Genomic DNA, 56,734 nt, shown 5'->3' on the forward strand with positions numbered 1-56,734 from the left:
AAGTACAACTGGGGCCTGACGCTCCAATCCTCCGAGAAGTCCGCACTGCAAAGCATGCTCAACACCTGCGCCTCCTAACCGCGAGAGCCCTCCCAGCCGACGACGAGGAGGCAGACGAGCGGACGGGCGGGCGAGCAGGTACCTGCGTCAGGCGGGCGAGGTGAGGCAGCCAGGAGGCAGCGAAAGCAGCAGCGACGGCCGACGGCCGACAACACGGGAGAGCAAGCCGACCATCGCCGGCAGCACAGAACAATGTCGGATGGCGCCCAATGATGGGGCCAATCCGCGTTCGGGACGAAAAGGTCTGGCTGTACAGCCGTCCGTACAGCCAAGCCAGTCGACAAACGCAGTCCGAGAACGACGACGGACGACATGGCGAGCAGGCCAGCGCCGTTCGTCGACGTTGGCCGACAGCAGTGAGCCATTTTCATCGTGACGGCGCAGGTCACGGGCGGTGTGGGAGGCCGGTGTCCAGGTAGGACGAGGCTCCCGGTAAGACAGCAATCGACCAAGATCAGATGCCCCAACCGGGAGCCTCGCTGTGCTGTCTTACCCAGATCGGAAGAGGAACGCGCGATCGCCACCCTCAAGACCTGGAAAATCCTGGTCAAGCTGCGCTGCTGCCCACGCCGAGCGACCGCGATCGTGCAGGCCATCCTCGTCCTGCACCGCGTCGAAGCCGACCGCCACGCAGGATGAAAATGGCTCAGTCTTGATCTTTGCAGACACGGGCTGAAGGTGAAACAAGGCTGCTCTTTGCGCTTGCGGCTTACCCTGCGGGCGGCCTTCGGCCGTCCTCGGGCAGCCGCAGCACCCTCTGCAGAATGCCTGCGACGATATTGATGAGCCGAATCGTTGGCGGCAGTAGGAGCGCTGGTGAGGGTGTTCGCGTTCCGCCTGGCGAAGTCGTTTTCCTGAGCCGTATGCCTCAGCCTACATGCGTCTAGTTTCGCCGCCGCCACAGTTCGTCGAGCAGCCGGATCGTTCGGCGGAAAGGACGCGATTCGGTCTCCGCTGTCTCGACCGCCGGTCGGGGCAGCGCCCGCCAAACTCCCGCCCGTAGGGCCAGGCCGCATCCGTATAGCCACCGGGACCGTTGCCGGCGCACCGAGCGACCAGCGATCCCGCGCTTAGGTCGACGTCTGCCCAACTGTGGCCGAGCGCTTCGCCTTGGCGCAGACCGATGGCCGGGTCCACCGCACTAGCACCTGTTCAATCGGCCTCCGGTCGGGGGCGAGCGGGCGCCGCACCTCCTCGACGGTGCACGGCTCGATTCCGCCTCACTGAGGCGGGGCGGAGACAGTCGAATTGTTAGTCTCGTATCTGTGATACTTGGTCGGCGACTTGCAGCCAGCGCTGCCCAACTGTCGCGCAGTCTGCGCTGTGGAAGAATGCCCCAATGGCCGCAAGGCTCACAGGATCCAGCGCCGATGCCACGGCTTTGAATATGGGTGCCTCATTGTCGTTGAAGTTTTCTTGATCTGCGAAATCGTAGAGTATCTGCAGCGCATCACGCTGGCGTAGAGTCGCCGAGTTCTCCTCACCGCTGATTACGGGTTCGACCGCGTCAAAAAGCGTTCTCACCAGGACTGCAAGATCGAGATTGAGGTCGAGTATTTGGCACACGACACAGATTCGTGCCCGCAAGCAGACTTGCGCAAGCCCAAATAGCTGCCCCTCAGTGTTGAATTTAGAGATGTCTAGGGCGCCGCTTCGCACGCCGTTCTTGAACATGCTGGCCAGGCCGGGATGCGGAGACAGGGCCGAAGCTGATACGCAGCTAAGGAACTGAGGATCGCTAGGGTTCAATTCGTCTTGAAGTATGTGCCAGACCTCGTCTGGGACTGATCCTAGAACTCGACCGGGTCTGCCCGATTCGCGTAGCTCGTCTTCTTCTTTTAGTGTCTGGGACTGCGTTAGGTCGACGAGGTAATCGAATGCAATGTACTTTCCGTCTTCTAATTCTTCCAGACATGCACTTGCGCCATGCACTAGCTCAGTTGCCCAGCTGAAGGCTTGGGAAAGTTTGAAGTGATTTAGGCGACGGGCCTCGCGCCTTCCAACATACGAACGGGCAGCGTTCTTCAGCCAGGAACGGGGTATTGGAGCAAGGTAGCCGGCGCGCCGAAAATCAATAGCAGCCGACACAAGAGCAGCGCCCCAGGGCTCTACTCCATCCTTGCCGCTATTCCACCTTTCTGCAATCGCCGGGCCTGCTGAAATGTACTCTGCCAATCCGGCCCCGCCGTCATTGTCAAGTGCTGCGGCGATGCGCGGATCGCTGCGGAGTTGGGCAGCACCGGAGCGTTCTCCGGCTGTCAATTCACGTGCTAGTCGAATCGTGCGCGCCAAAGCAAATAAGCGACGGATGTCGGGAGCGAAAGTAGGGATATCGGGGTAAGTGGCGCTTTGGCTGAATACGCTTTTAGCCAGAGATCGTATAGTTGCTAGAAGAATTACATTCGTCTTTCCGGGGGGAATAATCGTCCTCAGGAGGGACGCATCCAGACCGCCGCTGGAAAGATAGTTCTCGAGATCGTCAAGCCAGACGACAACCTCGTCAAAGCTGTACTGAGCCGCGACTGCTTCCCGTAGCGCGGACCCGTCGCGCGGTCGTAGGAACTTCCAGCCGGGGTTTCTCAAAAACCACCTGGCGGCTGCTTCGTAAGCCGAGCGAGTCTTGCCGGCGGCCGAGTCGCCCTCTAAGAGAATCAATCCGCCTGACTCCATGTACACGTCAAGTTCGGCGTCGACCGCTCTAGAGGCGTACGGCGGTAGATGTGGAAGCCCTCCTATCTGGATGGGCGGGTGAACGCCTAAATCGCCTACGGGGTTATATTGGTCAAATCGGTGGCTGAGGATAGACCCATCGCGAACCAGATGTTCCAGAGGGTCGCTGTTGCCAGCGGATTCGACGCTTCGGATGTCAACCGAGAGGTTGTTGATGGTTTGTGCTGCTATACCCCCCGCAGTGGCAATGGATGCGACATGGGCGTGTGCGTTTATGGCCGCGGTCATGCCGGAGTCAGTTAGGCCTTGGACTGATCCGGCATCGGAGGGTTTGACGTAGAAATCGGACCGTTGATTACCCCAGCGGCCACTCCTCCTGTCGAAGCCCGGTTCGACATGTTGCCGCCCACTGCAAGTGATCCGATGCCTAGGGCTGTCGCGATGCCATCACCCTTGTCCGGAAGAGAGTCAACTATAGAGCGAAGCGTGGGTACCGCTTCTGGGTATTCCTCAATGAGGTCGGTGAAACGCATCGTCCAGAGGGATTCTTCTTGTCTACGGACGTCTTCGACTTCCGCCGGGGCTGCGTTTCCTATCGCTGCCCGCGTTGCTTCCAAGCGACTTTCTATAATCGGTACGCGTTTCGGGTCATCCCTGCTGAAAATGCGCGCGAAGCCAGCCTTCGTCGATTCCCAAGCATCGGTAGTTGCAGCGCTGACCAAGCCGGTTCCTGCGGTTGCGGCGAGGGCCAACAACGTCTCCGCTAGTGCCACGATTCTCCCAGAGAGGTGAACATGAGTGCGCTTGAAATCTAGTCTCCTTCGCTGATCAACTCTGCTAGTGCGTGATCGATAGTCGGTAAATCGACAGATGTCTTGACTGCGGGTGCCGGGCATCCAAGGTCCGGCTGCCGCAGGATGGCCGGTGGACTTAATGAGTGGTTTGGTCTCAGTTGCGGTCTCGTTCGCGGTCGTGCGTGGTCTGTTCAGGCCAGCCATGTTTGGTGGCCAGCCCTTGGCTCTGGAAGGGCTTGGTCAGCGCTGTACACCCGGCCGCAGACCTCGACGCAGTGTGAGGCTTCCAGCCGGACGCCCAATTTATTGGATGCCCCCAACCTTTTATCCGCACCGTCAGTGGATCGTCAGCGAACGCCGTACCACGTGGCGGCTCTCGATCATGCTCAACAGCACGACCAGCGCGTCTGACCACGCGGTACGGCACTCGATCACATTCGCTGCTACGTCAGGTCACTTTCCCCCCGACGGGGGTCGTCCCTTTGCGTCCGCAGTGCGATCAGGGCGCGTAGCGGGGGTCGGCGACCGCCTCGGCGATCCGGGTGAGCCAGTGCAGATCATTGGCCCGGGACTCCGTACTGGCCTCCGGATCGAGGATGCTGCCCAGAAACGCCGCGACGTCGTCGAGGTGCCGCTCACTGCGGTAGTAACTCAGCAGGACCGGGTCCGGCTCCAGCGCCCCATAGCCTTCGCGGAAGAGGTCGGCCCGGCGCGCGTTGATCGGGTGCTCGCCGAAGTCGGCGCTGTAGACGAACATCAGGTCCCGCTCGCGCGGCGCGAGGATCGGCGCGTCCCAGTCCACGACGTGCAGCGGACCGTCGCCGTCGGCGATCAGGTTGCCCGGATGGATGTCCGCGTGGCAGATGACGTGCTGCCCCGGCGTCACGCGCGACGCGAGGTCGTCGACGGACTCCGCCAACCGGTGCAACGCGGGACCGTACCGCTTCCAGAAGGCACCCAGAACCTCGCTCGACGCGGCCTGCCCGCCGAGGGTCCGCAGCCGTTCGCCCGCGCTCGATCGGTACGGCTCGACCGGCAGGACGGCTGCCACCTCCGCGCTCGGCGTGACCCGGTGCAGCCGACCCAGGAAATCGCCGTACTCGATCCACTGGCGGTCGGTGAGACCACGGCCCCACCGGCTGCCGCCGTCGTGGAACGGGTAGAGCAGGAGCCGATAGCCCCCGAACCCGCGCCCGGCGCCAGCGTGGTCCAGCGGCGCGACCACCTGCCGAAGGCCCTGTGCGCGCAGAAGAGAAGGCAGCAGGACGGCGGCCGGGGTGAAGTCGCCCCGCCGCACCTTCAGGAAGTAGCGCCCGCCGTCGGCCGTCTCCACCCGGTACGCCCATGCGTGCCCGTCGAGCCCGACCGGCATGAACACCAGGTCGACGACGTCCACCGACCAGGCGGCGGCGACCTCGGCCGCCAGCGTCCGCTCGTCGATGTCCGGCTTGTCGATCACCCGACGGAGCGTCGCAGCCGCCGGTCGGGCCCGGCAAGGGAGTTACCGGATCACCGCGCGCAGCGTCCGCCGGTCCGGCTCGAAGCACACCAGCCCTCGGCCTCGTTCGTCGGTCACGACCCACGGATGACCGACGTACGTCTGCTGCCGGTAGGACTGCCCGGGCCGGAGCACCGCGTACTGCTGTCGACGGCCGTCGTAGTTGATCCAGTGGACCACGACCGTCGACTCCCGGGTGTTGACGAAGTCGATGAAGGTCGACGGGCCGCCGCCGTGCGAGCGCAGCCGAGACTCGCGCGAGGCCGGTAGCGGGGCCAGTTCCCCGGGCCCGACCACCGGCGGCTTCGGCCGGGGAGGCGTGGGCTTCGACGAGGTCGGCCGGCTGCTCGGGGTGGGGCGGCGGGTCGGTGCGGCGGTGCGGCTGGGCGGCACGGCACGGCTGGAGAACGACACCGACGGCGGCGCGTATGACTCGGCCGGCGTCTCCGTCACCGAGCCCGCCCTCGTCGGGGACGCCAGTATCGCCTGGCCTTCGAGCGGCGGCGGGAGGTCGGGGCGACGGGGTGTGGCGAAGACGCTGACGATGCTCGCCAGCACCACGACCACGAGTCCGATGGCGATGGCGGCCAGCAGCGTCGGCGACGGGTCGCGGAGCCAGATCTCGCCGCCGGCTGTGGGGGCGGACCGTGAGTGGGGTCGTACCGAGGGGGGTGTGAGGGGGTGCGGTGAATCGGTCATGGCCTCGATTCCGCAAGCCGGTGCCGTTCATCGAGCGGCGAGGGGCCCCGATTATCCGTTACTGATCGTCCCCGTCGTCAATGGCCGACGGTCCACTCGTTGCCTCCGTCTCCGGCACATAGCAGATCAACCGGGCCACCGAGGTCTGTCCACAACGACCTCCGTTGTCCACAGGGCACCCGTCTCACCTCCTCCGGCCGGGCAGGCTGCACCCCGGCACGTCCGAGTCCGACCGATGGAGGCCGCCATGCCGCCCCGTACCCCGCTCCCGCCGTACCGTCGCCTGCCCCTGCTCGTCACCTCCGACGGCGACCTTCTCGACGAGCTGTTGCGACTCGCGGCGGCCGGCGGCACCGAGGTCGAGCTGGCGGCCGACCCGGCCGCCGCCCGGGCCCGCTGGGCCCCGGCGCCGCTGGTGCTCATCGGCGCCGACCAGGCGGCGGCCTGCCTGCGGGCGCGCCTTCCCCGCCGCGCCCGCACGGTCCTGGTCGGTCGCTCCGGAGAGCTCGATCCGGGTACGGAGTTGGCCGAACTCATCGGTGCGGAGCACGTCGCGACACTGCCGGCGGCCGAGCCCTGGCTGGTCGACCGGTTCGCCGAGTGCGTGGCCGGTCCGGCGGGCCCGGGTCAGGGCCGGGTGGTGGCTGTCCTCGGCGGCCGGGGCGGTGCCGGAGCCAGCGTGCTGGCAGGTGGGCTCGCCGTCAGCGCGGCCCGGTCCCGGCTCCGCACGTTGCTCGTCGACGCGGACCCGCTCGGCGGCGGCCTCGACCTGGTGCTCGGGTGGGAGCAGCTCGACGGGTTGCGCTGGCCCGAACTGGCCGGCACGGACGGGCGGGTCGACCCGCCGTCGCTGATCCGCGCGCTGCCCAGCCGGGGCGACCTGGTGGTGCTCTCCTGGGACCGGGGCGACCTGCGGCACCTGCCGGCCGAGGCGATGGCCGCCACCGTCGACGCCGGCCGGCGCGGGCGGGACCTGGTCGTGCTCGACCTGCCTCGGCACCTCGACGACGCGGCGGCGATCGCGCTCCAGGCCGCCGACCGGGCGCTGCTCGTCGTACCGGCCGAGCTGCGGGCGGCGGCCGCCGCGGCCCGGGTCGCCGCCGTCGCCGCGCCGCACTGCGTCGATCTGTCTGTCATCGTGCGCGGTCCGGCGCCCGGCCGGCTGCGGGCGGCCGAGGTGTCCCGGGCGCTGGGGCTGCCGCTCGCCGGCACGCTGCGACCCGAGCCCGGGCTGTGCCGCGGGCTGGAGCGGGGCGAGGCGCCGGGCGCGAGCGGGAGGGGGCCGCTCGCCGTGCTGTGCCGGCGGCTCGTGGACGAGCTGACCGGGTCGTCCGCAGCGGGTGCGGCGTGACCGCGTCTGCCGACCCGGGGGAACTGGCCGCGCGGGTCCGGCACCGGTTCGCCGCCGAGGCCACCCCGGTCACGCCCGCCGCGATCGTCTCCGCGGTACGCGCCGAGCCGGCGACGGCGGTGCTCGGCGACACCACGCTGCTGCGGATCGCCGACCGGGTGCACGACGACCTGGTCGGCACCGGTCCACTGGCACCGCTGCTCGCCGACCCGCAGGTCACCGACGTACTGGTGAACGGGGTGCGGGTCTGGGTCGACAGGGGACGGGGCCTTCAGCAGGTCGCCGTGCCGCTGGGCACGCTCGACGACGTACGCCGGTTGGCGCAGCGCCTCACCTCGGCGGCCGGGCGCCGGCTCGACGACGCCTCCCCGTACGCCGACGCGCGCCTGCCCGACGGCACCCGTCTGCACGCGGTGCTGCCTCCGGTGGCGACCGACGGGCCCTACCTGTCGCTTCGTACCTTCCGGCAGCGGCCGTTCACCCTCGACGAACTCGTCGAGCGGGGCACAGTGCCCCGGCCGGTCGCCCGGCTGCTCGCCGCGCTCGTGGCGGCCCGCCTCGCGTACCTGGTCAGCGGCGGCACGGGATCCGGCAAGACGACGCTGCTGAACACGCTGCTCGGGCTGGTGCCCGGCACCGAGCGGATCGTGCTGGTGGAGGACGCCGCCGAGCTGCGTCCGGTGCACCCGCACGTGATCGGCCTGCAGGCGCGGACGGCGAACGTCGAGGGTGCCGGTGCCGTCGGGCTCGGCGACCTGGTCCGGCAGGCGCTGCGGATGCGGCCGGACCGGCTGGTAGTGGGCGAGTGCCGGGGCGCCGAGGTGGTCGACCTGCTGGCCGCGTTGAACACCGGCCACGACGGTGGGGCGGGAACGCTGCACGCCAACGCCCCGGCCGACGTTCCGGCCCGGCTGGAGGCGCTGGGGATGCTCGGCGGCCTGCCCCGGCTCGCGCTGCACGCCCAGGTCGCCGCCGCGTTGCAGGTAGTCCTCCAGCTCCGCCGTACCGGCGAGGGACGTGTCCTGGACTCCATCGGCCTGCTGTTGCCCGACGGGCCCGACCGGGTGGTGAGGGTGGTCCCGGCCTGGGTACGCGGCAGGGGTCTCGGTCCGGCGGCCCGGGCGCTCGCCGACCTGCTGCGGGGGCGGGGAACGCCGGTGCCGCCGATCCTCCAGGCGGCGTGGCCCACCCCGGCGGAACCGTCGTGACCGGCCACCTCTGGCCGGCGGTCCTGCTCCTGGCCGCCGCGGCGGTGGCCGTCGCCTGGCCGGTGCGGGCCGGTCGCGCCCGGCGCCTGGCGGTCCTGGTCGAGGCAGGCACTCCGGCCGAGCGGGCGAAGGGCTCGCGTTCAGCACCGCCGGACCCGCCACGGCGGCCGCTCGACTCCGGGCCGAAGGCGTCCGCCCGTCCGCCCGCGCCGGCGCTCTCCGCCGGACGTGTGCTGCCGGCGGCGGCGCTGTGTGGTGCCGTGACCGGGGCGCTGCTCGGTGGCCCGGTGGCAGCAGTGGTGCTCGCCACCTACGGCGTGCTCGCGGCCCGGGCGGTGCTGCGCCGGCGTACCCATCGGACGGCCGACCTCGCGCACCGCCGCGATCTCGACCGGCTCGCCGCCGTCGCCGCCGACCTGCGGGCCGGGCTACCCGCCGACGGCGGTGTCGACGACGGCCCGGGGCGCGTCGCGCGGCTGGCCCGAGCCGCCGGAAGGCTGGCCGACCGGACCGGCGCACCGCTGGCCGATCTGCTGGAACGGATCGAGGCCGACGCCCGCGCCGCCGACCGGGGACTTGCCGCTGCCGCCGCCCAGGCCGCAGGGGCGCGGGCGACCGCCTGGCTACTCGCCGCGTTGCCGCTCGGCGGGATCGGGCTCGGCTACGGCATCGGGGTGGATCCGGTGGCGGTGCTCCTGCACACGCCGGTGGGTGCCGGTAGCGCGGTGGCGGCAGTCGTGTTGCAGGTCGGCGGGTTGCTCTGGGCCGAGCGGCTCGGCGTCACGCCCGGGCGGGCCGCCTGATGTCGCGCCAGGTGCTGGCCGCCGTCTGCCTCGGCGGCGCCGCGTCGCTCCTGGTCGTCGCCGGCCCGGTCGTCCGCCCGGTACGGCGGCTGCGCCGGCTCGCCCCGGCTCCGCCGCCGGCTCGCCCGGCGTGGTGGCCGGATCGGGTACGCCTCGGCGCAGCGCTTGCCGGGATCGCCGTGGCGGTGGTGGTCGGCGGGGTGACGGGCGTGGTCCTCGGGCTGCCGGCCGGTGTCGTCGCCGACCGTCTGCTGCGCCGGATCGAGCCGCGCGCCGTCCGGGAACGGCGACTGCGGGAGACCGCCGACCTGCCGCTGGCCGCTGACCTGCTGGCCGCCGCGCTGCGGGCGGGCGCGCCTGTCGACCGCTCGGTGCTGGCCGTCGCGGAGGCGCTCGGCGGGCCACTCGCGGACCGGCTCGGCCGGGTCGGCCGGACGCTGCGGCTCGGTGGCGGCCCCGGCGAGGCGTGGGCGCACCTGGACGGCGTCGCCGGTGCCGAACCCGTGGTCGCGGCGGCGATCAGATCGTCGAACAGCGGCGCCGCGCTCGCTCGGGCGCTGACCCGGCTGGCCGACGACCTGCGTGCCGAACGGTCGACCGCGGCCGAGGCGGCGGCCCGCCGCGCGGGTGTGCTCATCGTGCTGCCGCTCGGGCTGTGCTTCCTGCCGGCCTTCATTCTCGCCGGTCTGGTGCCGGTGATCGTCGCCGTTCTCGGCGACGTGCTGTGAACCATCGAGAAGGGACGTACGACATGCGCAAGCTCCTCACCCGCCTGCGAGGTGACGCGGGTATGAACACCGCCGAGTACGCGGTGGGCACCCTCGCCGCGGTCGCCTTCGCCGGGATCCTGCTGAAGGTGCTGACCTCCGGCAACGTGCAGTCCGCGCTGACCGCCGTCATCGACCGGGCCCTGAAGTGATCGGGCGCCGGCGGGCCGGCCGTGGTGGCCGGTCGCTCCACCCGCTCGACGTGTCGGCCGAGCCCGCCCGGAACACCGTCGGCCGCCGGGCCGGGGCGGTGTGGCGCCTGTGGCGCTCGCGGGTGGCGTGCGAGCGGGGCTCGTTCACCGCCGAGTTGGCGGCCGGCCTGCCGGCGCTCATGCTGCTCCTCGTCGCCGGGCTGACCGCGGTGAACGCGGTGGGTACCCGGGTCGCGTGTGTCGACGCGGCCCGGGAGGCGGCTCTCGCCGCGGCCCGGGGCGAGTCCGGCACGGTCGCCGGAACCCGGTACGCCCCGGACGGCGCCGAGGTCTCGGTGACGGTGGCCGGTGATCGGGTCACGGCGACGGTCCGGGCACCGGTCCGTACGTTCGGTACGCGGCTGCCCCGGCTGGTCGTGTCGGCGGAGGCGGTGGCCGCAGTGGAACCCGGCGCACCGGGCCCGGTGCCGTGAGAGCCGGCAGCTCTCCGGCCGACCCGCCCTCACGCCGGTTCATTGTGGAAGGGTTGCCGGTCACGATCAGGCTCGGGGCTGGCGGGCGGGTCCGTGGGGAGTACGGGGAGCCTGTCGTGAGGACGTCCTCGGCCGACCGAGGCGGCGCGACCGTGTGCCTGCTGGCGATCGGAATGGTGTTCGTACTGGTCGGGGTGTTCGGTGCCGCGATCGGGGCGGCCCGGTGCGCGCGGCATCAGGCCCGCAACGCGGCGGACTTCGGTGCGCTGGCCGGTGCCGGTCAGGTACTCGACGGAGTCGACGCCGCCTGCGTTCGCGCGGCCGACCTGGTCTCTGCCAACGGCGGCCGGATGACCGGTTGCCGGATCGACGGACTGGACCTGATCGTCACGGCGCAGGTACGCGTCGCGCCGCTGCCGGGGCTGACCCGGGACGCCACCGCGACGTCCCGGGCCGGGCCGGGCCGGGCCGATCCTGACCCGTGAAACCGTGCCTGAGCCGAGAGCCGGACCGTGCCGAGATCGAGAGCCGGGCCGGGAGGGAGAGCAGGGCCGAGAGAAGCCCAGAACCGGGGCCCGGCTCAGCGGGTGAACCGTCGGGCCAGATCAGCGGGACTGGAGGGCGTCCAGTCCGACCGCCATGGCGATCACCAGCCGGCGGTCGATCTGCGGGTGCTGGATCTCCACCGAGTACCGGTCCCGCAGGCCCCATTTCCGGTCGACCGAGAACACCGGCTGGCCGCCCGCCATGAAGTCGAAGTGGTACGGCAGCCAGGAGAGCGAGTCGACGAACCGGCGCAGCAGCGCCACCGGCAGGCTGCGCTCCTGCCCGGTGGCGGGCGGCAGGCCGGGCTGCTCGACGTGCCACGTCGAGCGCAGCAGCGACTGGGCGAAGTCCTTGCGGAACAGGCCGATGGGGTTGCCCGCGTGATCGGTCACGTCGTAGGTGGCGCCGAGGTCGAGCCGCTGACGGGCCTTGAAGCCGAGAAGGGGGTACTGCTTGGAGTCATCGGTGTAGATGGTCACCTGCTCCTTGAAGGCGAGCCGCTTCTGCTGCGCGAACGCGAGCAGCCCACCTTCGGAGCCGTCGGGCGCGACCGAGTGCACCTCGTACTGGTTGACCATCATCCGGAGCCGTTGACGGATGATGAACCGGTGCTGGGCCTGCAGGTTGTCGGGCGACATGGGATCTCCTTCGAGGGGTCGCCGGAGTCTTGCACAGCAGGCCGGCCACCGCTCGCCCGAGCGCGCCACCCCTGCGGGACGAGCGGTCGCCGCACGCAGGACCCGCGCGGCGGCACGCCGCGCAGGCCGTGTCGCCGTACCCCGAACGGCAGGCGCAAGGTCAACGACCGCCGTCGACCGTGGCCTTCATCGCCCAGGTGTTCAGCACCTGGTGGATGCCGCGTAGACGCTCGTTGATCTGCTCCAGCCGTTCCGCCTGGGCGAGCGTGGCCATCGCGGTGCCCAGCGCTATCTGCTGGTCGGGAGTGAGGTTTTCCTGGTCGATGGTGTAGAGCAGCTCGACGGTCTCGGCGATCGTGTCGGCCACGGCGGCACCTCCGGCGGGACGGGTCTCGGGTCACCTGTGCGCTACCGGAAATGATGCATGGAAGCGCTCCCATACATCAATGCCCCGGCGGCCCTGCCCTCATGCACCCGTCCCACCAACCAGACACCTGGGCACCCGCGGAGCCGCACGGCCCAGCTTGATCGACACCAGTTCGGGGAAGTGGCGGGATCCAGCACCTGTCGATACCGCAACCTCCCCGTAGTTGCGGCGGGCAGCCCCAACCGCCCCGGCGCGGTCAGGCGGGTGGGGCACCGGCCGCCTGAGCTGGGCGGGCCGCCCGGTCGTCCTGCCGGGGCAACACCTCGCCGCGCTCCGGGCCGCCCGAGTCCGGGCCGGTGCCCGCCTCCGGGCCGGTGCCCGAGTCCGGGCCGGCCACCGCCTCCGGGCCGGCCACCGCCGCCTCGCCGCCGACCGTGGCGAGGTTGGTCAGCACCACGTCGAGGACCTTCACGGCCTCCGCCTTGGCCAGCGGGTTGTTGCCGTTGCCGCACTTCGGGGACTGGACGCAGGACGGGCACCCGGTCTCGCACCCGCACTCGGCGATCGCATCCCGGGTGGCGCGCAGCCAGGCGGCGGCGGTGCCGTACGCCCGCTCGGCGAAACCCGCGCCGCCGGGGTGACCGTCGTAGACGAAGACGGTGGGTGCCTCGGTGTCCGGGTGCAGGGCGGTGGACAGCCCGCCGATGTCCCACCTGTCGCACGTCGCCATCAGCGGCAGCAGACCGATGGCGGCGTGCTCGGCGGCGTGCAGCGCGCCCGGCACGTCCGCCGCCTCGACACCGGCGGCGGTCAGCGACTCGGGGGAGAGCGTGAACCACACCGCGACGGTGCGCAGTTCCCGGGCGGGCAGGTCCAGCGGGCGGGTGTCGATCACCTCGCCGGTGGCGATGCGCCGCCGCTGGTACGACACCACCTGGCTGGTCACGTCCACCTCGCCGAGGAACAGGCCGACCGGTCCGGCGTCCACGTACGAGCGGACCGACACCACCGACAGCGAGGTCACGTCGCGGGCGTGGGTGGACCAGTCCGGCTCCTCGGCGTGCACGAGCGCGCACCCGTCGGCCAGGTCGAGCGAGTCGACCACGTACGAGACGCCCTGGTGCAGGTAGACCGCGCCGGTGTGCAGCAGGAAGTGCGCCGACCCGCCGTCGACGGTGCCGAGCAGCCGGCCGGTGGACTCCTCGACCACGCACACCGGGGCGCCGCCCTCGCCGCGCAGGTCGACCTCGGGGCGTTCCCGGTGCCGCCAGTACCAGCCGGTGGGCCGCTGCCGCAACGCCCCCGCCTCGACCAGCGAGTCCACCGCCTCCTTCGCGCCCTCGCCGAACAGGTCCAGGTCGGCGGGGGTGAGCGGGGACTCGTGGGCGGCGCAGGCGAGTTGCGGCGCGAGCACGTACGGGTTGGCCGGGTCGAGCACCGTCGCCTCGACCGGCCGCCCGAACAGCGCCTCCGGGTGGTGCACCAGGTAGGTGTCGAGCGGGTCGTCCCGGGCCACCAGCACGGCGAGCGCCTCGTCGCCGGAGCGCCCGGCCCGTCCGGCCTGCTGCCAGAGTGACGCGCGGGTGCCGGGCCAGCCGCAGATCAGCACCGCGTCCAGCCCGACCAGGTCGACGCCGAGTTCGAGCGCGTTCGTGGAGGCGAGCCCGAGCAGGTCGCCGTGCAGCAGCGCCCGTTCCAGCTCGCGGCGTTCCTCGCGCAGGTAGCCGGCCCGGTAGGCGGCCACCCGGTCGCCCAGCCCGGGTACCGCCTCGTCGAGCGACCGCCGGGCGTTCGCGGCGACCACCTCGGCGCCCCGGCGGGACCGCACGAACGCGAGCGTGCGTACCCCCTCGACCACGCTGTCGGCGAGCAGGTCGGCGGTCTCCCGCAGCGCGGAGCGCCGGACCTGGACGAGGTCGGCGTCGACGGACGAGTCGGTGGGCGGCAGCAGAGGCGGCTCCCAGAGCGCGAACGTCACCCCGCCGCGCGGCGACGTGTCCTCGGTGACGGCGGTGACGGGCAGGCCGGTGAGCCGCCCGGCCGCCGCCGCCGGGTCACCCGACGTGGCGGAGGCCAGCAGGAAAACCGGTGTACGCCCGAAGCGCGCGCACTGCCGCCGCAACCGCCGCAGCACGTGCGCGACGTGTGAGCCGAAGACGCCCCGGTAGGTGTGGCACTCGTCGACCACCACGTACGCGAGCCGGCGTAGGAACCCGGACCAGTGGGCGTGCCCGGGCAGGATGCCGTGGTGCAGCATGTCCGGGTTGGTCAGCACGAACCGGGAGTGCCGGCGGATCCACTCCCGCTCGGCGCGTGGCGTGTCCCCGTCGTAGGTGGCGGGGCGTACCCCGTCGAGTTCGAGACCGGCGACGGCGCGGAGCTGGTCGGCGGCGAGCGCCTTGGTCGGCGCCAGGTAGAGCACCGTGGCGCGCGGGTCGGCGAGCAGCGTGCTCAGCGCGGGAAGCTGGTACGCCAGGGACTTGCCGGACGCCGTGCCGGTGGCGACCACCACGTGCCGGCCCGCGTACGCCAGCTCGGCGGCCTCGGCCTGGTGCCGCCACGGGGCGGTGACGCCGCGCCGCGCGAACGCCGCCCGCAGTTCCTCCGGTGCCCAGCCGGGCCACCCCACGGGCTCGCCGGCGCGGGCCGGGACGCGTTCGACGTGGGTGACCGGGTCGGTGGGGTGACGCAGCCGCAGCCGGCGCAGCAGCTCGCCCGGCGCACGCCGCGGGCCGGGGCTGTGGTCGGTCACGTCCTGCACTCTCGCACTGGTGTTCGGAATTGGGAACCGCAGGGTGGGGGTATGGGGAGGGCGTGGCCGGTGACCCGAGAGGGCCGCGCGGGGGGATGGTTAGATGCCCAGGAGAGTTTACCGAGGAGGGACCGATGGAGCTGTCGCTGGCGACCCGCACCGTGGGGGAGCACACGGTGCTCGAGGTCGGTGGTGAGGTGGATGTCTACACCGCCCCCCGCCTGCGGGAACGGCTCCTGGAGTTGATCGACGGCGGGGCCCGCCACGTGGTGGTCGACCTCGGCCGGGTGGACTTCCTCGACTCGACCGGGCTGGGTGTGCTCGTCGGCGCGCTCAAGCGGCTGCGCTCGGCCGGTGGCTCCTTCGCGCTGGTCTGCGACAAGGAGCCGCTGCTCAAGATCTTCCGGATCACCGCCCTGGACCAGGTCTTCCCGCTGCATCCGACGGTCGACGCGGCCATCGCCGCCGACTCCACCGGCGCGTGATGGCGACCGTCAAGCTGTCCTTCTCTCCGGCCCCGGTGCACGTGCGCACCGCCCGCCTGGTCGGCGTCGCGGTGGCCCGGCGGGCCGGCGTACGCGAGGACCTGCTGGACGAGGTGCGCCTGGCCATCGGTGAGGCGTGCACCCGGGCGGTCGCGCTGCACCGGCAGTACGGCCTGGCCGATCCGGTGTACGTGGAGATGTCCGACGGTGGCGGCTACACGGTCCGGGTGGTGGACCGGGCACCGATCGAGGCGGGCCTCGGCCTGGCCGCGCTCGGCCCGGACGAGCTGGCCAAGGAGTCGCTCAGCGAGGACGCGCTCACCACCGGCGTGGGCTTCGCGCTGCTCGCCGGTTTCGTGGAGGATCTCCAGGTCCGCCCGGTCGACGACGGCGTCGGCACCGAGGTGCGGATGTCCTGGCCGGCCGGCCGCGCCTGACCCGAAACGCACACGCAAGCCGCGTTCCCCGAGGGGGAGCGCGGCCTCGTCGTATTGGCCGCGCCATATATCAGATTTCTTCGCATAACACAGTTACGAAGATCATCGAGACACGGTGCCCCCTCGGTGTGACCTCCGCCACGCCGGAGGGCTACAGTACGCGGGTTGTCAGCAAGTGATCCCATCCCGTAGCCGGCGGGAACGGGAGTTCATCGCTGGTCCGCCGGGGTGGGTTGGCGCGCGCTTGCGAGTCCGCATCCAGGCGTCGGCCCGTGCGTCTCCACAGGTCGGCGCGAGTTGTTCGGTACAGGAGGACATAGATGTCCGGGACCTTGGCCGCCGACGGCGGCGCACTGTCCCTTACCGGAGCCAACGTGACGTACGTCGTCATCGCCGCGGTCATCGCGCTGGTGGCGCTCGTCTTCGCGGCCGCCCTCACCAGGGCGGTCCTGGCGGCCGGTAAGGGAACCACCAACATGCAGGAGATCTCCGGCGCGGTGCAGGAGGGCGCGTCGGCGTACCTGCTGCGGCAGTTCCGCACACTGGCGATCTTCGTGGTGATCGCCGTCGTGCTGCTCTTCCTGCTGCCGGTGCACGACACCGACGGCAACGAAACGCTGGTGAAGGTCGGCCGCTCGGCGTTCTTCGTGGTGGGTGCGCTGTTCAGCGCGTTCATCGGCGGCGCCGGCATGTGGCTGGCCACCCGCGCCAACCTGCGGGTGGCGGCGGCCGCACGGGAGCGGGAAGGCGGGCGCGAGGGCGCCATGAAGATCGCCTTCCGCACCGGCGGCGTGGTCGGCTTCCTCACCGTCGGCCTCGGCCTGTTCGGTGCGGCGCTGGTCGTGCTGATCTTCCGGGGTGACGCCCCGACCGTGCTGGAGGGCTTCGGCTTCGGCGCCGCGCTGCTCGCCATGTTCATGCGGGTCGGCGGCGGCATCTTCACCAAGGCCGCCGACGTCGGCGCCGACCTGGTCGGCAAGGTCGAGCAGGGCATCCCGGAGGACGACCCGCGCAACGCCGCCACCATCGCCGACAACGTGGGCGACAACGTCGGCGACTGCGCCGGCATGGCCGCCGACCTGTTCGAGTCGTACGCGGTCACGCTCGTCGCGGCGCTGATCCTCGGCCGGGCCGCGTTCGGCGAGACCGGCCTGGTCTTCCCGCTGATCATCTCCACCATCGGCGTGCTGGTCGCGATCGTCGGCGTGTTCATCACCCGGCTGCGCGCCGGCGACCGCAACGGCCTCACCGCGATCAACCGGGCCTTCTACCTGTCCGCGCTGATCGCCGCGGTGCTCGTCGCGATCGCCGCGTTCGCGTACCTGCCGGCCACGTTCGCCGAGCTGGAGGGCGGGCTGACCGACGTCGACCGCAACCCGCGGCTGGTGGCCATCGGCGCGGTCGTGATCGGTATCGTGCTGGCCGCCGCGATCCAGGCGCTGACCGGCTACTTCACCGAGACCAACAGGCGCCCGGTGCAGGACATCGGCAAGAGCTCGCAGACCGGCGCGGCCACCGTCATCCTCGCCGGCATCAGCGTCGGCCTGGAGTCGGCCGTCTACTCGGCGCTGCTGATCGGCGCCGGCGTCTTCGGCGCGTTCCTGCTCGGCGGCAGCTCGATCACGCTGTCGCTGTTCGCGGTCGCGCTGGCCGGCACCGGCCTGCTCACCACCGTCGGCGTCATCGTCGCGATGGACACGTTCGGCCCGATCTCCGACAACGCGCAGGGCGTGGCGGAGATGTCCGGCGACATCGACGAGCACGGCGCGCGGACGCTCACCGAGCTGGACGCCGTCGGCAACACCACGAAGGCGATCACCAAGGGCATCGCGATCGCCACCGCGGTGCTGGCCGCCACCGCGCTGTTCGGCTCGTACACCGACACGCTGCGCTCGGCGTACGAGGACGCCGGTGTGGGCGACGTCGGCACCGAGATCCTCAACTCGCTCAACGTGTCCAACCCGCGCAACCTGGTCGGCCTGATCATCGGCGCGGCTGTGGTGTTCCTCTTCTCCGGCCTGGCCATCAACGCGGTCTCCCGCTCCGCCGGGGCCGTGGTGATGGAGGTACGCCGCCAGTTCCGCGAGCTGCCCGGCATCATGGACCGCACCCAGCGGCCCGAGTACGGCAAGGTCGTGGACATCTGCACCCGGGACGCGCAGCGCGAGCTGATGACCCCCGGTCTGCTGGCCATCCTGGCCCCGATCGCTGTCGGCTTCGGCCTCGGCCCGGGCGCGCTGGCCGCGTACCTGGCCGGCGCGATCGGCGCGGGCACGCTGATGGCGGTGTTCCTGGCCAACTCCGGTGGCGCCTGGGACAACGGCAAGAAGCTGGTGGAGGACGGCGCGTACGGCGGCAAGGGCTCCGACGCGCACGCCGCCACCGTCATCGGCGACACCGTCGGCGACCCGTTCAAGGACACCGCCGGCCCGGCGATCAACCCGCTGATCAAGGTGATGAACCTGGTCTCGCTGCTGATCGCCCCGGCCGTGGTGGCCTGGAGCGTGGGCGACGACAAGAACAACCCGCTGCGCATCACGATCGCCGTGGTCGCCGCGCTGATCATCGCGGCCGCGGTGGTGTTTAGCAAGCGCAAGGGTGTGGCGATGACCGACGAGGACAGCGGGGCCGGCACGCCGGACCAGCGTCCGGAGACGGTGAACGCCTGATCGCACGCGACGGTTCCCGGCCGGCCCCGGCCGGCCGGGAACCCCGTGCCCGGCAAACCTGAGCGGTGGCGGTTCCGCCCGGAGGTCGTACGCTGCTTCGCATGCGTACGCGCCGGGCGGCAACCGCCGGAAAGCTCACGGTGGTCCTGGCCACGCTGGTCCTCGTGGTCACCGGGTGCGGTGGCGGTCCCAGCCCTCGCGTCTGGGCGGCGTCGGTGTGCCAGGCGCTCGCCCCGTGGCGGGCGGAGATCTCCAAGCTGACCAGCAGCACGCAGCAGCAGATGACCGCGCAGACCACCCCGGCTCAGGCCAAGGAGAACCTGGTCCGGCTCTTCGCCGGCGCCGAGCAGGCCAGCGAGACGGCCCGGCGCAAGGTCGAGGAGGCGGGCGTGCCCGAAGCCGAACGCGGCGCCGAGGTGTCCGCCGGGTTCCTCGGGTCGCTGAGCAAGATGCGCGACGCGTACGGCCGGGCCCGGGGCGCCATCGACCGGCTCGACACCGCCCAGGCCGGGCCGTTCTACGACGGCGTGCGCGCCGCCGTGGACACGCTCAACAAGGAGTACGACGCGAGCGCGCTGGACACCAGCAAACTCAACTCGACCGAGCTGAAAGAGGCCTTCGACGAGGTCCCGGAGTGTCGCTGACCCCTCCCGCCCCGAACCCCGCCCGCCAGCCCTCACTGTTCTCCACCGAGGCGGCCGATCCGGCCCTGGCGGATCTCGCCGGCCTGCTCGCCGGGCCGGGTGAGGTGGGGCGGATGGGCGGCACCGCCCGCATCTCCGTGGTGGTCGACGCCGCCTGGCGGGTGCACGTGCTGGTGGCCGAGCTGGGCGCCCGGGGCGTGCCGGCGAGCTGGGAGCCGACCGAGGACGGGCGGCACCGGGTGCGCACCGCGTACACGAGCATGCTGGCACCGCTGGCGCGGGCCTGGCTGCGCGGCGGCGTGAAGCGGCCGCCGGCCCGCTTCCACCTGGACGGACGGCGGCTGCGGCTCTGGACGGCCGCAGCCGGCGCGGCCGAGCCGGCCAGTTTCCGGCTGCGGCTCGGACCGGCCGACGAGCCGTCCTGGCCGGTGGTCCGGGCCGCGCTGGCGGCGGTCGGCCTGCCGGCCGCGTTCGTGGAGCCGGACGAGGGTGGGCCCGCGTTCCGGATCGGCGGGCGGCGCATGTCGCGGCTCGCCGAACTGGTGGGGGAACGGCCGGCGACGGCGCCGGCGGCGGAATGGCCGGGCTCGCCCGGCTGACCGTCCGGTGTCCGAAGCCGGACACCCGGCGACGGCTGCGCCGGGTGTACGCGATCGTCACAGTGACCCGCCTGTCGCCCTACCCACGGTGTACCGTGACGCCGTCCGGCAGGGTGCGGCCGGCGGTCGCCGGGAGGGCGGCCCGTTTGCCGCCCACGAAACCCGGAACGCGGACGGCGCGTTACGTTGGACATCCGGACCGCCTGTGGTCCGGGTGACGCAACACGGCCCGAAGCGGGCATGGCGTAGGAGTGAGGTCGGGGAGAGACGTGCCGAGCAACGCTGGAACCACCCGTCTGGTCATCGTCGAGTCACCGGCGAAGGCCAAGACGATCTCGGGCTACCTCGGCCCGGGGTACGTCGTGGAGGCCAGCTTCGGCCACGTCCGGGACCTGCCCCGCAACGCCGCCGACGTCCCGGCGAAGTACAAGGGTGAGCCGTGGGCGCGCCTCGGCGTCGACGTCGACAACGGCTTCCACGCCCTCTACGTGGTGTCGCCCGACCGCAAGCAGCAGATCAGCAAGCTGGTGAAGCTGGCCAAGGAGGTCGACGAGATCTTCCTGGCGACGGATGAGGACCGCGAGGGCGAGGCCATCGCCTGGCACCTGGTGGAGACGCTCAAGCCCAAGGTGCCGGTCAAGCGGATGGTCTTCCACGAGATCACCAAGCCGGCCATCCAGGCCGCCGTGGCGAACCCCCGGGAGATCGACCGCGACCTGGTCGACGCCCAGGAGGCGCGGCGCATCCTCGACCGCCTCTACGGCTACGAGGTCTCGCCGGTGCTGTGGAAGAAGGTCATGCCGAAGCTGTCGGCGGGCCGGGTGCAGTCCGTGGCGACGCGGATCGTGGTCGAGCGGGAGCGCCAGCGGATGGCGTTCCGCACCGCTGAATACTGGGACATCCTGGCCACGCTCGCCGTGGCGAAGCCGGGCGAGGGCCCGCGCACGTTCAACGCCACGCTCGTCGCGCTGAACGGTGACCGGATCGCCACCGGCAAGGACTTCGAGCCGACCACGGGTCGTGTTCGCGCCGGTGCGGGTGTCGTCCACCTCGACGAGGGCGGGGCCCGAGGGCTCGCCGCCCGCCTGGCCGACCGGCCGTTCACCGTCACCCGGGTCGAGGAGAAGCCCTACCGCCGCCGCCCGTACGCGCCGTTCATCACCTCCACGCTCCAGCAGGAGGCGGCCCGCAAGCTGCGGTTCTCGTCGCAGCAGACGATGCGCACCGCGCAGCGCCTGTACGAGAACGGCTACATCACCTACATGCGTACCGACTCGGTGAACCTGTCCGAGACGGCCATCGCGGCCGCCCGCCGGCAGATCGTCGAGCTGTACGGCGAGCGCAGCGTGCCGCCGGAGCCGCGCCGCTACACCGGCAAGGTGAAGAACGCGCAGGAGGCGCACGAGGCGATCCGCCCCGCCGGCGACAACTTCCGCACCCCGGGCGAGGTGGCCAAGGAGCTGTCCGCCGAGGAGTTCAAGCTCTACGAGCTGATCTGGCGGCGCACCATCGCCTCGCAGATGACCGACGCGGTCGGCTCCAGCGTGTCGGTGCGCATCCGCGCCGTCTCCTCCGCCCAGGAGGAGGCCGACTTCGGCGCGACCGGCAAGACCATCACCGACCCGGGCTTCCTGCGCGCGTACGTCGAGTCCAGCGACGACGAGAACGCCGAGGCCGAGGACGCCGAGCGGCGGCTGCCCACGCTGGTCAAGGACCAGCCGCTGACCGCCGACGAGCTGGCCGCGCAGGGCCACCACACCCAGCCGCCCGCCCGCTACACGGAGGCGTCGCTGGTCAAGGCCCTCGAGGAGCTGGGCATCGGCCGGCCCTCCACGTACGCGTCGATCATGCAGACGATCCAGGACCGCGGGTACGTGGTGAAGCGCGGCCAGGCCATGATCCCGTCGTTCCTGGCGTTCGCGGTGATCGGGCTGATGGAGCGGCACTACCCGCGCCTGATCGACTACGACTTCACCGCCAGCATGGAGAACGAGCTGGACGAGATCGCCGGTGGTGACCACGCCGCCGTCGACTTCCTCACCTCCTTCTACTTCGGCAGCACCAACGGCACCGGCGACCAGGCCATCGCGCACGCCGGTGGCCTGAAGAAGCTGGTCACCGAGAACCTCAGCGAGATCGACGCGCGCAGCGTCAACTCCATCCCGCTGTTCACCGACGACGAGGGCCGCGAGGTCGTCGTCCGGGTCGGCCGGTACGGGCCGTACCTGCAGCGGGCGCTGCCCGGCTCGGTTGCGGGCTCGGCCTCGGTTCCGGCCTCGGGTGAGGGTGAGGGCGAGGAGAGCGGCTCGCAGGGTGACCGGGCGCCGATCCCGGAGGGCCTGGCGCCGGACGAGCTGACCCCGGAGAAGGTGCACGAGCTGTTCCTCGGCGGCGGCGGTGAGCGCAAGCTCGGCGACGACCCGTCGACCGGCGAGCCGATCCTGCTCAAGTCCGGCCGGTTCGGCCCGTACGTGGCCAGCGGCGAGCGCAAGTCGTCGCTGCTGCGCTCACAGACGCCGGACAGCCTCACCCTGGAGCAGGCGTTGCAGCTGCTGCGCCTGCCCCGGCTGATCGGCGTGGCCCCGGACGGCGCCGAGGTGTTCGCCAACAACGGCCGCTACGGCCCGTACGTCAAGCGCGGTGACGAGTTCCGCTCGCTGGACTCGGAAGACAAGATGTTCACCGTCACGCTGGACGAGGCGCTGGCGTTGCTGGCCGCCCCGAAGACGCGTCAGCGCCGGGCCGCCGCGCCGCCGCTGCGGGAGATGGGCAACGACCCGCTCACCGAGAAGCCGCTGGTGATCAAGGACGGGCGCTTCGGGCCGTACGTGACGGACGGCGAGTTCAACGCGTCGCTGCGGCGCGGGCAGACGCCGGAGGAGCTGACGCTGGAGCAGGCGTCGGAGATGCTGGCCGAGAAGCGCGCGAAGGGCCCGGCCCCGAAGAAGAAGGCCGCGAAGAAGGCCGCCCCGGCGAAGAAGACCACGGCCGCCAAGAAGACGACGGCCGCGAAGAAGACCACGGCGGCGAAGAAGACGACGGCCAAGAAGTCCGCCCCCAAGAAGGCGACCTCAACCCCGAACGAGTGACCCCTTCCAAGATCTGGTGGTTGTCCACAGGGGCGGCGAAAGGGCCGCGTCGGGGGCACCGTGGGTGGGTGGGGAACTCCTGGGCGGGGATGCGGCGGGCGCTGCCGTCGGATGACGCGGACGAACTGACCTGGCTGCTCTTCCGGCAGGAGGACGTGCTCAGCCTCCAGCAGGCACGAGCGCATCTCACGCGTAGGGCGATCCGCCACCGGGTGACGACGGGCCGGTGGCGACAGGCGCATCGCGCCGTTCTCGTCGCGCACAACGGCCCGGTCGGTCCCGGGCAACTCCGGTGGATCGCCGTGCTGGCGGCTGGCCCCACTGCGCTCCTGGGCGGCATGACTGCGGCTCAGGAGGGAGGGCTGCGTGGCTTCCCGCAACGGGTGGTCCACCTGCTCCTGCCCGCCACGACCCGTCGGTCACCGCTGCCGTCCGGTGTGCTGGCGCACCGGACGACCCACCTGCCCGATTCCGACGTGGTGCCGATCGCGGCGCCGCCCCGGACGGCGGCGGCCCGGTCGATCGTCGACGCCGCGCAGTGGGCACCGACCGACACCCGGGCCCGCGCGATCGTCGCGGCTGCCTTCCAGCAGCGGCTGGTGGGTGGCGACGACGTGCACGAGGTGGTGGAGCGGATGCCCCGGATCCGCCGACGTCGGCTGATCCTGTCCACCGCCACGGATGCGGCCGGGGGTGCGCACTCCCTGGGCGAACTCGACCTGCTCGATTTCGTCCGCCGTGCCGGCCTGCCCGAACCGAGCCGTCAGGTGGTCCGCCGGGACTCCGCCGGCCGGCGGCGCTACCTCGACGCGTACTTCGAGCAGTGGCGCGTGCACGTCGAGGTGGACGGCGGGCAGCACCTCGATCCGGCGCACGCCTGGGCGGACATGCGGCGGCAGAACGACCTGTGGGTCGAGGGCGACCGTGTTCTCCGGTTCCCCGCCTGGGTCCTGCGCGCCCATCCCGAAGAGGTGATCGCCCAACTCCGCGCCGCCCTGCGGGCGGCCGGCTGGCCGGGGTGACTGCCAGCCGAGATCTTGGAAGAAAACGGCCCCGATAAGGGCCCTTTCCTTCCAAGATCTCCTCAAGCGCCCAGGATCTGCGTCAAGTAGGGGTTCTGGAAGATGTTTGACGGGTCTAGGCGGGTGCGGACGGACTGGAAGTCGGCGAATCTCGGGTAGGCGCTCGCCAGGGACTCGGCGGTGCGCCAGTGGAGCTTGCCCCAGTGCGGGCGGCCGCCCAACTCCGTCGCCACCTCCTCGAACGCGCGGAAGTACGGCTCGTACGGCATGCCCACGTACTGGTGCACGGCGATGTACGCCGAGTCCCGCCCGTACGAGTGGGACAGCCAGATGTCGTCGGCGGCGGTGAACCGCACCTCGACCGGGAACAGCACCTTGAACGGCAGCCGGTCCACGATCCGGCGCAGCTCGGCCAGCGCGGTCGGCAGCGCCTCGCGCGGCAGGCCGTACTCCATCTCCACGAAGCGGACCCGGCGCGGCGTGCAGAACACCCGGTCGGAGCGCCCGGTGTAGGTGCGTTCGGTGAGCGCGCGGGCGGAGACGGCGCTGATCCGGGGTGCGAGGGCGGGTACGGCGCGGCCGAGGCGGCAGGCGCCGGCGAAGACGGTGTTGGAGAGGAATTCGTCGTCCAGCCAGCCGCGCCAGCCGGGCAGTGGCTGGTCGTCGGCGGGTACCCGGTCGTTGGTCTTGACCTGTACCCGGTCGGTGTACGGGAACCAGTAGAACTCGGCGTGGTCGTGCGCGTCGTAGAGGCCGGGCAGGTCGTCGAGCACTTCGGCGAGCGGGGCGGGGCGTTCGTGCGCGCGCAGCACGAAGGCGTCCACGCAGCGCAGGGTGACCTCGACCAGCACGCCGACCGCGCCGAGCCCGACGCGGGCGGCGTCGAAGACGTCGCGGTTCTCCTCGGCCGAGCAGCGCAGCACCTCGCCGGTGCCGGTGACGAGCGTCAGCCCGGCCACGAAGGTGGACAGGCAGCCCAGTTTCGCCCCGGTGCCGTGGGTGCCTGTGGAGAGCGCACCGGCGATGGTCTGGGCGTCGATGTCGCCCAGGTTCGGCATCGCGAGGCCGTGCCCGGCGAGCAGTTCGTTGAGCGTGTGCAACGTCATCCCGGCCGGTACGGTGACCAGGCGGCGCGCCAAATCGACGGTGACGTCCGTCTCCAGCGCGGCGAGGTCGATCCGGTGCCCGTCGGCGACGGCGGTGGCGGTGAAGGAGTGGCCGCTGCCGGTGGCCCGGATGGTCCGGCCCGCCGCGGCGGCCTGGCGCACCGCCTCGGACACGTCGGAGACGCTGTGCGGGCGCACGGTGAGGAGCGCGGTGCTGTGCTGGTTGCCGGCCCAGTTGGACCAGGTGGCGGTGGTACCGGTCATCGCGGCCACTCCTCGACATGAATATGAACTGAATTCATATCAGGAACGTTGTGCCTGGTAAATACCGCAATCGAGCCCGGCTCGTTGTACCGGTAGTCACAGACTCGTGACGTGCAGATATGTTCATCCGTCGAAGGGGGGTGGCGCCGAGTGTCCACACCAGCCGCCACGACCGGGCCGCTGCGTCGGGTACCGGTGCAGGGTCGAAGTGTCGCGCGGGTCCAGCGGATGCTGGACGCCTGCGCCGAGCTCGTCGACGAGGTGGGGTACGAAGGGCTGACCACGACCCTGCTCGCCGAGCGTGCCGAGGTGGCGATCGGGTCGGTCTACCAGTTCTTCCCGGACAAGCGGGCGATCGTGCAGGCGCTGACGCTGCGCACGATGGAGTCCTACCTCCAGCGGCTCGACGAGCGGTTCTCCTCGGACGACCTGACCCACTGGTGGGACGGCGTCGACGCGGCGATCGACGAGTACATCTCGATGCACCGCACCGTCCCCGGCTTCCGTACCCTGCACTTCGGCGACGTGGTCGACCTGCACCTGCTGGACGACCAGCGGGACAACAACGGGGTCATCGCGGAGCAGCTCGCCCGCGTACTCACCGAGCGTTTCGGCCTGGCCGGGGTGCCCGACCTGCGGTTCCACCTGGAGGTCGCGGTGGAGGCCGCCGATGCCCTGATCAAGCTGGCCTTCCGCCGCCGCAGCGACGGCGACGAGCGGGTGCTGGTCGAGGCGAAGGCGCTCATCCGGGAGTACCTGCACCGGCAGGTGAACGCCCCCACGGAGGCCGCCCACCAGGGCTGAGCGGCACGCCGAGCGGCGGGTTCCCGGATACGCCGGGGCCCGCCGTCGTCACGTCGCGGCATCTCAGAGGAAGGCGTGCCCCTCGCCCCGGTAGGTCGGCACGGTGGCGACCACCGCGTCCCTCTCGACCAGGTGCACCTCGTTGACGTGCTCACACAGCTCGCCCGCCTTGGCGTGGCGGAACCACACCCGGTCGCCGACGCGCAGGTCGTCGGCGGCCTTCCCGGCCAGCGGGGTCTGCACCTCGCCGGCGCCCTCCGCGCCGAGCAGCTTCAACCCTTCCGGCAGCCAGGGCCGCGGCAGCCGGCTGCTCGCCGCCTGGCCGGAGGCGATCCAGCCGCCGCCGAGCACCGTCGCCAGCCCGGGCGCCGGGCGGCGGACCACCGCGCAGGCGAAGAACGCCGCCGGGGTGGGCCGCCAGGCACGGTACGCGTCGAACAACGTCGGCCCGTACAGGCCGGAGCCCGCGGTGACCTCGGTGACCGCGGGGTCCGCGCTGGTGGCGGCCACGCTGCCGGTGCCGCCGCCGTTGACGAACTCCAGGTCGGCGTGCTCGCGTACCGCGCCGACCGCGGCCGAGCGGCGCGCGAGCAGTTCCCGGTACGACCCGCGCTGCGCGACCCGGATCGCCGAGCCGAGCATCGCCTGCCCGGGCGGTGCGTCGCCGAGGCCGGCGATCTGTGCCTCGTACGACATCAGGCCGACCAGCCGGAAGCCCGGCCGGCCGGCGACGGCGGCGGCGAGCGCGCCGGCCGCCGTGGCGCTGTGCACCGGGGAGCGGCGCACGCCGACGTGCACCCGGCCGCCCAGCGGTCGCCAGGAGGCGTCCAGGTCGAGGCAGATCCGCAGCGCGGGCCGGCGCGCGGGCGGGCACACCCGGTCGATCAGGTCGAGCTGTGCGGTGTCGTCGATCATGAGCGTGACGGCGGCGGCGAGCGCCGGGTCGGCGGCCAGGTCGGTGAGGCCGCCCCGGTGGGCCGTCGGGTACGCCACGAGCACGTCGTCGCTGACCCCGGAACGGACCAGCCACAGCGCCTCGGGCAGCGTGAAGGCCATCACGCCGCGCCACCCGGGCCGCTTGAGTGCCCGGGTCAGCAGCTCGCGGACGCGTACCGACTTGCTCGCCACGCGCAGCGGCTTGCCGCCGGACCGGCCGGCGAGCGCCTCGGCGTTGGCGTCGAACGCGGTGAGGTCGACCACCGCGTACGGCGGGTCGAGGTGAGCGGTCGCCCGGTCGAGGCGATCGCGAGTTCTGTCACGGTCGATGGCCACGGCTGCACGCTAACTGTCTGGACGGCAATGCGAAATACCCTCGCGTCTGTCCGGGCTGCGGGCGGTGGTCCCGGCGGCCTAGGCTCGGCGAGCAGGTGAATGTCGCGGGGGACGACCCTTCCTGCGCGACTAGAGTGTTCCACCGGGGATGCCCAGACCTGGGCCGGCACGTGGAGGTACGGCCATCGAAAGCCAGAACAACGGCGAGTCGCCCGGCGTGTCGTCGCCCGGGACAGCCGCCGACCACTCCGGCGTCGCCGCCATCCGCTCGGTGCTGCGCATCCGGCCGTTCCGCAGGCTGTGGATCGTCCTCAGCGCCGCCTCCTTCGGCGACTGGCTCGGCCTGCTCGCCACCGCGCTGTTCGCCGCGTCCCAGGTCTCCGGCAGCACCGCCCAGGGCGCCGCGTTCGGTGGCGTGACCGCGATCCGGCTGCTCCCGGCGCTGGTGCTCGGCCCGGTGGCAGGTGTGTTCGCCGACCGGTTCGACCGCCGGTGGACGATGGTCATCTGCGACCTGCTGCGCTTCGTGCTGTTCGCCTCGATCCCGCTGTACGCGCTCACCGGCGCCGCGGGCGGGCTGGTGGTCGGCTGGGCGCTGATCGCCACGTTCCTGATCGAGTCGATCACCCTGCTGTGGATCCCGGCCAAGGAGGCGGCGGTCCCCAACCTCATCCCGCGTACCCGGCTGGAGGCGGCGAACCAGCTCACGCTGATCACCACGTACGGCCTCACGCCGGTGGCCGCGGCCGTCGCCCTGGCCGTGCTGACCCGCGGCCTGCCCGGCGCGGTCGGCGGCGACCTGCCCGACTGGGCCGAGCCGGCCCAGCTCGCGCTCTGGTTCAACGCCCTCTCCCGGCTGGCCACCGCGCTCGTGGTGGCCCTCGGGATCAAGGAGATCAGCCAGGCCCAGCGCGCCGAGGCGGAGCGCACCGAGCAGAGCATGTTCCGGCAGTTCTCCGAGGGCTGGAAATACATCGGCCAGACCCCGCTCGTCCGCGGCCTGGTGCTGGGCATCTTCGGCGCGTTCGCCGGCGGCGGCATCGTGGTCGGCACCGGCAAGTTCTTCGCCAACTCGCTCGGCGCCGGTGACGCCGCGTTCTCGCTGCTGTTCGGCGCGATCTTCGTCGGCCTGGCGCTCGGCATCGGCCTCGGGCCGATGATCGTGCGGGACATGTCTCGCCGCCGCTGGTTCGGCATGAGCATCGTGCTCGCCAGCGCCTCGGTGCTGGTGCTCGCGTTCGCCATCCACCTGTCCATGGCCATCCTCGGCGCGATCCTGGTCGGCGCGGGCGCCGGCATGGCGTTCCTGGCCGGCACCACGCTGCTCGGCGGCGAGGTGGCCGACGAGGTACGCGGCCGCGTCTTCGCGGTGGTGCAGATCGGCACCCGGCTGGTGCTGATCCTGGCCATTGCGCTGAGCAGCCTCCTGGTCGGCGTCGGCGGTTCCCGCCAGCTCACCATCGCCGACCTGGGCATCTCCATCTCCTCGACCCGCCTGCTGCTGCTCGCCGCCGGCGCGGCCGGCATCATCGCCGGCATCAGCGCGTTCGGCCAGATGGACGACAAGAAGGGCGTACCGGTCCTCGCCGACCTCTGGGGCTCGATCCGGGGCCGTCCGCTGATGCCGGCCGAGCCGTTCGTGTCCAGCGGCCTGTTCGTCGTCTTCGAGGGCGGCGAGGGCGCCGGCAAGTCCACCCAGCTCGCCGAACTCGCCGAGCGGCTGCGCGCGCAGGGCCGCGACGTGGTGGTCACCCGCGAGCCGGGCGCCACGCCGGTCGGCGAGCGGATCCGCTCCCTGGTGCTCGGCACCACTCCCGGCGAGGCGCCGTCGCCGCGCGCCGAGGCGCTGCTCTACGCCGCCGACCGGGCGCACCACGTGGCCACCGTCGTCCGGCCGGCGCTCGTGCGCGGCGCGGTGGTGATCAGCGACCGGTACGTCGACTCGTCGCTCGCCTACCAGGGCGCCGGCCGGACGCTGCCGGTGGACGAGGTGTCCTGGCTCTCCTCCTGGGCCACCGGTGGCCTCAAGCCCGACCTGGTGGTGCTGCTCGACGTCGAGCCGCGGACCGGCCTGAGCCGGGTCGAGGACCGCAACGAGGGGACCGACCGGCTGGAGGCCGAGTCGCTGACGTTCCACGAGCGGGTCCGGTACGCCTTCCTCGACCTCGCCGCCGGTGACCCGAAGCGATACCTGGTGCTCGACGCGTCCCGCCCGATCGACGAGACCGCCGACGCGGTCGCCCGCCGGGTGGGCGAGCTGCTCACCGATCCGGCCGGCATCGTGCACCCCCGTCCGGCGCAGGGCCCGGACACCTCGGTCCAGCCCGAGTTATCCGACGCGGAGCTGGTGACGATGGAGCAACCCCGACGATGACCGACGTCTTCGGCGATCTGGTCGGGCAGGACGAGGCGGTGGCCATGCTGCGGCGGGCCGCCGCCTCGGCCGCCGCCCTGCTGCGCGCGCCGGTGACGGTGCTCGCGGGCGGGCACGACGACCTCGACGCGCTCGCCGAGGAGTACGACGGCGACCCGGCTCCGGCTCCGGCCGATCCCGGCGCCGGCATGACCCACGCCTGGATCTTCACCGGCCCGCCCGGATCGGGCCGCTCGGTGGCCGCCCGCGCGTTCGCCGCCGCCCTCGAGTGCGTGCACGGCACCGGCTGCGGGAGCTGCCCCGGCTGCCACACCACGCTCACCGGCACCCACGCGGACGTCCGCCTCGTGGTGCCCGAGGGCCTGTCCATCGGCGTCAACGAGATGCGCGCGCTGGTGCTGCGGGCGGCCAGCGCGCCCTCCGGCGGCCGGTGGCAGATCGTGATCATCGAGGACGCCGACCGGCTCACCGAGGCAGCCGGCAACGCGCTGCTCAAGGCGATCGAGGAGCCGCCGCCGCGTACCGTCTTCCTGCTCTGCGCCCCGTCCACCCACCCGGACGACATCTCCGTGACCATCCGGTCGCGCTGCCGCGTCGTACCGTTGCGGCAGCCGCCGCCCGCAGCGGTGGCCGAGGTGCTGGTCCGCCGCGACGGCGTCGCGCCGGACGTGGCCGAGTGGGCCGCTGCGGCGGCGCAGGGGCACGTGGGCCGGGCCCGGCGGCTGGCCCGCGACCCGGAGGCCCGGCAGCGGCGGGACGCGGTGCTGGCCGTACCGCGTCGGCTGACCGGCGTGGGCGCGGCGTTCGACGCGGCCTCGGCGCTCATCGAGGCCGCCGAGGCGGAGGCCGCCGCGTCAGTCGCGGAGATCGACGAGGCGGAGCGTACGGCGTTGCAGACCGCTCTCGGCGCGGGCGGCACCGGCCGGGGCGCGGCCGGCGCCATGCGCGGCGCGGCCGGTCAGCTCAAGGATCTGGAGAAGCGGCAGAAGTCGCGTGCCACCCGCGCCCAGCGGGACGCGCTCGACCGGGCCCTGGTCGACCTGGCCGGGTTCTACCGGGATGCGATCGTCATGGCGCTGCGGGCGCCGGTCGCCCCGGTGCACACCGACACCGCGTCGCTCGCCGGTGCGGGCGCGCAGAAGTGGGACGCCGAGGGCTCGCTGCGCCGCCTGGAGGCGGTGCTGGAGTGCCGCGCGGCGATCGAGGCGAACGTCAAGCCGCGGATCGCCGTGGAGGCGATGATGCTGGCCCTCTGGCGCGGCTGAGCCGGGCACTTCCGCACTGTCCACAGGGCATCGACACGTGCGATTGGCGTGCGGTACGGTCCGGTGATGCCGCGGTGACCGAGGCGGCACGCTCAGTGAAGGCCGGACCGGCCGGGAGGAGTCCGCCGATGCCGCGGGGCGAGATCGACGAGGCCTGGATCGAGGAGGCGGTGCGGCGCTACCGCCGGATCGAGAACCTGCAGGCCGAGTTCGACCAGGCGGTCGCGACGGTCGAGGTCACCGTCCGCTCGCCCGACGGGCTCGTCGAGGTGGTGGTGACCGCCGGCGGGCGCATCACCGACGTGCGTTTCCTCGGCCCGCTGCACCACCGCAGCCCGCGCGACGTGGCCGGTTCGGTGCAGGCCGCCGTGACGGCCGCCGCCGATGCGGCGCAGTGGGCGCGGGAGAAGCTGCACAACGAGACGTTCGCGGCCTACCGGCCGCTGGCGGGGGCCTGACATGGAGACGCTGCGTGCCCTGGCCGCCCGTCTCGACGAGGCCGGCGCGACCCTCGCCACCCTGTCCCGCACGGTGACCGCCACCGACCCGCCGCATCCCGCGTTCGGCGCGCACGCCACCGGCCGCCCCGGCGAGGTCGGCCGCGCACTGCACCGCCAGTGGACGCTTGCCACAGCCGACCGGGCACGCGAGGCGCAGGCCGCCGCCGTCCGGCTGGCCGCCGCCGCGGCGGCGCTGCGCAGCGCCGCCGACCGTTACGCCGCCGCCGACGACGCGGTCGCCCGGCGGCTGGCCCGGGAGGCCTGATGGACGCGCTCGACCGCCTCGCCGAGCCGGGGCTCGACCTGCTCGCCCGCGTCGACACGCTGCTGGCCGTCGGCGCGCCCGAGGGGCACCGGCTCTGGCCGCTGCTGCGCCGCATGCAGGTGCTTCCCGGCGCGGCCGTGCGCGAGTTCCTCGACCTGCATCCCGCGCCGCTGACCGGCGCCGGCCACGCGGTGCGCCGGCTCGTCCGGGGGTACGACGACACCTGTGCGCTGCTGGCCGACCAGGTCGCCTGGTCCGGCGCTGCCGCGTCGGCGTACGACGAGGCACGTGCCGCCCTGCTGCGGCACCTGGACGAGGGGCCGGACAGCCTGGTCGGGCGGCTGGAGTCGACGGCGGGCTACGCCGACGCGCTGGCCGGCTGGGTGGAGGGCAGCCGGGCGGCGCTGGCCCGGGCGCTGGCCGAGGTGCTGGGCTCGGCCGAGGCGGTCGCGGTGCACGCGGCGACGCGGCCCGGCGCCGAGGCCGGACGGGCCGGGGCGTCGGCGGCGGCCGAGATCGCGACGAGGGTCCTGGGTGTGCTCGGGGTGGCCTACGACGGCGCGGAGACGCTGCTGCGCCAGTGGGGGCCGAGCCTGGCCGAGACGCAGTGGCGGGACCGCGCCACCACCGCCCCGCGCTACGGCGGCACCACCCGGATCGGCTACTGACGGTCCACGGCGCCGCGCACCGGACCGGCCGTGGCCGGGTGACGGCGGCGGCGCCGTGGCCTTCCCCTGCACCCCCCGCAGGTATGCCTTCACTCAACGCGCCCGGGCGGTGTTTGTCAGGGGCCCGCCGGAGATTCAGCCGTCCGGGCGAGGCGATGGGGCCGGTTCGGCCGGGTCGAGGTCGATGATCGCTGCGGTGGGTGACCGGGCGGCGACAGGTGCGCCGTGCGGCGGTCGTCGATCCGCGTAGGGTGTGGCGTATGGGCATGCTCTGCGCGGTCAGCTTCAACCGGTACGGGCGCCTCTACTACCTCGACCCGGGCGAGCTGCGCCCGCAGGTGGGCGACCGGGTGCTGGTGCCCACCGACGAGGGGCCCGAGGTGGCCGAGTGCGTCTGGGCCGCGCAGTGGGTCAGCGAGGACACCGACAGCTTCCCGAAACTCGCAGGGATCGCCGGCGACGACGACCTGCGCCGCGACGAGATGCTGCGCCGGCGCAAGGCCGAGGCGAAGGTCGCCGCCAAGCGGCTGATCCGCGAACACGGCCTGCCGATGAAGGTGGTCGCCGTCGACCACGTCCTGGCCACGCCGGAGAACGGCAGTGACCGCACCACCATCTACTTCACCGCGCCGCACCGCGTCGACTTCCGCTCGCTGGTCCGCGACCTGGGCGCCACGCTGCACTGCCGGGTCGAGCTGCGGCAGCTGTCCGCCCGGGACTCCGCCCGCGTGCAGGGCGGCATCGGTTCCTGCGGGCGCGACCTGTGCTGCGCCACGTTCCTCACCGACTTCGAGCCGGTGACCATCCGGATGGCGAAGGACCAGGACCTGCCGCTCAACCCGCTGCGCATCTCCGGGGCGTGCGGGCGGCTGATGTGCTGCCTGAAGTACGAGCACCCGCTGTATCAGAAATTCCAGGAGTCGGCTCCGGCGGTCGGCAGCCGGGTGTCCACGCCGCAGGGCGAGGGCAAGGTGGTCGGCCACAGTGTCCCGCGCGACGCGGTGACGGTCCGCCTGGACGCCGACGGCTCCCGCTCGATGTGCTCCCGCGCGTCCGTGTGCGGTCCGAGACAGGCCCACGACCAGCACCACCCCCAGCCCTGACCCTCACCCTCACCCGAGCCCCCACCCGCCCCGCCCCCCACCCGCCCCCTCTCCGTCGATCATGAAGTTGGCGGTCGAAATAGTGATCGACTTCGCCGCTAACTTCATGATCGACGGGGAGAGTCGGCCGGGTGGGGTCAGCGGATGACGATGGGGGGCTCGGCCAGGCGGGGGGTCAGCGGGGTCTTCGGGGTCAGCCAGGAGGCGGTGGGGGACTGGTCGGGGTTCAACTGCCAGTCGTGCGACACCTTGTCGACGGCGATCGGGTAGATCGTCAGCGTGCCGTCGGGGTCGATCCGGAACCGCAGGAACGCCTTCGAGTCCTCGATGCCCTGCCCGGCGAACAGCTCGTTCAGGTTCACCCCGAACGCGCCCGCCACCAACAGGTAGAGCGCGACGAGCTGGCTGGCGACCAACCCGCTCACCGGGCCGTAGAGCACCACGGCGGCGACCGCCGGCAGCGGCCACGGCCAGTCGTAGAACGGCAGCTGCAACCAGACCCACGTGCCCCCGGCGGCGAGGGCGATCTGGGCCAGCCCGTGCGCCACCCCGAGGATCCAGTGCCGGGCGTGCCGTTTCCCGCCCGCCGTCGGTGGCTTGGCGAAGAACACCGCGCCCATCATCGCCACCACCAGCATGATCGCCAGCGGCACGCTGAACAGCCGCTGCTCGGTGGTGCCCACCCGCTGCACCGCCACCCCGGCCATCGCCAGCATCAGCAGCGTGTGCAGGGTGCCGAGCAGTGTGGTGAAACCCGGGTTGCGGAACGGCAGGCGGGCGAAGATCCCCCAGCCGTACCGGCGGGAGCGCGCCTTGTCCGGGTAGCGCGCGGCCAGGTCGTACTCCTGGGTGTTGCTGGCCCGGCGGGTCAGCGTGTCACGCGGCGGCACCTCCAGCGTCTCCGGCAGCCGGTGCGTGGGGTAGAGGTAGGCGCCGCCACCGCCGCACGTGATGAGCTGCCGGTCCGTGCCGGCATAGCGGGCGTAGTGGTGCAGGTCGCCGGAGACCAGCACCCGCACCTGCGCCCCGGTGGGCGCGACGAGGGTACGGATGAAGTAGTCGATCGAGTCGTACGCGTTGGGGTGGTCGACGGCCTTGACCCACGTCGGCGCCGGCACCGCCAGGATCACCTTGGACTCCGGGGTGAGCTTGCGGGCCACCTCGTCGAAGTAGGTGAGCTGCGGGTCGTCCAGGTACGAGCCGGACTGGTCGTCGAGGCCGAGCAGCCACCAGCCGGCCGGCAGCTCGACGGCGAAGTACGAGCGGGACTGGCCGGTGCCCCAGCCGCCGAAGTGCCGGTCCCGGGTGCGCACGAACAGGCGCAGGAACGCGGTCAGCCCGTCGTACCAGTCGTGGTTGCCGGGCACCGCGAACAGCGTCGGCTTCTCCGGCGGGGCGACAGGCAGCGCCGACTGGTACGGGCCCTTGCAGCGGTCCTCGTACGCCTCGTAGCCCGCCGCCGGGTAGACCTGGTCGCCGCCCATCACCAGCGTCTGCGCGCGGGGAAGGCGATGCCCGTCCACTGTCAGCTCCGGCTGGGCGAGCAGGTACGCCACCGAGTACGTGGCGTCGAAGCCGTCACCCAGGTCGGCCACGTAGTCCAGCCAGAGCCCGCCGTCCGGCCCGACCTGCCGGAACGTGCCGTCGCCGAACGCGTTCTGCAACTCGCGCTTGTCCAGGTACGCCCCGAACAGCATGGCCAGCAACGTCCGCAGGCCGGTGCTGATCAGCAGCAGCGGCGCGAGCCAGGGCACCGGCCGGCGCGGGGTGAAACCCAGCTCCCGGGGATCGATGCTGCGGGGGCGGCGGGTGGCCCGCTCGCCGGGATGCGCCTCGGGAGCCGGTGGTCGCGGCGGTTCGTCGGTCACCCGCCGCAGGGTAGTCCGGACCGGGCGCGAAGTCTCTCCCGTGGCGGGGCGGATGTGGCCCGGTGTCCGGGTTCGGGGGCAGGGGGATCCGGTTCGGCTTCCGGCGGGGCGTGCCGTACACTTGACGATCGTTGCCGCCTTAGCTCAGTCGGCTAGAGCGACGCACTCGTAATGCGTAGGTCGACGGTTCGATTCCGTCAGGCGGCTCGGTACAGAAGCCCAGGTCATCGGCCTGGGCTTCGCCGTTTCCTGAAGCCCGAGCCACCTCACCGCGGCTCGGGAGGAGCGGGCGGCGCAGCTTTCCGCTCCGGCTGGCGGCGGGCCTTGCGGTACGCCCGGGGCGAGAGTCCGGTGACCCGCTTGAACGCCACGCTCAGCGCGCTCTCCGAGCCGTATCCGACGGCGCGGGCGATGGTGGCGATCGTGTCCTCGGAGCGGCGGAGCCGGTCGGCGGCCAGCTCGATCCGCCACCCGGTGAGGTATTCCAGTGGGCCGTAGCCGACCACCTGCTTGAACCGGGCGGCCAGGGTCGAGCGGGACACCGCGGCGCATCGGGCGATGGCCGCGACGGTCCACGGGCGTTCCGGGTGGGCGTGCATCGCGCGCAGGGCCGGGGCGACCGTCGGGTCGGTCAGGCCTGCCAGCCAGCCCGACGGGGTTCCATGGTCGAGGTGCAGACGCAGGATCCGGATCAGCATGACCAGCGCGAGATGGTCGGCGACCAGCCGTCCGCCCGGGCGACCTCGCCGGAGTTCGGCGTCGATCTCCCCGACCGCCCACCGGACGGTTTCCGCCTCCGGTGTCGCCGCGGGCACGTGGATGACCGGTGGAAGGCTGTCCAGCAGCAGGTCACGGGAGCGGTCGGTGAAGGAGAACGCGCCGCCGACGATGAGGACATCGTCGCCGGAGCCGGTCCGGGCCACCCCGTCGGACGCCGCTTGGAAGATCGGTCCGGCTGGTGCGGCCGGCACGTCGAGGGCGCTGGCCAGCGTGTAGTTCACCGGCCGGGTCAGGAGGAAGCAGTCGCCCGCGTCGAGGGGCACCGGCTCCGGCGCGGAGTCCACCCGCAGCAGGCAGCGTCCGCGCCGTACGGCGTTGAACTTGGCCCCGGTCGGCGGGTCGAAGCGCACCGCCCAGCGCCCGCCGGCGGTCAGGGCGGCCGAGACGTGGCTCGTCGCGCCGAGCAGGGCGAGCACGTCGTCCAGCGGATCCACCCCGTCCCCTTCCTTGGACGCACGCTGAAGAGTGGTGGACTTCAGAGTACGGACAGTCCAACGCTCGTGCTCCTAGCGTGGATGTCATGACAGAGACCAACCGACTGAGCACCCCGTTCACGGCTCGCACCACGGCGGCCGAGATCCTCGACGGCGTCGACCTCACCGGACGCCGGATGATCGTCACGGGCGGGGCCTCCGGTATCGGCACCGAGACCGTCCGGGCGCTCGCCGGCGCCGGGGCGGAGGTCACGGTCGCCACCCGCGATCCGGCCCGGGCGGAGCCGCTGGTGGCGGAGTTCGCCGGCCGGGTCCACGCCGCCGCGCTCGACCTGGCGGACCTCTCCTCGGTGGACGCGTTCCTCGCCGGCTGGGACGGTCCGCTGCACGCGCTGGTGGCGAACGCCGGGGTGATGGCGATCCCCACCCGGCAGCTCACCGCCGAGGGCTGGGAACTCCAGTTGGCGACCAACTACCTGGGCCACTTCGCGCTCGCCCGGGGCCTGCACCCGCACCTGCGGGCGGCCGGGTCGGCGCGGGTGGTGTCGGTCAGCTCCGGGGCGCACCTGCGGGAGGCATTCGACTTCGACGACCCGCAGTTCGAGCGGCAGCCGTACGACCGCTGGGCGGCATACGGCCGGTCGAAGACCGCCGCGGTCCTGCTCGTGGTGGGCATCGCGCGACGGTGGAGCGGCGACGGGATCACCGCCAACGCGCTGAACCCGGGCTTCATCACCACCCACCTCCAGCGGCACATGGATGACGAGACACTGCGCGCCTTCGGGGCGATGGACGAGGCGGGCAACCGCATCGAGCAGCCCTATTTCAAGACGACCGCCCAGGGAGCGGCGACCTCGGTGCTGCTCGCCGCGTCGCCGCTGGTCGAGGGCGTCACCGGCCGCTACTTCGACGACAACCAGGAAGTGGACGTGGTCGCCGGCGGCCCGGAGGCGACCGGCGGGGTGGCCGCCCACGCCGTCGACCCGGCCGCCGCCGACCGACTCTGGGAGTGGGCGGAGGCGGTGCTCGCGGGCCGCCGGTGACCGGTCACCGCCACCGGCGCGGCACGACGACATCAGGGTACGGCGGGTCGACGTGCTCGCCGACAACGCCGGTGGCGGCGCGACCGCTACCGGCGCCCGGCCCGCTGCCGGGCGGCCTCGTAGAGCGCCACCGTTCCGGCCGCCGCCGCGTTCAGCGAACTCGCCGCCCCCACGATCGGGATGCGTACCGTCCGGTCGCTCGCCTCCTGCCAGCCCTTGCTGAGTCCGTGCGTCTCGTTTCCGATGAGCAGGAGAGTGGGGCCGGTCAGGTCGTGCTCGGCGACATCGACGTCGCCGTGTTCGTCCGTACCGATGATCTGGACCTGCGGACGTCCGTCCGCGCGCACCGCGGTGACCCAGTCCAGGACGTCGCGGTGGCTGGCGACGCGCACCACCGGTACGGCGAACAGCGACCCGGTGCTGGCCCGGACCGCCTTCGGGTCGTACGGGTCGGCGGCGTGGCCCGTGATGATCACGCCGGACGCGCCGAAGGCGTCGGCGGAGCGGACCAGCGTGCCGATGTTGCCAGGGGTCTTGGGGCGATCGAAGACCACCACGAGCATCGCCGGGCCGACCGGGATGCGGGCCAGGTCGTCGGCGGGCTGGGCCACCACGGCGAGCAGCTCGGGCGACTCCTCCTCCTTGCCGCTCAGTTCCCGCATCAGCTCCGGCGCGAGCGCGACCCGCCGGGCGTCGGCGCGGTCGAGCAGGTCACGGCACCAGCGGGACAGCGGCTGCCGGTCCGGGTGGAGGAGGGCGCGGATCTCCCAGCCCTGCTCCAGGGCCACCGTGATCGGGCGTACCCCCTGGACCAGGAACTCCCCGGAACGTTGCCGCTTGGTGCGGTTGGTCAGCAGCGCCTGCCACTGCTGGAAGCTCGCGTTGCGGGTGGTGATCGTCAGGGTCTTCGCCACGCAGCCGATTCAACCGCATCGAGGTTCGCGACCACGCGGCGGTGAGGCGTACGACGCGGCGCGATTGTCCCGCCGAGTGACCAGCCGCTATCGTTCCCTCGCCCCCAGCCGCAGAGTTTGAGGATCGCGATGACTTCCCCGCCGTTGACGAAGGTTGCCGATCGGGAAGGTTCGCCCTCCGAGGAGCCGGGCGGTACGGCGACCGCGCGGGAGCCGGGCAGGGAGGCGACGCCGAGCCGGTTCCGGGCCGACGTCGCCGGGCTCCGGGCCGTCGCCGTGGGGCTGGTGCTGCTCTACCACGCCGGGCTGCCGTTCATCCCCGGTGGCTTCGTCGGCGTCGACGTCTTCTTCGTGATCTCCGGTTTCCTCATCACCGGGCAGCTCATCTCGGAGATCGAGCGCAGCGGTCGGGTCTCGCTCGTCGGCTTCTACGCGCGCCGGGCCAAGCGCATCCTGCCCGCCGCAACCGTGGTGCTGGCGGCCACCGCCGTCGCGGTCCGGCTGTTCGTACCCCGAAGTGAGTGGCAGGTCGTCGGCGGCGACATCGCCGCGGCGGCGACCTACATCGTGAACTGGCGGTTCGCCGACCGCGCTGTCGACTACCTGGCCGAGGACGTCGCGCCGTCGCCGGTCCAGCACTTCTGGTCGCTCGCCGTGGAGGAGCAGTTCTACCTGCTCTGGCCGCTGCTGATCGTGCTGGCCATCCTCGCCGCGCGCAAGCTCCGGCGGGCGAACGTACGGCCGGCCCTGTGGGTCGGTCTCGCGGTGCTGGCGGTGCCGTCGTTCGTCTGGTCGATCATCGAGACGGCCGACTCGCCGCAGCGGGCGTTCTTCGTCTCCACCACGCGGCTGTGGGAACTCGGGGTCGGCGCCGCCATCGCGCTGCTGGCGGTCCGCGCCGCCCGGATGCCCCGGTCCGTCGCTGTCGTCCTCGGTTGGCTCGGCCTCGCCGCGATCGTCGCGGCGGCGCTGCTGGTCAGCGGGAAGACCGCATGGCCGGGGTACGCGGCGGCGCTGCCCACGCTCGGCGCGGCGGCGGTGATCGCGGCCGGTGCGGCAGCGGGCCCCCGCGGTCCGGTGATGGTGCTCGGCACGCGTCCGTTCCAGTGGATCGGTGACCTGTCGTACTCGCTGTACCTGTGGCACTGGCCGATGCTCGTGGTGGCCGCCGCCCACTTCGGTGACCTGTCGCTGACCGAGGGCCTGCTGGTGGCGCTCGCCTCGGTGATTCCGGCCTGGATCACGTTCCGGCTGGTGGAGAACCCGCTGCGCTACTCGCGGAAGATCTCCACGTCGCCGCGTCTGGCGTTGAGCCTGGGCGGCAACTTCACGCTCGCCGGCATCTGCGCCGGCATGGTCCTGGTGCTGATGGGCGCCTGGGCCGCCGCCGCGACCACCACGAAGGGCCAGTACGCCCCGGGGGCCGCGTTGCTGTCGACAGCGCCCGGCACCGCACCGATCGGCCCGGTCCCGGAGCGGTTCGACGTGATCAAACCGGATCCGCTGCAGATCCGGCAGGGCTTCATGGACGTGCCCGACACCAACCGGGACAAGTGCTTCCAGCAGGTCGACGGCGCCGAGGTGCTGTCCTGCACGTACGGCAACCCGAACGCGTCCACCACCGTCGCGCTCGTCGGCGACTCGAAGATGGACCAGTGGCTGCCCGCGTTCCAGGTGCTGGCCGAGCAGAACGACTGGAAGATCCTGATCGCCGCGAAGGCGTCGTGCCCGTTCACCAGCGCGCCCGCGGTCCGGGCGGACGACCCGAGCAAGCTCTACACCGACTGCATCGACTGGAACCGGTCGCTGATGCGCAAACTGGTCGAGGAGCGACCCGACTACCTGGTCACCTCGCAGGGCGCGGCGCGCGCCTTCGACAGCGACGCGAAGGAGCCGACGGTCGAGGCGATGGTCGCCGGGGTCCGGTCCGCGTGGAAGAAGCTCGACGCCGTGGGCACGCAGGTCGTCGTGCTCGCCAACAACCCCGGCCCCGGCCCGGCGGTGACGTGCGCCGACAAGAACCGCAAGCGCCTGTCCCGGTGCGCGTTCGACAGGGAGCGGCACGACCAGGACCCGGCCTACCGGATGCAGCGGCAGGCGGTGTCCGGCGCGCCGAAGGTCAAGATGATCGACCTGTTCGACGCCGTCTGCCCGACCGACAGGTGCCCTGTGGTGTTCGGCAACGTGCTCATCTACCGGGGTGGCTCGCACATCGGCGCGGCGTACGTGAAGACGACAGCGCCGCACCTCGCCCGCGCCCTGTCCGACGTCGGCGTGCCGGCGCGCTTCAGCCCCGCCGGGTAGCTCGCCCGGGGTTGCGGCGCCCGGTCACGATGGCGGCGTGATCATGCGTCGGCCGCTCTGGCTCAGCCTCGCGTACGCGCTGCTGGCGGTCGCCGGTGCCGCCCTGCTCTGGCTGCCGTTCCACACCCAGTCGGCGCTCGACGACTGGGCGGTGACGCTGCGCGAGCGGGGTACGCCCGCCCGGGCGACGGTGGTCGACCAGGTGACCGAGAGCGGCGGCAACCGGAGTTCCTCGTCGAGCACCATGTACTTCAGCTACGTCGTCGAGGGCCGGACGCACGCGCAGGAGGTGCCCTGCTTCGAGGTGTGCCGGGCGGCGGGCACCGAGGTGCCGATCTGGGTCAACCCGGCGGACCCGGGCGACTTCGTCACCGACTTCGGGCAGCTCAGCGGCCATCGCGGGCGCGTGCAGGGCGTACTCGGCGTGGTCGGGCTGGTCGCCCTGGGCACCGGCGTGGTGCTGACGCTGTCCCGCATCCGGCGCGCCGCCCGACCAGGCCACGACCGCGCAGCCCGGCCGCGCAAAGACCGCGCCGTCCGGCCGCGCCGGATGGCGCCGGCACCGGTCGGAGACGGCCGCCCCTACGCCGGCCGGGGCAAACGCAAGCGAAACGTCCGGCGCTGACGCAAACGCACCGCTCGGCGCCGACGCGCTCAGCGGTAGAGCGTCTCCAGGTAGGCCGGGCCGTAGTGGCGCTCCAGGTCGGCCAGGCTCTCCGCCGGGGCCTCCACCTCCTTGATCAGCCGCGCCCGCGTCGGCAGCACGTCCGGCTGCCAGGTCTCCGGCTGCCACAGCTCGGAGCGCAGGAACGCCTTCGCGCAGTGGTAGAAGATCTGCTCGATCGCGACCTCGACGGCCAGCACCGGCCGGTGGCCCTTGACCTCCATGCCGGCGAACCACGGCGCGTCGGCGATCAGCCGGGCCCGGCCGTTGATCCGCAGCGTGTCGGTGCGGCCGGGGATCAGGAAGATCAACCCGACGTGCGGGTTGGCCAGGATGTTGCGGTAGCCGTCGGCCCGCCGGTTGCCGGGCCGCTCCGGAATCGCGATCGTGGTGTCGTCGAGCACCAGCGCGAAACCGGGCGGGTCACCCTTGGGGGAGACGTCGCAGGTGCCGTCCGCGCCGGCGGTGGCGATCAGGCAGAACGGCGAGGCGGCGAGCCACTGCCGGTCGCGTTCGTGCAGCGTACGGCGGTCCTTGGCGGCAGCGCGCGGCATCGGCGTGCCGATCAGCTCACGTAGGTCGGACTCGCTGGTGATCTCCCGGGTCGTCACGTCTTCCTCCCCCGTCCGTTGACCTTGACGGCGGTTTCGCCCCGCGACGGGCCGCGATCCGCCACTGTCAGCCTAGGAGAGCGCGTCGAGCGCCGGGTTTGCCCCCGGGGCCGGCGGGTAGGGACCGGTTCGCAGCGTGCGGCCGGACGTGACGGACGGAGGCCGAGATGGAGAGCCGGCTCAAGGTGCTCGGCCATCCCGTGCACCCGATGCTCGTGATGTTCCCGGTGGCGCTCTTCGTGACCGCCGTGATCTTCGATGTGGTGGACACCGTGGGCGGGCCCGGCTTCCTGGCCGAGGTCGCGTACTGGAACATCACCGTCGGTCTGATCGGCGGCCTGCTGGCCGCGGCGGCCGGGGCGTTCGACCTGCTCGCCCTGCCGGCCGGCACCCGCGCCAAGCGGGTCGGTGTCACCCACGCCGCCGCCAACGTGGCGGTCATCCTGCTGTTCGCCGCGGTCTGGGCGGTCCGGCTCAACGCCGACTCCCGGGCGGCCGGCGGCGCGCTGATCGCCATCGAGGTGGTCGCCCTGGCGATCCTCGGCGTGAGCGCGTGGCTCGGCGGTGAACTGGTGGACCGGCTCGGTGTCGGCGTCGACCCGGAGCACGATCTCAACGCGCCCAGCTCGCTGCGACCCCCCTCGGCGACACAGCGGATCGGAGACGCGCGATGACGGAACAGGGCGGCGGACGGGGCTGGCGCGGCCGCCAGCAGGGCTGGGATCCGATGGGCGAGCTCCAGTCGCTGCGCTCCGAACTGAGCCGGCTGGTCGGCGGACGGTCCGGCAGCCAGGACGTGGACCTGGCTGAGACGGCCGACGGCTGGGAGGTGGTCGTCCGGCTGCCCGGCGTCGCGCCGGAGGAGGTCGCCGTCGAGCTGGACGACCGGGAGCTGTGCGTCCGCGCCCGGTCGGAAGCCGAGGTGAACGCCGACCACGGCATCCCGGGCGGGTTCACCACCCGGGGCTTCGAGTACCGCGTGGACCTGCCGTCCCGCGTGGACCCGGACCGGATCGACGCGGTGATGGACCACGGCCTGCTGCGGGTGCGGCTGCCCCGGGCGACCCGGCCCGCGCCGCGCACCATCACCGTCGGCCGGACCGGCCCGCGACCGGGTGCCGACCGTACGCAGATGCCCGCCGACCCGGCCGCGGACCGGGAGCTGCACCACCCGGACACCGCGCTCGACGAGATCGACAGGCCGTAGGGGCCGCGTGACCAGCCCGTCGGGCGACTCCGACTCGCCGCGCCGCGACCTGGAGCCGTCGGTGCTCGGGCCGGTCGGCGAGCGCGTCCCTGATGTCGAGCGGATCGCCGTGCTGCGTGCCAACGCGCTCGGCGACTTCATCTTCGTGCTGCCGGCGCTCGACGCGCTGCGGTCGGCGTACCCGTCGGCGGAGATCGTGCTGCTCGGCGCGCCGTGGCACGCGGCGCTCTGGCGCGACCGGCCCGGCCCGGTGGACCGGGTGCTGGTGGTGCCGGCGGCGCCCGGCATCCGCGACCCGGGGCCCGGCGAGTCGCCGGGTGACGTCCCGGCGTTCCTGGCCGCCGCCCGCGCCGAACGGTTCGACCTGGCGTTGCAGGTGCACGGCGGCGGCGGCAACTCGAACCCGTTCGTGGCCGGGCTCGGCGCCCGGGTCACCGCCGGCCTCCGGGCCGAGGGCGCGCCGCCGCTGGACCGGTGGCTGCGCTACGTCTACTACCAGCACGAGGTGATCCGCTACCTGGAGGTCGCAGCCCTGGTCGGTGCGCCCGCCACCACCATCACCCCGGCGCTGGCGGTCACCGCCGCCGACCGGGCGGAGGCCGCCGCAGTGCTCGGCGAACCCGCCCGGCCCCGGGTCGCGCTGCACCCGGGCGCCACCGACACGCGGCGGCGCTGGCCGCCGGAACGCTTCGGCGAGGTCGCCCGCGAGCTGACCGGAGACGGGTACGAGGTGCTGGTCACCGGCACCCCCGCCGAGCAGGAGACGGTCGACGCGGTGGTGGCGGCGGCAGGGGTGCCGGTGCGTCCCCAGGTCGGCACGCTCAGCCTGGGCGCGCTCGCGGCCGCGTACGCGGACTGCGCGCTCGTGGTCTCCAACGACACCGGCCCGCTGCACCTGGCCGCCGCCGTGGGCGCGCCGACAGTCGGTGTCTTCTGGGTCGGCAACCTGATCAACGGGGCGTCGCCGCTGCGCGGGCGGCACCGCCCGATCGCCGCCTGGACCACCCACTGCCCGGTCTGCGGCGTCGACTGCACACCCGGGATCTACCCCCACCGGCCCGGCGACGGCGAGTGCCCGCACCGGGTGTCGTTCGTGGCCGACGTACCGATCGCCGAGGTGGTCGAGGCGGCCCGCGAGCTGCTCACACCTCCGCCGGCGACTCGCTGAGCACCACCTCCCACGCCTCCACGTCGCGCTCGGTGACAGTGGTCGGCGACTCCAGGTGGTACGCCCCGCTGGGCAGCACCCCGGCGCCGCCGTGGCGCTCCAGCACGGCGAGCTGCGCGGCGACGTCCTCACCCTGGTGCCGCTCGGGCAGCCGCTCCCAGAAGTCGAAGCCGCCGGCGTCGACGAGCTTGGCCCGGTCGTAGAGCACACACCCGCCGATCCAGGAGACCTTGTACGCGCGCCACTCGCCCGCCGCCAGGTTCAGCTTCTCGGTGATGTGCAGCAGGTTCGCCGCCGGGTGGATGGACGCCCGATGCCACTCCGGCGTGCCGGGCATGATCCGTTCCGGCACCGGCGGCCCGGTCCACTCCTCGTAGTGCCGGTGCGTGTCCGGGCGGACGTCGTCGGCGTACGAGAGGCCGTGCACCGCGTTGCCGACGAACCCGCAGCCCAGCTCGTCGAGCGCGGTGACCAGGCGGGACAGCGCGCCCGGCTCCAGCCACACGTCGTCGTCGAGGCAGAGCACCGCGTCGGCCGCCGACTGGGCCAGCAGGTACGACCGGTGCTCGGCCAGGCCGCGCCGGGGCAGCCGCCGGGTCAGCAGCACCGGATGCCCCCGGTGGCGCAGCGCCCGGACCATCGTGGCCGCCGCCGGATGCGCGTACGCGGGATCGCCGTCGGACTGGTCGCTGACCACCACCCCGAACCCGGGTACGCCCTCCTGAGCGGCCAGCCCGGACAGGGTGACCGCCAGTTCGGCGGGCCGGTTGCGGGTGGGGATCAGCACGTCCAGCCGCCGGTGGTGCCGGAACCGTTCGGGCGTGCCCGGGTCGAGCGGACGGGTCACGCCGGCCTGCCCTCGCCGACCGTGTCAGTGACCGGGTGGGCGCGGATCCGGTCGATGATCGCCGAGGTGGAGCGGTCCGGCACGTACCCGAGCGTGCGCACCTGCCCGCCCAGCCGCCGTACCAGCGGCGCCTCCGGCACCATCTCCGGCGGGTAGTCGCCGCCCTTGACGTAGACGTCGGGCCGGACCGCCTCGATCAGCCGGGCCGGCGAGTCCTCCTCGAAGACCACCACGTGGTCGACGCAGGCCAGCGCCGCCAGCAGGGCGATCCGGTCCTCGACCGGGTTGACCGGCCGGTCCGGGCCCTTGAGCCGGCGCACGCTGCCGTCCGAGTTGACCGCCACGATCAGCAGGTCACCGAGCGCGCGGGCCTGGGTCAGGTAGCGGACGTGCCCCGGGTGCAGCACGTCGAAGCAGCCGTTCGTGAACACCACCGACCGGCCGGCCTGCCGGTGCTCGTCCACCAGCGCGGCCAGCTCGTCGGCGCCGACCAGGGCCGGGTGCCCGCCCTCGTCCGCGCCGGTGCCGAGCGCGGCCAGCAGGTCCTGCCGCCGGCACACGCAGGTGCCGGTGTCGGCCACCGTGATGGTGGCGGCGAGCTGGGCGAGCTGGGCGGCGGTGGGCAGACCCGCATCGGCGGCGAGCGCCAGCGTCATGGCCGCCAGGTACGCGTCCCCGGCGCCCACCGCATGACTGGCCGGGACCGGGGTGCTGTGGCTGCGCCGGGGCTCGCCCTCGGCGCCACCGACCACCGCGCCCTCGGTGTCCAGGGTCACCGCCACCACGTCGGCGCCGGTGTGCGCGCGCAGCTCGGGCAGGCGCGACTCGGCCAGCACGGCCCGGTCCACGCCGGTGCCGGCCGCCGCGCTCACCGTCACGCCGGTCCCGGTGACGCTCAGGCCGTCGCCGGTCAGCGCCACCCGCTCCTCGCCCGGCATGGGCTCGCCGGTCGGGCCGGCGGGGGCCTCGGCGGCGGGCGTACCGGAGGTCGGGTGCGGGCTGCCCGGTACGCGCTCACCCGACCCGCCGGGCGCGGCGCCCACCATCAGCTCGGACGGGCCGTCGGCGTCGGCCGGATGGTTCAGGTGCACGTCGCCGCTCGGGACGGCACCCCGCTCGGCGTGCGCGAACCCGGCGGCGGCGCGGGCCAGCAGCCGGGTCGCCTCGGCGAAGCTCGGCGTCACCACGGTCGGGTTCAGTCCGCGCCAGTCGGCCAGGTCGTGCGCGTCGAGCGCCACCGTGCCGTACCGGTCGCGGTTGGCGACCAGCCAGGCGCGTACCGCCGACGGCAGCGCGCCCAGGCCGTAGTCGCAGACCACAAGCGTGAGCGGCTGACCGGCGGCCACCGCCCGCAGCTCCTCGGTGGCGCAGTGCAGCGCGGTCAGCAGGCGGGCCACGCCGTCGGCGTCCAGCCCGTCCTCCGGACCGCCGGAGTCCTCGCGGAGCAGGATCTGGTTGCCGGCGAGCATCCGCCGCTTGACCGGCGTGGGCCGGCCCGGCTGGCTCACCGTACGGTCCCAGACCGCCGCCCGGTCCAGGCAGTCGTGCAGTTCGTCGCCGGCGACGTCGGCACCGACCGGGGCGACCAGCGCAGCCCGGCCGCCGAGCGCCGCCACGTTCACCGCCGTGTTGGCGGCGCCTCCCGCCGCGGAGATCCGCCGCCGCAGGGTGAGGACCGGCGCTGGCGCCTCGCGGCAGAGCCGGTCCGACTCGGCGAACCGCCACTCGTCCAGCATGGCGTCCCCGACGACCAGCACGGGACGCTGCTGCCAGCTCGCCACCACGGTGGCGAGCCGGCGCTCTTCCGCTGCTGCTCCTGCCATGCCCCTGCGGATCCCCCCGGGCCGTCGGGCCAAACGCGACGCGGGCCACCCGATGCGTCCGGTTTCGCGGCATCGGGCGAGGGAACCGTCTCAGACATACCCCGGAGAGGAGAGAACAGCATGGCAGCGACACTTCAGGGCAAGCGCATCGCCTTCCTGGCCGCCGACGGCGTCGAGGAGGTCGAGTACACCAAGCCCCGGGAGGCGGTGGAGAACGCCGGCGCCCAGGTCGAGCTGGTCTCCATCGAGTCCGGCACGATCCAGGCCTTCAACCACCTCGACCACGGCAAGCAGTACCAGGTCGACGTCACCACCAAGGAGGCGGACGCCGGGGCGTACGACGCCCTGGTCCTGCCCGGTGGCGTGGCGAACCCCGACTTCCTGCGGACGGACCCGGAGGCGGTCCGGTTCGTCAAGGCGTTCTTCGACGCCGGCAAGCCGGTCGGCGTGATCTGCCACGGCCCGTGGACGCTCGTCGAGGCCGACGTGGTGCGGGGCCGCACCATCACCTCCTGGCCGAGCCTGCGCACGGACCTCACAAACGCCGGCGCGAACTGGGTCGACCAGGAGGTCGTCACCGACAACGGGCTGGTCAGCAGCCGCAAGCCGGACGACCTGCCGGCGTTCTGCGCGAAGATCGTCGAGGAGTTCGCCGAGGGGCGACACGCCGCCCGCTGAAACTCGTACGCCCACCGGGGGCATGATCCGCCCCCGGTGGGATAGGAAGCGGGATGACCGCCCAGGCCGCCCGTCCCGCGTTGCCCGCCCGACAGATCCGCCTGCTGATGTTCGGTCTGATGACCGGCATGCTGCTGGCGGCGCTGGACCAGACCATCGTCGGCACCGCGTTGCCGACCATCGTCGGCGAACTGGGCGGCATCAACCACTACTCGTGGGTGGTCACCGCGTACCTGCTGGCCTCGACCGCATCGACGCCGCTGTACGGCAAGATGGCCGACCTGTACGGGCGCCGGCCGGTCTTCCTGTTCTCCATCGGGATGTTCCTGCTCGGCTCGCTGCTGGCCGGGCTGTCGCAGGACATGACCCAGCTGATCGTCACGCGGGGCGTGCAGGGCCTGGGCGCGGGTGGCCTGATGACGCTGGCGTTCACCATCATCTCGGACGTGGTGTCGCCCCGGGAGCGCGGCCGCTACCAGGGGCTGTTCGGCGCGGTGTTCGGCGTGTCGTCGGTGGCCGGTCCGCTCGTCGGCGGCTACTTCGCGGAGAACAACTGGCGGTGGATCTTCTACATCAACGTGCCGCTGGCGATCCTCGCCATCGTGGTCTGCTGGCACGTGATGCGGCTGGTGCCGTTCGAGCGCCGGGAGCACACGGTCGACTGGATCGGGGCGGCGCTGCTGGTCGCCGGCGTGAGCTGCCTGCTGCTGGCGCTGAGCTGGGGCGGCGCCGAGTACGCCTGGGGTTCCGGCGTGATCGTCGGGCTGTTCGCCGCGGGCGCGGTGCTGGGCGTGCTGTTCGTCGTCCAGGAGGCCCGGACCAAGGAGCCGATCCTGCCGCTGCGGCTGTTCCGCAGCGCCACGTTCGCGCTCGCCAACGGTGCGGGTTTCGTGCTCGGTCTGGTGATGTTCGGGTCGATCATCTTCATCCCGCTCTACCTCCAGATCGTCAAGGGCGCCTCGCCGACCCGAAGCGGTCTGCTGATGCTGCCGATGATGGCCGGCGTCATCGTCACCTCGGTGCTCACCGGCCGGGCGATGAGCCGGATCGGCAGGTACAAGTGGTTCCCGGTGGCCGGTGCGGCCGTGCTGGTGGCCGGCATGCTGCTGTTCCAGCAGCTCCAGGTGGGCACCTCGCTCTGGCTCGCGTTCGGCTACATGGTGGTGATCGGCGTCGGGCTGGGCCTGTGCATGCAGTCGCTGATCCTGGCCGTGCAGAACGCGGTGAGCGTCCGCGACCTGGGCGCGGGCACCTCGTCGGCGACGTTCTTCCGGTCGCTCGGCGGCTCGTTCGGCGTGGCCATCCTCGGCGCGGTGCTGTCGTCCCGGCTCACGTCGGAGATGTCCGCGCGGCTGCCGGGTGCGCTGGCGCAACTCCCGCCGGAGCAGCGGGCCGCGGTGACTGCCGGTGGGGACTTCTCGATCAACGACCCGGCGGCGATCCTCGCCCTGCCCGCCCCGGTACGCGCCGCCGTCCAGGCCGCGTTCGTCGAGTCGCTGCACCTGGTCTTCCTGACCACCGGGCTGATCGCCGTGATCGCCGTGCTGGTCACGCTGGCCATGCCGAACCTTCAGTTGCGCGGCACCGGCCCGCAGGGCGCCACCGGCGGCGCCGACCCGCTCGGCGGGAAGGCGCCCGCGCCGGGCGGCAAGCCGCTGACCAAGGAGTCGAAGGACGAGGCCGCCGCCGACATGGAGGCGAAGTCGCAGACGATGCTGTGACCGGCGGCTACTTGAGGATCAGCCGGTTGGTCTGCTCGAACACGTCCAGGTCGGCGAGCGTCTCGTGCACGCTCGACGACAGCGGGTGCGGGAAGTCGGCCGGGTGGAAGAACCCGGAGTCGGTGGTCTCGTCGGTGAACCGGGCCAGCTCGCCGTCCCACTCGTCGACCCGGAACGCCGTGGTGAAGACCTGGTACGTGTGCCCGTACATGTTGGTGTGGGTGCGATCCGGGCCGGTGTAGAGCGCGAACGCGCTGACCCGCAGCGCCCGCAGCCCGGTCTCCTCCCGGACCTCCCGGACCGCGCAGTCGGCGATCGACTCGCCGAGCTCCATGGCACCGGCCGGCAACGCCCACTGGCCGTTGTCGGAACGCTGGATCAGCAGCACCCGGGCGGCGTTGTCGCGCACCACGGCGCGTGCGCCGACGAACATCAGGGTGCGGTCACCGGCCAGGGCACGTAGCTGCCCCACGTACGAGTCGGCCCACGAGATGCTCACCCCGGACAATCTACGCATCATCCGTGATCACCTCGGCGATTCCGGGGGGTTCCGCAGATGTGACCGCCGCCACTACGTTGTGACCCATGCGTAGCACGATGATGGATGCCCCTCTCCAGGTCGCCCGGATCCTCGAACACGGCTCCACCGTGCACGGCGCGGCGGAGGTGGTCACCTGGACCGGCGCCGAACCACGCCGGATGACGTACGCGGAGGTCGGCCGCGCCGCGGCCCGGCTGGCCCACGCGCTGCGCGACGAGTGCGGGGTGACCGGCGACGAGCGGGTCGGCACGTTCATGTGGAACAACAACGAGCACCTGGTGGCGTACTTCGCCGTGCCGAGCATGGGCGCGGTGCTGCACACGCTCAACATCCGGCTCTTCCCCGACCAGGTCGCCTACATCGCCAACCACGCGCAGGACCGGGTGGTCCTCGTCGACAGCACGCTCATCCCGCTGCTCGCCCGGGTGATCGGCGAGATGACCACCGTGTCGCACGTGGTGGTGGTCGGCGGCGGTGACCCGGCCCCGCTGCTCGCCGCGGCCGGTGACCGGATCACCGTGCACCACTGGGACGCGCTGCTGGCCGACCGTCCGGACCACTTCGACTGGCCGGAGGTGGACGAGCGCGACGCCGCGGCGCTCTGCTACACCTCCGGGACCACCGGCAACCCCAAGGGCGTCGCCTACTCGCACCGCTCGATCTACCTGCACTCGCTCCAGGTCTGCATGCCGGAGGGCTTCGGGCTCGGCCCGAACGACAGGGAGCTGGCCATCGTGCCGATGTTCCACGCGATGTCGTGGGGCCTGCCGTACGCGGCGTTCCTCTCCGGCGCGTCGCTGATCATGCCGGACCGGTTCCTCCAGGCCGAGCCGATCGCCGCGATGATCGCCGCCGAGCGACCCACGCTCGCCGGCGCGGTGCCGACCATCTGGACCGACCTGCTGGCCTACCTGGACGCGCACGAGGTGGACCTCTCCTCGCTGAAGGAGGTCATCGTCGGTGGTTCGGCCTGCCCGCCGGCGCTGATGCACGCGTTCCACGACCGCTACGGCATCGACGTCATCCACGCCTGGGGCATGACCGAGATGTCGCCGCTGGGCTCGGTCTCCCGGGCACCGGCCGGCGCGACCGGCGACGACGCCTGGCGCTACCGCTACACGCAGGGCCGCGTCCCGGCGGGCGTGACCGCGCGGATCGTCGGCCCGGCCGGCGAGCCGCTGCCGGCCGACGGGACGTCGGTGGGGGAGCTGGAGGTACGCGGGCCGTGGGTGACCGCCCGCTACATCGGCGACGACGCCCCGGACGAGGAGAAGTTCCGGGACGGCTGGCTGCGGACCGGTGACGTCGGCACGCTCTCACCGGACGGCTACATCACGCTCACCGACCGCGCCAAGGACGTGATCAAGTCGGGCGGGGAGTGGATCTCCTCGGTCGAGCTGGAGAACGCCCTGATGGCGCACCCGGCGGTGCTGGAGGCGTGCGTGGTGGGCGTACCGGACGAGCGCTGGGACGAGCGGCCGCTGGCCACCGTGGTGGTCCGCGAGGGCGCCTCGGTGACGGCGGAGGAGCTGCGGGACTTCCTCGCCGGCTCGGTGGCCCGCTGGCAACTGCCGGAGCGGTGGGCGTTCATCGACGCGGTGCCGAAGACCAGCGTCGGCAAGTTCGACAAGAAGGTGGTGCGCTCGCGGTACGCCGACGGCGGCCTCGACGTGCGGGAACTGACCGCGTCGTAACGTTTCGCGGCGTACCGTCGCCTACACGGGTAGGACGCGTTCCCAACGGACATTCCTCCCAGAGGGCGGCCCCGGCGTTCGCACCGCGCCGGGGCCGCCCGTCCGTTACGGGGTGACCCGCACCGTCATTGTTGCGAAACTTGTTCGCGTCTGTCCGGCTGTCGGGGAAATCCGGTCGCCTACTCGTCGGCGGTGCTCACCAGCACCTTTCCCACCACGCTGTCCTGCACCGCCTGCTGCGCGGCCGCGGCCTCCGCCAGCGGATACCGGTGCAGCGGCAGGCCCGCCTCCTCGCCGACCCGGATCGCGCCCTGCGCCACCGCCGCCGCGATGTCCGTGACCGCCTGCGCCTTCGCCACCTTCGGCGCGGTGTAGATCAGCACGAACTGCCAGCGCGCGTTCGGGCCCATCAGCGGCCGGATCGGCAACGTCACCTCGTCGCCGCCGTCGTCGGCGTACACGCAGACCGCCCCGCCGGTACGCAACATCCGGACGTCGGCGGCGGCGTTGCGGGCGGCGGACACCTCGACGATCGTGTGCACCCCGTCGGGCGCGACCTTGCGGACCTCCTCGACCACGTCCTGTTCGCGATAGTTGATCACGAAGCTGGCGCCGGCCGCCGCCGCGAGCTGCGCCTTCTCCGGGCTGCTTACCGTGGTGATCACGCACGCGTCGGCCCAGCGGGCGAGCTGGATCGCCGCGTTGCCCACCGCGCCCGCACCGCCCTGCACCAGCACCACGTGGTCGCTCAACGCACCCGCGTGCAACTTGTCCGGCATGAACTCACCGGCGGTCAGGCAGCGGTGCGCGGTCATGAACGGGATGCCCAGCGCCGCGCCCAGGTCGAACGAGGCCGGACCGAGCGGCACCGCGTGCCGGACCGGCACCAGCGTGTACTCGGCGGCGGTGCCCCACGGCCGCTGCCACGCCGCCTCCCACACCCAGACCCGCTCACCGATCAGCGTCCGGTCCACGCCCTCGCCGACCGCCTCGACCACCCCCGCGCCGTCCTGGTGCGGGATCTGCCAGCCGGCCGGCAGCGGCCACGCCTGGCGGGCCTTCCAGTCGGTCGGGTTCACCCCCGACACGGCCATCCGGACCAGCACCTCGCCCGGTCCGGGTTCCGGCACCGGCCGCTCCACCACCTGGAGCACCGAGGCGTCCCCGCTGCGCTCGTACACGATCGCCTTCATCGCCGTCCCTCCGCCGTCCTTCCGGGTGCGCTACCCGGCAGCCGCCCGAACATGCGGCCCCGGGCACACCCGGCCACCGTACGACGGCTCGTCAGGCGGCCGGCTTGAGCACGACCTTCGAGTAGCCCGGCTCGCGGCGGTCGAAGCGCTGGTACGCCTCCGGCGCCGCGTCCAGCGGCAACTCCTTGCTCACCACGAAGCTCGGGGTCGCCCGCCCCGCCGTGATCAGGTTCCGCAGGTACGCGTTGTAGGTCTTCACGTTCGCCTGCCCGGTGCCGATCCGCAGGCCCTTCTCGAACAGCTTGCCCACCTTGAACAGCAGCTCACCCCGGGCGGAGTGCTCGTCCGGGGCGCCCGGGTCCGCCGAGAGGTAGAGCCCGACCACGCCGATCGCCCCGGTCGCGCGCACCACCTCCACGAGCGTGTTCAGCACCAGCGCCGGCTGCTCCTCGCCGCTGGGCGCGGACGCCTGGTATCCCACCGCGTCCACGCCGTGATCGGTCCCCACCCCGGCGGTCCGGTCCCGGATCTGCTCGACCGGGTCGCCCGAGCTGAAGTCGATCGCTGTGGCGCCGATCGACTCGGCCAGCCGCAGCCGGTCCGGCACCCGGTCCACCACGAACACCTCGGACGCCCCGATCAGCACCGCCGAGTACGCGGCCATCAGCCCGACCGGCCCGCCGCCCATCACTGTCAGGTTCTCGCCCGGCCGCAGCCCGGTCATCGCCACGCCGTGATAGCCGGTCGGGAAGATGTCGGCGAGCATCGCGTAGTCGTTCTCGTGGTCGGTGCCCGGCGGCAGCTTCAGGCAGTTGAAGTCGGCGAACGGCACCCGCAGGTACTCCGCCTGCCCACCCCGGTACGGCCCCATCGACACGTAGCCGTACGCGCCGCCGGCGAAGCCCGGGTTCACCGTCAGGCAGAACCCGGTGCGCTGCTCCCGGCAGTTGCGGCAGAACCCGCACGCCACGTTGAACGGCATCGAGACCCGGTCACCCACGCGCAGGATCGTCACGCCCGGCCCGGTCTCGACGATCACGCCCATGTTCTCGTGGCCGAACACGATGCCCGGCTCCGCGGCCGTCCGCCCCTCGTACATGTGCAGGTCCGAACCGCAGATCGCGGTCGTCGTGACCTGGACGACCACGTCGTTCGGATCCTCGATCCGCGGATCGTCGACCTCGTTGACGGCCACCTCGTGCGGCCCCTCGTACACCACAGCCCTCATGTCACCGACCGTAGGCCGGGGTGGTGGCGGCGGGTGGGTGGTTCAGTCGATCCCCGCCACCACCTCGGGCGTGAGCGCGCCGATGGACGGGAGCAGCACGGCCGCGAGCGCCTCGGCGTCCGGGTCGAGCGGGTACGACGCGTGCGGCACCGCCACCACACGGCACCCGGCGGCGGCCGCCGAGCGGACCCCGTTCGACGAGTCCTCCACCGCCACGCACCGCGCCGGGTCGACGCCCAGCCGCTGCGCCACCGCGAGCCACACGTCGGGCGCGGGCTTGCCCCGGGCGGTCTCCTCGGTCGACAGCGTCGCGCCGAACGCGCCGGCCAGGCCCGTCGCGTCCAGCGCCGCCGCGATCAGCCGGGTCGGTGAGGAACTGGCCAGCCCCAGCGGCCACCGCGCGGCTATGCGGCGCACGACCGCGTCCGCGCCGTCGATCAGCGGTACGCGCTGCGCGTACCGCCGGGCCATCTCGGTCACCACCTCGGTGGCGACCTGCTCGGCCGACCTGTCGACGCCCAGCTCACCGCTCAGGTAGGCGGCCCACTCGCCGGTGCTCATGCCCATCAGCCGGCGCTGCGTGTCCGGCTGCCAGACGCCGCCGTGCTCGGCCACGTACGACCGCCGGACCTCCTCCCACACCGGCTCGGAGTCCACGATCACGCCGTCCAGGTCGAAGAGCACCGCGTCCACCACGTGACCATCCTGCCGGACGCCCGCGATCACGTCAGGAACGGCGCCCACTCCCGCACCCGGGTGACCTCCACGCCGGGCGTGGTGAAGTACGGGTCGGCGGCGAGCACACGGTCCAGCTCCGATCGGTCCGGTACGTCGAAGACGAGCACGGCGCCGGAGTCGTCGGCCAGCGGCCCGGACATCCGGACGACGCCCTTCTCGTGCAGCGCGGTGAGGAGCGCGCGGTGGGCGGGGCGGGCGGCGAGCCGCTCCGGTGCTTCGGTGAACGCAAGCTCCACGATCCACATGTCCGGCAGGCTACGCGCTCCGCCCGCTCAGCGTGGTGCCCGGGCCGCCGCGTCCGTGGCGACCCCGCGCTGAGCCGGAAGGCCGATCGGCGCCTTGGCCGGGATGATCGTGCGGCAGCGCGTCGCGATCGGTTCCAGCAGCTCCCGCAGCCGGGCGGTACGCTCCGCGCCCAGCGCCCGCCACGGACCCGCCGCGGCACGGTCGGTGGCCTCCTCGACCACGCGGAACGTCTCCGTGGCGTACGGCGTGGGGTCCATGTCGTCGGTCAGCCAGCCCTTGTCCACCAGGCGCTGCTCGGCGGCGGTCCACTGCTCGTCGGTCCAGCCCCGGGCCGGCTGGTGGAACTCGCGCGACTGGTCGACCCGGCACCGCCAGGCCACCACCTCGACCGGTTCCAGGCCCGTGGTCACCAGCGCCGCCACGTGACCGTCGCCCCGGTGCTCGCGCAGCGTCGCGGCGGCCTGCCAGAGCCGGGCCAGCGGGTACTCGCCCCGGGGCAGGGCGGCGTTCACCGCGCCGAGCACCCGCCCGGCCGTGTCCACCAGCCCGGCCGCCTCCTCCAGCAGGTCGGCGGCCTCGACCAGGTGCGCCTCGGGCAGCTCGTAGGTGAACTCGGCGAGCGCCTGCACGCCTCCGGTGAGCCGGGCCCGCAGCGCCTCCTCCGGGGTGGCCAGGCGCCACACCGACGGCAGCGCGCGGGCCACCATGGCCGGCGCGAAGCTGAAGAAGGCGGCGGTCACCGCCGGCGCGTCGACCGGCCCGAGCGGCGCGGCCCGGCCGGCGAAGTAGCCGCGCCAGTAGCCCCGCAGCCCGACCGCCTCGAACGCGGCCCGGGCCCGGGGGTGGAAGTAGGTCACCGCGTGGACCGGCTCGTAGAGCGTCCACATCTGCCGGGTCACCCCGGCCTCGTCCAGCGCCGCCACGTGCACCTCCGCGTCGGTGGGCAGGTCACCACGGACGGACGTGCCGCCCGTGGTGACCATGAACCTACTGCCGCTGGGTGACCGGGCGGAAGCCCGGAGTGATCTACTGCGCAGCCAGCACGTCGACGACGAAGCGCAGCGGGCCGGCCGGACGACCGCCCGCGGCGTCGTTGCCGTACGCCAGCTCGGCCGGGAGGTCCAGCTGGACCCGGCTGCCCACCGGCACGCCGACCAGGCCCTGGTCCCAGCCCTTGATGACCTGGCCCACGCCGATCTGGAAGGTGGCCGGCTGGCCGCTGTCCCAGGACGCGTCGAACTGCTTGCCGTCCTTGTAGAAGACACCCACGTAGTTCGTGGTGATGTTCTGACCCGCCTTCACCGCCGGCCCGGTGCCCTTGACGATCGTGGTGACCGTGAGCTTCTTCAGCTCGCCGGTGCCGGCCTGCACTGTCGGCTTGGTCTTCAGCGCCGGGTCGAAGCCGGCGGGCAGCTCCGGAGCGGGCGCCGCGGTGGGCTCGGCCGGCGCGGTGGGGCTGGCCGAGGAGCCGGCGGTGGACGTCTTGTCGTCGTCCCCGCTGTTCAGCCAGACCAGGCCGCCGACCAGGGCCACCACCGCGAGCACGCCGACCGCCGCGCCGAGGATCGACTGCCGGCGGCGACGCGCCTCGGCTGCCTTCTTCTCGGCCAGCTGGGCGGCCAGCCGCCGCTGTGCCTTGGTGGCCGGGGCCTGGCCCGCCGACCGGTTCTCCACACGCTCGCTCACGT

Annotated in this window: 52 protein-coding genes, 1 tRNA gene and 1 pseudogene (2 of these 54 cut by a window edge); 33 read left to right on the forward strand and 21 right to left on the reverse strand. The window is 72.6% G+C overall.

The features are described 5' to 3' along the window. On the forward strand, positions 1 to 78 hold the 3' end of the coding sequence (locus tag NMK34_RS02200) for an HNH endonuclease family protein (protein ID WP_318332004.1). 594 nt of this gene lie to the left of the window's left edge; the window shows 78 of its 672 coding nt (coding positions 595–672); its start codon lies beyond the left edge, outside the window; it ends in the stop codon at positions 76 to 78. Positions 79 to 555: 477 nt separating this feature from the next. Continuing rightward, positions 556 to 699 (forward strand): annotated as a pseudogene (locus tag NMK34_RS02205) (IS5/IS1182 family transposase); the annotation flags it as partial. Between the two features lie 612 nt (positions 700 to 1,311). On the opposite strand, the gene NMK34_RS02210 reads toward NMK34_RS02205, so the two are convergent. The 3 genes from NMK34_RS02210 to NMK34_RS02220 all read right to left on the reverse strand — a co-directional run bounded on the left by NMK34_RS02210 (position 1,312) and on the right by NMK34_RS02220 (position 5,721). Further along, complete coding sequence (locus tag NMK34_RS02210) at positions 1,312 to 3,018, reverse strand: hypothetical protein (protein ID WP_318332005.1); 1,707 nt, start codon at positions 3,016 to 3,018, stop codon at positions 1,312 to 1,314. A 1,005-nt stretch (positions 3,019 to 4,023) separates the two neighbouring features. Continuing rightward, positions 4,024 to 4,983, reverse strand: a complete 960-nt coding sequence (locus NMK34_RS02215) for an aminoglycoside phosphotransferase family protein (protein ID WP_318332006.1) — start codon at positions 4,981 to 4,983, stop codon at positions 4,024 to 4,026. A gap of 42 nt (positions 4,984 to 5,025) precedes the next feature. Continuing rightward, positions 5,026 to 5,721 (reverse strand): hypothetical protein, encoded by a 696-nt coding sequence (locus NMK34_RS02220; protein ID WP_318332007.1) that lies wholly within the window; start codon positions 5,719 to 5,721, stop codon positions 5,026 to 5,028. 247 nt (positions 5,722 to 5,968) lie between these two features. Between NMK34_RS02220 and ssd the strand changes: the two genes are divergently transcribed. From ssd to NMK34_RS02255, 7 genes are all read left to right on the forward strand, one after another. Next, positions 5,969 to 7,072, forward strand: a complete 1,104-nt coding sequence (gene ssd, locus NMK34_RS02225; RefSeq protein WP_318332008.1) for a septum site-determining protein Ssd — start codon at positions 5,969 to 5,971, stop codon at positions 7,070 to 7,072. Then, the gene (locus NMK34_RS02230) at positions 7,069 to 8,280 is read left to right on the forward strand and encodes a TadA family conjugal transfer-associated ATPase (RefSeq protein ID WP_318332009.1); all 1,212 of its coding nucleotides are present in this window, start codon (positions 7,069 to 7,071) and stop codon (positions 8,278 to 8,280) included. The genes ssd and NMK34_RS02230 overlap by 4 nt, the downstream gene beginning before the upstream one ends. Continuing rightward, positions 8,277 to 9,083, forward strand: a complete 807-nt coding sequence (locus tag NMK34_RS02235) for a hypothetical protein (RefSeq protein ID WP_412098844.1) — start codon at positions 8,277 to 8,279, stop codon at positions 9,081 to 9,083. The genes NMK34_RS02230 and NMK34_RS02235 overlap by 4 nt, the downstream gene beginning before the upstream one ends. Continuing rightward, positions 9,083 to 9,811, forward strand: coding sequence for a type II secretion system F family protein (locus tag NMK34_RS02240; protein WP_318332010.1), 729 nt, complete (start codon positions 9,083 to 9,085; stop codon positions 9,809 to 9,811). Before NMK34_RS02235 ends, NMK34_RS02240 begins: the two co-directional genes overlap by 1 nt. A 23-nt stretch (positions 9,812 to 9,834) precedes the next feature. Then, positions 9,835 to 10,002 (forward strand): DUF4244 domain-containing protein, encoded by a 168-nt coding sequence (locus NMK34_RS02245; protein ID WP_013283643.1) that lies wholly within the window; start codon positions 9,835 to 9,837, stop codon positions 10,000 to 10,002. Between the two features lie 50 nt (positions 10,003 to 10,052). Next, positions 10,053 to 10,475, forward strand: a complete 423-nt coding sequence (locus tag NMK34_RS02250; RefSeq protein ID WP_412098845.1) for a TadE family type IV pilus minor pilin — start codon at positions 10,053 to 10,055, stop codon at positions 10,473 to 10,475. A gap of 116 nt (positions 10,476 to 10,591) precedes the next feature. After that, positions 10,592 to 10,960, forward strand: coding sequence for an Rv3654c family TadE-like protein (locus NMK34_RS02255; protein WP_318332011.1), 369 nt, complete (start codon positions 10,592 to 10,594; stop codon positions 10,958 to 10,960). Between the two features lie 120 nt (positions 10,961 to 11,080). On the opposite strand, the gene NMK34_RS02260 is transcribed toward NMK34_RS02255, so the two are convergent. The 3 genes from NMK34_RS02260 to NMK34_RS02270 form a co-directional block, all read right to left on the reverse strand. Then, entirely contained in the window at positions 11,081 to 11,659 is a 579-nt protein-coding gene (locus NMK34_RS02260; protein ID WP_091414614.1) for a hypothetical protein, read from the reverse strand. A gap of 160 nt (positions 11,660 to 11,819) precedes the next feature. Further along, positions 11,820 to 12,026 (reverse strand): hypothetical protein, encoded by a 207-nt coding sequence (locus NMK34_RS02265; protein WP_269702775.1) that lies wholly within the window; start codon positions 12,024 to 12,026, stop codon positions 11,820 to 11,822. Between the two features lie 256 nt (positions 12,027 to 12,282). After that, entirely contained in the window at positions 12,283 to 14,820 is a 2,538-nt protein-coding gene (locus NMK34_RS02270) for a DEAD/DEAH box helicase (protein ID WP_412098939.1), read from the reverse strand. 92 nt (positions 14,821 to 14,912) lie between these two features. On the opposite strand from NMK34_RS02270, the gene NMK34_RS02275 reads away from it, so the two are divergent. The 7 genes from NMK34_RS02275 to NMK34_RS02305 all read left to right on the forward strand — a co-directional run bounded on the left by NMK34_RS02275 (position 14,913) and on the right by NMK34_RS02305 (position 23,723). Then, on the forward strand, positions 14,913 to 15,263 hold the full coding sequence (locus NMK34_RS02275) for an STAS domain-containing protein (protein ID WP_187691961.1): 351 nt from the start codon (positions 14,913 to 14,915) through the stop codon (positions 15,261 to 15,263). Next, positions 15,263 to 15,700 carry an ATP-binding protein gene (locus NMK34_RS02280; protein WP_013283650.1) on the forward strand — a complete coding sequence of 146 codons (438 nt, stop codon included), beginning with the start codon at positions 15,263 to 15,265 and terminating at the stop codon, positions 15,698 to 15,700. The genes NMK34_RS02275 and NMK34_RS02280 overlap by 1 nt, the downstream gene beginning before the upstream one ends. A 320-nt stretch (positions 15,701 to 16,020) precedes the next feature. Continuing rightward, positions 16,021 to 18,369, forward strand: coding sequence for a sodium-translocating pyrophosphatase (locus tag NMK34_RS02285; protein WP_318332013.1), 2,349 nt, complete (start codon positions 16,021 to 16,023; stop codon positions 18,367 to 18,369). Between the two features lie 101 nt (positions 18,370 to 18,470). Next, positions 18,471 to 19,013 (forward strand): hypothetical protein, encoded by a 543-nt coding sequence (locus NMK34_RS02290; RefSeq protein ID WP_318332014.1) that lies wholly within the window; start codon positions 18,471 to 18,473, stop codon positions 19,011 to 19,013. After that, entirely contained in the window at positions 19,004 to 19,612 is a 609-nt protein-coding gene (locus NMK34_RS02295) for a hypothetical protein (RefSeq protein ID WP_318332015.1), read from the forward strand. Before NMK34_RS02290 ends, NMK34_RS02295 begins: the two co-directional genes overlap by 10 nt. Before the next feature lie 269 nt (positions 19,613 to 19,881). Continuing rightward, complete coding sequence (gene topA / locus NMK34_RS02300; protein WP_318332016.1) at positions 19,882 to 22,701, forward strand: type I DNA topoisomerase; 2,820 nt, start codon at positions 19,882 to 19,884, stop codon at positions 22,699 to 22,701. Positions 22,702 to 22,769: 68 nt separating this feature from the next. Continuing rightward, positions 22,770 to 23,723 (forward strand): DUF559 domain-containing protein, encoded by a 954-nt coding sequence (locus tag NMK34_RS02305; RefSeq protein WP_318332017.1) that lies wholly within the window; start codon positions 22,770 to 22,772, stop codon positions 23,721 to 23,723. A 62-nt stretch (positions 23,724 to 23,785) separates the two neighbouring features. Here NMK34_RS02305 and NMK34_RS02310 read toward each other — a convergent pair whose 3' ends face one another. Continuing rightward, on the reverse strand, positions 23,786 to 25,102 hold the full coding sequence (locus NMK34_RS02310; protein ID WP_318332018.1) for a D-arabinono-1,4-lactone oxidase: 1,317 nt from the start codon (positions 25,100 to 25,102) through the stop codon (positions 23,786 to 23,788). A 219-nt stretch (positions 25,103 to 25,321) separates the two neighbouring features. Here NMK34_RS02310 and NMK34_RS02315 point away from each other — a divergent pair, with 219 nt between their 5' ends. Continuing rightward, a complete protein-coding gene (locus NMK34_RS02315; RefSeq protein ID WP_318336253.1) occupies positions 25,322 to 25,897 on the forward strand; it encodes a TetR family transcriptional regulator in 576 nt (191 codons plus the stop codon). A 63-nt stretch (positions 25,898 to 25,960) separates the two neighbouring features. Here NMK34_RS02315 and NMK34_RS02320 read toward each other — a convergent pair whose 3' ends face one another. After that, complete coding sequence (locus NMK34_RS02320) at positions 25,961 to 27,169, reverse strand: amino acid deaminase/aldolase (RefSeq protein WP_318332019.1); 1,209 nt, start codon at positions 27,167 to 27,169, stop codon at positions 25,961 to 25,963. Between the two features lie 217 nt (positions 27,170 to 27,386). On the opposite strand from NMK34_RS02320, the gene tmk reads away from it, so the two are divergent. From tmk to NMK34_RS02350, 6 genes are all read left to right on the forward strand, one after another. Beyond that, a complete protein-coding gene (tmk, locus tag NMK34_RS02325) occupies positions 27,387 to 29,543 on the forward strand; it encodes a dTMP kinase (protein ID WP_318332020.1) in 2,157 nt (718 codons plus the stop codon). After that, complete coding sequence (locus tag NMK34_RS02330) at positions 29,540 to 30,808, forward strand: DNA polymerase III subunit delta' (protein WP_318332021.1); 1,269 nt, start codon at positions 29,540 to 29,542, stop codon at positions 30,806 to 30,808. Before tmk ends, NMK34_RS02330 begins: the two co-directional genes overlap by 4 nt. Positions 30,809 to 30,936: 128 nt before the next feature. Further along, positions 30,937 to 31,266, forward strand: coding sequence for a YbaB/EbfC family nucleoid-associated protein (locus NMK34_RS02335; protein ID WP_013473591.1), 330 nt, complete (start codon positions 30,937 to 30,939; stop codon positions 31,264 to 31,266). Position 31,267: 1 nt separating this feature from the next. Then, positions 31,268 to 31,573: a hypothetical protein gene (locus NMK34_RS02340; RefSeq protein ID WP_018788783.1), complete on the forward strand. Its 306-nt coding sequence runs from the start codon at positions 31,268 to 31,270 to the stop codon at positions 31,571 to 31,573. Then, the gene (locus NMK34_RS02345) at positions 31,573 to 32,241 is read left to right on the forward strand and encodes a hypothetical protein (RefSeq protein WP_318332022.1); all 669 of its coding nucleotides are present in this window, start codon (positions 31,573 to 31,575) and stop codon (positions 32,239 to 32,241) included. The genes NMK34_RS02340 and NMK34_RS02345 overlap by 1 nt, the downstream gene beginning before the upstream one ends. 260 nt (positions 32,242 to 32,501) lie before the next feature. Next, positions 32,502 to 33,344: a regulatory iron-sulfur-containing complex subunit RicT gene (locus NMK34_RS02350; RefSeq protein ID WP_318332023.1), complete on the forward strand. Its 843-nt coding sequence runs from the start codon at positions 32,502 to 32,504 to the stop codon at positions 33,342 to 33,344. A gap of 137 nt (positions 33,345 to 33,481) precedes the next feature. Here NMK34_RS02350 and NMK34_RS02355 read toward each other — a convergent pair whose 3' ends face one another. Beyond that, complete coding sequence (locus tag NMK34_RS02355; RefSeq protein ID WP_318332024.1) at positions 33,482 to 35,212, reverse strand: metallophosphoesterase; 1,731 nt, start codon at positions 35,210 to 35,212, stop codon at positions 33,482 to 33,484. A 133-nt stretch (positions 35,213 to 35,345) separates the two neighbouring features. Between NMK34_RS02355 and NMK34_RS02360 the strand changes: the two genes are divergently transcribed. Beyond that, positions 35,346 to 35,419: transfer RNA gene (locus NMK34_RS02360), tRNA-Thr, on the forward strand. Between the two features lie 59 nt (positions 35,420 to 35,478). Here the strand turns inward: NMK34_RS02360 and NMK34_RS02365 are convergent. Further along, complete coding sequence (locus NMK34_RS02365; RefSeq protein WP_318332025.1) at positions 35,479 to 36,426, reverse strand: AraC family transcriptional regulator; 948 nt, start codon at positions 36,424 to 36,426, stop codon at positions 35,479 to 35,481. An 86-nt stretch (positions 36,427 to 36,512) separates the two neighbouring features. Between NMK34_RS02365 and NMK34_RS02370 the strand changes: the two genes are divergently transcribed. Next, positions 36,513 to 37,469 (forward strand): SDR family NAD(P)-dependent oxidoreductase, encoded by a 957-nt coding sequence (locus tag NMK34_RS02370; protein ID WP_318332026.1) that lies wholly within the window; start codon positions 36,513 to 36,515, stop codon positions 37,467 to 37,469. Positions 37,470 to 37,555: 86 nt separating this feature from the next. On the opposite strand, the gene NMK34_RS02375 is transcribed toward NMK34_RS02370, so the two are convergent. Further along, the gene (locus NMK34_RS02375; RefSeq protein ID WP_318332027.1) at positions 37,556 to 38,383 is read right to left on the reverse strand and encodes a TrmH family RNA methyltransferase; all 828 of its coding nucleotides are present in this window, start codon (positions 38,381 to 38,383) and stop codon (positions 37,556 to 37,558) included. Positions 38,384 to 38,512: 129 nt separating this feature from the next. Here NMK34_RS02375 and NMK34_RS02380 point away from each other — a divergent pair, with 129 nt between their 5' ends. Both NMK34_RS02380 and NMK34_RS02385 read left to right on the forward strand, forming a co-directional pair. Further along, positions 38,513 to 40,687, forward strand: a complete 2,175-nt coding sequence (locus NMK34_RS02380; RefSeq protein WP_318332028.1) for an acyltransferase family protein — start codon at positions 38,513 to 38,515, stop codon at positions 40,685 to 40,687. Between the two features lie 43 nt (positions 40,688 to 40,730). Beyond that, on the forward strand, positions 40,731 to 41,312 hold the full coding sequence (locus tag NMK34_RS02385; RefSeq protein ID WP_318336254.1) for a DUF3592 domain-containing protein: 582 nt from the start codon (positions 40,731 to 40,733) through the stop codon (positions 41,310 to 41,312). A gap of 29 nt (positions 41,313 to 41,341) precedes the next feature. On the opposite strand, the gene NMK34_RS02390 is transcribed toward NMK34_RS02385, so the two are convergent. Then, positions 41,342 to 41,962 carry a pyridoxamine 5'-phosphate oxidase family protein gene (locus NMK34_RS02390; protein WP_318332029.1) on the reverse strand — a complete coding sequence of 207 codons (621 nt, stop codon included), beginning with the start codon at positions 41,960 to 41,962 and terminating at the stop codon, positions 41,342 to 41,344. A gap of 167 nt (positions 41,963 to 42,129) precedes the next feature. On the opposite strand from NMK34_RS02390, the gene NMK34_RS02395 reads away from it, so the two are divergent. Genes NMK34_RS02395 through NMK34_RS02405 form a run of 3 tightly spaced genes read left to right on the forward strand, consistent with a single transcriptional unit; the run spans position 42,130 to position 44,337 of the window. Continuing rightward, positions 42,130 to 42,636 (forward strand): DUF2231 domain-containing protein, encoded by a 507-nt coding sequence (locus tag NMK34_RS02395; protein ID WP_318332030.1) that lies wholly within the window; start codon positions 42,130 to 42,132, stop codon positions 42,634 to 42,636. Next, positions 42,633 to 43,169 (forward strand): Hsp20/alpha crystallin family protein, encoded by a 537-nt coding sequence (locus NMK34_RS02400; RefSeq protein WP_318332031.1) that lies wholly within the window; start codon positions 42,633 to 42,635, stop codon positions 43,167 to 43,169. The genes NMK34_RS02395 and NMK34_RS02400 overlap by 4 nt, the downstream gene beginning before the upstream one ends. Before the next feature lie 7 nt (positions 43,170 to 43,176). Further along, a complete protein-coding gene (locus tag NMK34_RS02405) occupies positions 43,177 to 44,337 on the forward strand; it encodes a glycosyltransferase family 9 protein (protein ID WP_318332032.1) in 1,161 nt (386 codons plus the stop codon). On the opposite strand, the gene NMK34_RS02410 is transcribed toward NMK34_RS02405, so the two are convergent. Together NMK34_RS02410 and rfaE2 are read right to left on the reverse strand one after the other, a co-directional pair. After that, entirely contained in the window at positions 44,312 to 45,184 is an 873-nt protein-coding gene (locus NMK34_RS02410; protein WP_318332033.1) for a glycosyltransferase family A protein, read from the reverse strand. The two genes, NMK34_RS02405 and NMK34_RS02410, sit on opposite strands and share 26 nt — an antisense overlap. Next, positions 45,181 to 47,007: a D-glycero-beta-D-manno-heptose 1-phosphate adenylyltransferase gene (rfaE2, locus tag NMK34_RS02415; RefSeq protein ID WP_318332034.1), complete on the reverse strand. Its 1,827-nt coding sequence runs from the start codon at positions 47,005 to 47,007 to the stop codon at positions 45,181 to 45,183. Before rfaE2 ends, NMK34_RS02410 begins: the two co-directional genes overlap by 4 nt. 120 nt (positions 47,008 to 47,127) lie before the next feature. Here rfaE2 and NMK34_RS02420 point away from each other — a divergent pair, with 120 nt between their 5' ends. Together NMK34_RS02420 and NMK34_RS02425 are read left to right on the forward strand one after the other, a co-directional pair. Further along, on the forward strand, positions 47,128 to 47,685 hold the full coding sequence (locus NMK34_RS02420; protein ID WP_114919317.1) for a type 1 glutamine amidotransferase domain-containing protein: 558 nt from the start codon (positions 47,128 to 47,130) through the stop codon (positions 47,683 to 47,685). A 53-nt stretch (positions 47,686 to 47,738) separates the two neighbouring features. Next, complete coding sequence (locus NMK34_RS02425; RefSeq protein ID WP_318332035.1) at positions 47,739 to 49,406, forward strand: MDR family MFS transporter; 1,668 nt, start codon at positions 47,739 to 47,741, stop codon at positions 49,404 to 49,406. Positions 49,407 to 49,413: 7 nt separating this feature from the next. Here the strand turns inward: NMK34_RS02425 and NMK34_RS02430 are convergent, their stop codons facing one another. Further along, complete coding sequence (locus NMK34_RS02430; protein ID WP_018785677.1) at positions 49,414 to 49,905, reverse strand: NUDIX domain-containing protein; 492 nt, start codon at positions 49,903 to 49,905, stop codon at positions 49,414 to 49,416. 86 nt (positions 49,906 to 49,991) lie between these two features. On the opposite strand from NMK34_RS02430, the gene NMK34_RS02435 reads away from it, so the two are divergent. Then, positions 49,992 to 51,641, forward strand: coding sequence for a fatty acid--CoA ligase (locus NMK34_RS02435; protein WP_123109972.1), 1,650 nt, complete (start codon positions 49,992 to 49,994; stop codon positions 51,639 to 51,641). A 179-nt stretch (positions 51,642 to 51,820) separates the two neighbouring features. Here the strand turns inward: NMK34_RS02435 and NMK34_RS02440 are convergent, their stop codons facing one another. From NMK34_RS02440 to NMK34_RS02465, 6 genes are all read right to left on the reverse strand, one after another. Then, complete coding sequence (locus tag NMK34_RS02440) at positions 51,821 to 52,834, reverse strand: NADPH:quinone reductase (RefSeq protein WP_318332036.1); 1,014 nt, start codon at positions 52,832 to 52,834, stop codon at positions 51,821 to 51,823. A gap of 91 nt (positions 52,835 to 52,925) precedes the next feature. After that, positions 52,926 to 54,062, reverse strand: a complete 1,137-nt coding sequence (locus NMK34_RS02445; RefSeq protein ID WP_318332037.1) for a glutathione-independent formaldehyde dehydrogenase — start codon at positions 54,060 to 54,062, stop codon at positions 52,926 to 52,928. A gap of 42 nt (positions 54,063 to 54,104) precedes the next feature. Beyond that, a complete protein-coding gene (locus NMK34_RS02450; RefSeq protein ID WP_318332038.1) occupies positions 54,105 to 54,758 on the reverse strand; it encodes an HAD family phosphatase in 654 nt (217 codons plus the stop codon). Between the two features lie 26 nt (positions 54,759 to 54,784). Beyond that, the gene (locus tag NMK34_RS02455; protein WP_318332039.1) at positions 54,785 to 55,045 is read right to left on the reverse strand and encodes a YciI family protein; all 261 of its coding nucleotides are present in this window, start codon (positions 55,043 to 55,045) and stop codon (positions 54,785 to 54,787) included. Between the two features lie 27 nt (positions 55,046 to 55,072). After that, positions 55,073 to 55,933, reverse strand: a complete 861-nt coding sequence (locus tag NMK34_RS02460) for an SCO6745 family protein (RefSeq protein ID WP_318336255.1) — start codon at positions 55,931 to 55,933, stop codon at positions 55,073 to 55,075. Positions 55,934 to 56,072: 139 nt separating this feature from the next. Then, positions 56,073 to 56,734, reverse strand: the 3' portion of a protein-coding gene (locus tag NMK34_RS02465; RefSeq protein WP_318332040.1) for an FKBP-type peptidyl-prolyl cis-trans isomerase. The gene runs 91 nt beyond the window's last position; only the last 662 of its 753 coding nucleotides appear in the window; its start codon lies beyond the right edge, outside the window — the gene reads right to left on this strand; it ends in the stop codon at positions 56,073 to 56,075.

This window comes from Micromonospora sp. BRA006-A (genome assembly GCF_033433935.1).
GTDB lineage: Bacteria > Actinomycetota > Actinomycetes > Mycobacteriales > Micromonosporaceae > Micromonospora > Micromonospora aurantiaca.

Coding starts and splice junctions, on each gene's coding strand:
- rfaE2 (WP_318332034.1), bottom strand. CDS start 47,007: ATGGCAGGAGCAGCAGCGGAAGAGCGCCGGCTCGCCACCGTGGTGGCG.
- ssd (WP_318332008.1), top strand. CDS start 5,969: ATGCCGCCCCGTACCCCGCTCCCGCCGTACCGTCGCCTGCCCCTGCTC.
- NMK34_RS02345 (WP_318332022.1), top strand. CDS start 31,573: ATGGACGCGCTCGACCGCCTCGCCGAGCCGGGGCTCGACCTGCTCGCC.
- NMK34_RS02290 (WP_318332014.1), top strand. CDS start 18,471: ATGCGTACGCGCCGGGCGGCAACCGCCGGAAAGCTCACGGTGGTCCTG.
- NMK34_RS02245 (WP_013283643.1), top strand. CDS start 9,835: ATGCGCAAGCTCCTCACCCGCCTGCGAGGTGACGCGGGTATGAACACC.
- NMK34_RS02385 (WP_318336254.1), top strand. CDS start 40,731: ATGCGTCGGCCGCTCTGGCTCAGCCTCGCGTACGCGCTGCTGGCGGTC.
- NMK34_RS02315 (WP_318336253.1), top strand. CDS start 25,322: ATGCTGGACGCCTGCGCCGAGCTCGTCGACGAGGTGGGGTACGAAGGG.
- NMK34_RS02350 (WP_318332023.1), top strand. CDS start 32,502: ATGGGCATGCTCTGCGCGGTCAGCTTCAACCGGTACGGGCGCCTCTAC.
- NMK34_RS02280 (WP_013283650.1), top strand. CDS start 15,263: ATGGCGACCGTCAAGCTGTCCTTCTCTCCGGCCCCGGTGCACGTGCGC.
- NMK34_RS02455 (WP_318332039.1), bottom strand. CDS start 55,045: ATGTGGATCGTGGAGCTTGCGTTCACCGAAGCACCGGAGCGGCTCGCC.
- NMK34_RS02260 (WP_091414614.1), bottom strand. CDS start 11,659: ATGTCGCCCGACAACCTGCAGGCCCAGCACCGGTTCATCATCCGTCAA.
- NMK34_RS02395 (WP_318332030.1), top strand. CDS start 42,130: ATGGAGAGCCGGCTCAAGGTGCTCGGCCATCCCGTGCACCCGATGCTC.
- NMK34_RS02330 (WP_318332021.1), top strand. CDS start 29,540: ATGACCGACGTCTTCGGCGATCTGGTCGGGCAGGACGAGGCGGTGGCC.
- NMK34_RS02240 (WP_318332010.1), top strand. CDS start 9,083: ATGTCGCGCCAGGTGCTGGCCGCCGTCTGCCTCGGCGGCGCCGCGTCG.
- NMK34_RS02335 (WP_013473591.1), top strand. CDS start 30,937: ATGCCGCGGGGCGAGATCGACGAGGCCTGGATCGAGGAGGCGGTGCGG.
- NMK34_RS02220 (WP_318332007.1), bottom strand. CDS start 5,721: ATGACCGATTCACCGCACCCCCTCACACCCCCCTCGGTACGACCCCAC.
- NMK34_RS02440 (WP_318332036.1), bottom strand. CDS start 52,834: ATGAAGGCGATCGTGTACGAGCGCAGCGGGGACGCCTCGGTGCTCCAG.
- NMK34_RS02285 (WP_318332013.1), top strand. CDS start 16,021: ATGTCCGGGACCTTGGCCGCCGACGGCGGCGCACTGTCCCTTACCGGA.
- NMK34_RS02420 (WP_114919317.1), top strand. CDS start 47,128: ATGGCAGCGACACTTCAGGGCAAGCGCATCGCCTTCCTGGCCGCCGAC.
- NMK34_RS02445 (WP_318332037.1), bottom strand. CDS start 54,062: ATGAGGGCTGTGGTGTACGAGGGGCCGCACGAGGTGGCCGTCAACGAG.
- NMK34_RS02210 (WP_318332005.1), bottom strand. CDS start 3,018: ATGACCGCGGCCATAAACGCACACGCCCATGTCGCATCCATTGCCACT.
- NMK34_RS02370 (WP_318332026.1), top strand. CDS start 36,513: ATGACAGAGACCAACCGACTGAGCACCCCGTTCACGGCTCGCACCACG.
- NMK34_RS02380 (WP_318332028.1), top strand. CDS start 38,513: ATGACTTCCCCGCCGTTGACGAAGGTTGCCGATCGGGAAGGTTCGCCC.
- NMK34_RS02425 (WP_318332035.1), top strand. CDS start 47,739: ATGACCGCCCAGGCCGCCCGTCCCGCGTTGCCCGCCCGACAGATCCGC.
- NMK34_RS02275 (WP_187691961.1), top strand. CDS start 14,913: ATGGAGCTGTCGCTGGCGACCCGCACCGTGGGGGAGCACACGGTGCTC.
- NMK34_RS02400 (WP_318332031.1), top strand. CDS start 42,633: ATGACGGAACAGGGCGGCGGACGGGGCTGGCGCGGCCGCCAGCAGGGC.
- NMK34_RS02460 (WP_318336255.1), bottom strand. CDS start 55,933: ATGTGGACGCTCTACGAGCCGGTCCACGCGGTGACCTACTTCCACCCC.
- NMK34_RS02340 (WP_018788783.1), top strand. CDS start 31,268: ATGGAGACGCTGCGTGCCCTGGCCGCCCGTCTCGACGAGGCCGGCGCG.
- NMK34_RS02435 (WP_123109972.1), top strand. CDS start 49,992: ATGCGTAGCACGATGATGGATGCCCCTCTCCAGGTCGCCCGGATCCTC.